Genomic DNA, 55,144 nt, shown 5'->3' with positions numbered 1-55,144 from the left:
ACGAGGGCGATCGCCGGAGCGATCCCGATGCGCACAGCGGGCAGCACGATCGCGATCAGCACCGCCACGAAGCTCGCGTAGAGGGCGTCCGCCACGAAAGCGCCGACAGCTCCGATCGCGAACACGTGCACGGCCAGGCCGCCGAGCAGGATGACCGCCGCGGCGACAGCGAGGCGGATGCGGCGCGCGGATCGTCGGGACATGCCATCGACGCTACGCAGGCGCGAGCGCGCACGCATCCGCCTGCCGATGGATTCACCGACGCCGGGCGGTGGGAGGATCGACGCATGACCGATTCGCTCCCCGCGCCCTCCGACGACGCCCTGTTCGCCCTCCCGAAGGCCGAGCTGCACCTGCACATCGAGGGCACCCTCGAGCCGGATCTCGCGTTCGAGCTGGCCGCCCGCAACGAGATCCCCCTCCCGTACGCCTCGGTCGACGAGCTCGAACGCCACTACGACTTCAGCGACCTCCAGTCGTTCCTCGACCTCTACTACGCCACGATGGATGTGCTGCGCACCGAGGCCGACTTCGCCGAGCTGACCCGGCGGTATCTCGCGAAGGCGTCGTCGCAGGGCCTCCGGCACGTCGAGCTGTTCTTCGATCCGCAGGCGCACACCGCCCGCGGCGTCCCGATCGAGACGGTGATCGACGGGATCGGCGCCGCCCTCGACGACGCGGAGCGCGACCTCGGCATCTCCAGCGGTCTCATCCTCAGCTTCCTCCGTGACCAGCCCGTCGACGACGCCGACCGCACGCTCAGCGCGGCGCTCGGGCGCACCGATCGCATCATCGGCGTCGGCCTCGACTCGGCCGAGGTCGGCTATCCGCCGTCGCTCTTCGAAGGTGTCTACGCCCGTGCCCGGGCCGAAGGTCTCCACGTCGTGGCGCACGCGGGTGAGGAGGGGCCGCCCGAATACATCCGGCAGGCTCTCGACCTGCTCGGCGCCGAGCGCATCGACCACGGCATCCGGGCCATCGAGGACCCGGAGCTGGTGGCCCGGCTGGCGTCGGAGGGCATCGCGCTGACCATGTGCCCGCTCTCGAACGTGCGGCTGCGCACGATCGACACCCTGGGCGAGCATCCGTTGCGCCGGCTCGATGCCGCCGGCGTGCGCGTCACGGTGAACTCCGACGACCCGGCGTACTTCGGCGGCTACGTCGGCGACAATTTCGTCGCGGTGCGCGATGCGCTGGGCGTGACCTCGGACGAGGCACGGCGCTTCGCCCGCACGTCGTTCGAGACGTCGTTCGCTCCGGACGAGCGCAAGCGCGAGCTGCTGGCCGAGGTCGACGCCTGGGAGGGCTGACCGCTCACTCCTCGCCGATGTCCTCGTTCCAGAGATCGGGGTGGTCGTGGATGAACGCTCCCATGGTCGCGATGAGCGCGGGGTCGTTCACCACGGTCACCTCCACGCCGTGCTCGGCCAGCCAGTGCTGACCGCCGAGGAAGCTCTGGTCATCGCCGACGATCACCCGGCCGATGCCGAACTGCTTCACGAGCCCGGAGCAGTACCAGCACGGTGAGAGCGTGGTGACCATCACGGTGTCCCTGTAGCTCCGCTGGCGACCGGCCGCGCGAAAGGCGTTCGTCTCCGCGTGCATGGATGCGTCGCCATCCTGAACGCGGCGGTTGTGGCCGCGCCCGAGCAGACGTCCGTCGCGGGTGAACAGCGCCGCGCCGATCGGGATGCCGCCCTCCTCTGCGCCGATCCTCGCCTCCTCGGCAGCAACGGCCAGCAGCTCCGCGTCGGTCGTCATGCGACGTCGTCCGCCGCGTCGACCCCGATCACGTCGGCCGGACGCTGCGAGAGCGGAGCGCCGAGGGCCGGCTTGAATAGCCGGAACAGCCCCCAGTAGAGCAGGGCCGCCAGCACGAACCCGACCAGCGGGGTGAGATCGCCGATCGGCGCCGCCTTCGCCAGCAGCCCGGTGTAGAACGTCTGGTTCGAGAACAGCCAGATCGACAGGAATCCCGCCACCACGAGCGCGATCACCCCGGCCGGGTTGCGGTACCTGGCGTGCGCGGGCACCAGGCTGGCGATCTCCGTGCCCCGTCGCAGCACGCGGTCGGTGAGCACGATCCCCAGCCACGGTGCGATCCAGTAGGCGATGACGAGCAGGAAGTTCTCGTATTTGGTCCCGGCGTCGGCGAGGGCGCTCCAGGCGATGAAGAACCCGATGACGCCGAATCCGAGGGCGACGATGGCGCGCCGCAGCGCGAACGGGATCTTGATCCCGGCGGCCAGGAACGACATCGCGCCCGAATAGATGTTGAGCGCATTCGCCGCGATCGCGCCGACGGCGATGGCGAGCAGGGTGAGATCGCGGACGACGACAGGCATGCTCGCCGTGAACGACGCGGTGGGATCGTCCGGGTTGAAGCCGGCGATCGTGGCAGCAGCGGCCCCGGCCGCCATGAGCACGATGCAGCCGACGAAATTGCCGAGCCCGGCGGCCCAGGCGATCGCTTTCGTGCTGGTGTTCGCCGGCAGGTAGCGGCTGTAGTCGGAGGCGTACGGGTTCCAGCCCGCCGCATAGCCGAACGCGGCCGCCGCCGTGAGGGTGAAGCCGGCGAAGCTGAAGCCGCCGCCCTTCACCGGCCCGGCGAGGTTCGCGTGCAGGAAGATCGTGACGGTGGCCACCAGGAAGATGGCGCCCAGGACGTACGTCGCGTAGCGCTCGAAGAGCTGAACGAGATCGTGGCCGATGAAGGCGACCACCACCTCGATCACCACGATGATGAGCAGCGCCAGCACCGTCGGCATCCCGGTGAGCGTCGCGAGCGCGAACGCCCCGCTGACGGAGTTGACCGCGAACCAGCCGAGCCCGGCCATCACCGTGTTGAGCGCGGCGGGGAGGATGTTGCCGCGGTTGCCGAAGGCCGTGCGGCCGATCACCATCTGGGCGAGACCCTCTCGCGGCCCCCACGTCGACAGGATGCCCTGCGATGCGGCCCCGAAAGCTGTACCGATCACGAGCGCGAGCATCGCCTGCCAGAAGCCGAGCCCGAAGAAGGCAACGGCGATGACGCCGACGAAGATGGTCGCGAACTCGAGGTTCGGCGCCGTCCAGGTCGCCATCAGCTGCCACGGAGAGCCGTGCCTGCGCTCGGCGGGGATCGCCTCGATGCCGCCCGACTCGATACTGGCGGCGCTGGTGCGCGGCGTGCGGGCCGGCTCGGTTTCCATCGTGGGAGCGTTCGTCATGCACGCAGCCTAGGAGCGCGACGCCGCGCTGTCGGGCGGAGGACACCGAACTTCACATGCTGTTTACAAAGGGCAACTACCCGCTCGCCCGGTGGCCCATCGGCGTATGGTCGGGCCATGGGCGACGACGACCCGACGGTGACGAATCCCGACCACTACTCCGTGCTGTGGGAGAACGACCTCGTGCGCGTGCTGGAATACCACGACGAGCCCGGCGAGGCCACGACGCCGCACCACCATCCGAACAGCGTCATGGTGACCCTGACGGGCTTCCGACGCCGACTGTTCTCCGGCGGCCGCGCGGTCGACGTCGAGCTGCCCGCCGGACGCGCCGTCTGGCTCGGAGCCCAGCGCCACGCGGGAGAGAACACGGGCGACTCCCCCACCCGCACGATCATCGTCGAGCTGAAGGGCGAGGCCGCAGGCGAGGACACGGGATCCGCTCTCGGTCCGGACTCTGTCGGCGCCCCAGCAGATCGTCCCAATTAGCTGCCCCTCAAGTGGTTTTCGCCTGCAGATTTATGCTGTCCGTACGCGGCTCGCGCGCCGACGTGCAAGCCGTCCCGATAGCGGATCCGCTTGCGGAGGCGTTCGCATGGGAGGTAGCGGGTTCAAGCCCCGTTACTCACCCGGTACGCTGAGGGATCTTTACCGGTATTCGAGCGATCGGGTCCATTGGCGTGGCCATGAGCTGTCGGGAAAACGTGAAATATAGGTGCCGACCGGAGGGTTGGGCCACGTGAACGCATCCGGACTGTACCGGAGACGATACTCGACGTCCTTGAAGGGCAGCGGCCAAGGCCCCGGTTCGTGCCACAACCTAACAGGGTCGAGTTCAACGTCGAGATCCTCGATAAGGTCGGCAAGCGACGCGATCGCGCTCGCGAGGTCATCGTTCTGCCGCCTCGCGTGTGCATCGTGGGTCTCGACCGCCCACACACCGCGCAGTGACCTCTCACCAGGAACGTCCAGTGTCACCCCTACTCGAGTTCCCGCGCCTCCGGGCTGTTCGCTCAGATAGAGGAGGGCGGGAGGCGCTTCAAGTTCGCCGATCTCGAAGGGGCGGTCAGCGATCACGCCTTCAATGGGTCGGAGTCCGTAACCATCGAGGAACGGAAGCTTGCAGCCGTTGTGCCACATATACAGCGTGACAACATCGTGCGGAACCTCCATCGGCGCGACCGCATCACGCAAATCAGCTAACTGCTGGGAGGTCGCGGGAGGAGAGAAAACGCCGGGTCCCCATTGCCGCAATGCAAGAAGTCCGTCAAGACGATCCAGCTGATCGCTCAGATTCACAGGATCAATCCTTACAAGCAGCCATGATAGAGTTCAGTCCCATTCTTGGGGTCAGGGGCCGACTCTCTGCCCGGCCCCGTAGAGCGATCGGTTTGCGGTCGGGCCATGGCGAGCAGCGCTGCATGGGCCCCATGAACAGTCCGACGTTTGCGCGTCATACCCGATGGTCTACCGAGACTCCTTCGTCCAGCGATAGCGTCTTGTTATGACCGAAGAGGACCTCCCGACATCGTCTCTTCGCATGTTGATCGCGGAGAGCCAAGGGCGCCAAGTCCGTATCTATCAATCGTGGACGGAAGCGCGATCTATCAATCGTGGACGGAAGCGCGCAGTGACCCGGATGCCGCAGTCGTGATTTCGGGAGACGACGGAGGCACGATCTACCTGAGCGTGCCGCTCCGTCTGGTTCGCTGCAACGGCGAGGCTCTTGCGCGGCTCGCGGCAGAGCTGGACGCCACAGTGTGGGACGACCCGACCTCGCTCGGAGTGAACATTGAGCATCTGCCGGTGGGGAGCGGCATTCCAGGCGGAATGGGCGGCGGTATCGTGGTCGACGACGTCTGGCTACACCCGCGCGAGTTTGACGGGCGAGATCTCCTTCGCGCGCGTCAAGTTCTGTTTTCTGCAGAAGGGCCGGCACCCCAACCGGCGCCATCCGAATAGACATCCGCGCGCAACCTGCGTCTAGTAGGAATTTTCGAGAGCGAGGAGCCATTCCGGCCACGCAGCAGGGTCGCCGTCGACGTAGCTGGTGAACAGCACCGTTTCGGTTACCGACAATCGGTTGTACGCATCGAGGAACGCGATGAAAACCTTTAGTCCCTCCGACACCGTCAACTCGCGCGGGTTCTCTGCAGGAGTCGCGCCGCTTTTAGAGGGGTCAACAAACGACGGGGGCCAATTCGTCACGTAGGCAAGTGCGGCTTGCCAGAGACGCAGAGAGCCATCGGATCGCGCCTCCGCCGCGAGCGAAGCAGTATCCTCAGCCGCTGAGAACCACGTAAACGCGTGCCCAGCCTCGAACGCCTCGACGGGCGTGAACAGTGCAAATGACACGAACGAAAGCTTCTCACGCCGCGCCCTTTTCGAGTACCCGTAAGCCGGTCGCTCGCCGAAACGCGCCCGAACCGCAAAGTGAGGGCCATGTTGTCAACAGCAAGTTGAGCACGGGATTCCCGTATACCTGTTCCGCAAATGGGCCGGGTGAAGGGGCCCCAAACGCTACACGCTCGCTACGACTCGGCCGCAGAACAGGCTCCCTCGCCGGGACGCGTGATCGCTCAGACGGCCGGCGGAATTGCCGCGAGCACTTCTCGTCTGTTGCTGCGCCGCGGTTCTCAGGAGATTGTTCGACAGAACCCGCCGGCTCGATCGTCCCGAACGTCGAAACAAGCACACTCCGTGGCGGAAAGACAACCTGTGGCGACGTCTACAGAATCCCCCGGAAGCTGACCCGCAACGACGATCCCCCGCGCCACACAACGTCACGAATTGGATTTGTGGGCCCTTCGGGGAGAGGATCGTTGCTTGTGCGCCACGCTCCCGCCGACCATCGGGAACATGCCGGCGTCCGCATGCGTTGGGTGATTCGAACCACGAAAGAGGCCTCACAGTTATGAAACATCTCAGAAGTGTCGGCGCGCTCGCCGTCGCGGCAGCCCTGGTACTCACCGGCTGCACCGCGGCGTCCTCGAGCTCCGGCGGATCCACCAGCGCCACCACCAAGGGCGGCACGCTCACGATCCTGACCCAGCAGACCCAGATCGACCTCGACCCGGCGAAGAGCCAGAACCTGGCGATCACCACCCTCGGCCTCATCGAGCGCCGCCTCACCACCTGGCAGATCAGCCCGGATGCTCCCGCCAAGGTCGTCCCCGACCTCGCCACGACCACCGGTACGCCGAGTGACGACGGCAAGACCTGGACCTACACCCTGAAGGACGGCCTCAAGCTCTCCGACGGCTCGCCGATCACCTCGGCCGACATCAAGTACGGTGTCGAGCGGTCCTTCGCCCCTGAGCTCTCCGGCGGCCTCAGCTACCACAAGTCGCTCCTGGTCGGGGGCGCCGCGTACAAGGGACCGTACAGCGGAGGCGACCTCGCCTCGATCGAGACCCCGAACGACAAGACCATCGTCTTCCACCTGACCAGCTCCTACGGAGACTGGCCGTGGATCGCCTCCATGCCGGCGTTCGCGCCCGTTCCCAAGGCGAAGGACAACCCCAGCACCTACGGCCAGAACCCGGTGGCGAGCGGACCGTACAAGGTCAAGACCAACCAGCAGGGCACCGCGCTCACTCTGGTGCGCAACCCGAACTGGTCGGCCTCGACCGACTCGGTGCGCACGGCAGGACCCGACAGTGTCGTGTTCAAGATGAGCCAGGACGCCGGCACCGCCGCGCAGACGCTGATCGCCGACATCGGTGACGCGAAGAACTCGTTCGGCGCCCAGTACCTCGGTGCCGCACAGCTCGCCCAGGTCGACAAGAACCCGTCGGTGAAGTCGCGTGTCGCGACCTCCAAGGCGGGCCCGCTCGGCTACCTCGCGATGAACACGCAGAAGGGTGCGCTCAAGGACCTCAAGGTTCGTCAGGCCATCCAGTACGCGGTCGACAAGAAGGCGTTCATCATCGCCACCGGCGGCGCGAAGACCGCGACGGCCGCGACGACGCTGATCACCCCCGGAATCCCCGGGCGCGTCGACTACGACCTGTACCCGGCCGGCGCCGACGGTGATGTCGCCAAGGCGAAGTCGCTGCTCAAGGAGGCCGGTCACTCCACCGACCTCAACCTGACGCTGCTCACGCAGAACGACTCCGCGTCGCTCGCGCAGGCTCAGGCCCTCCAGCAGGGCATCGAGCGTGCCGGCATCAAGGTGACCCTCAAGCCCGAGGACTCGAACACCTATTACGCCGACTCGACCGCCGACACGGCGAACTACGACCTGAACCTGAGCTACTGGCAGGCCGACTTCCCGAGCGCGAACAGCAACATCCAGCCGCTGTTCGACTCGAGCCAGATCGGTGGCGGCGGTTACAACGTCGCACGCTACTCCAGCCCCGAGGTCGACGCGCTGATCGCGAAGGCGACCGGCGAGGTGGACCAGGAGAAGGCGCAGACGCTCTGGGCCGAGGCCGACAAGCGGATCATGCAGGACTCGCCCGTCGTGCCGCTGACCTACACCAAGCAGTCGTTCCTCCGCGGCTCGAACGTGCAGAACTTCTTCATCGCTTCGTTCCCCGCGTACCCGAACTACCTCAAGGTGTCGCTGGGCAAGTGAGCTCCATGCACACGGACGCCGTGCTGGCGGTGAACGGGATCTCGGTCTCGTTCACCGCCGGCGACGGCTCTTCACCGCGCTCGACCCGCACCGTCGTCCACGACGTCGGGTTCGAGCTGCACCGCGGTCGCGTACTCGCCCTGGTCGGGGAATCCGGCTCCGGCAAGAGCGTGACCGCGATGTCGGTTCTCCGGCTCCTCCCCGGCAACGCCGTCGTCGACGGCTCGATCGAGCTCGAGGGCGAAGACCTCGTCCGTGCGAGCGACGAACAGCTCCGGCGCGTGCGCGGCGGCCGGATCGGCACCATCTTCCAGGAGCCGATGAACGCCTTCAACCCGGTGATCGCGATCGGGCACCAGATCGCCGAAGCGCTCCGCACCCACCGGATTACCTCCGACCGCTCCTCGACGAACGAGCGTGTCCTCGAACTCTTGCGCAGCGTCGGGCTGCGCGACCCGGAGCGGATCGTGCGCGCCTACCCGCACGAGCTCTCGGGCGGCCAGCTCCAGCGGGCCATGATCGCCATGGCGATCTCGTGCGACCCTGTCGCTCTCATCGCCGACGAGCCGACGACCGCGCTCGACGTCACCGTACAGGCGGGCATCCTGGACCTGCTGCGCGATCTGAAGGAGCGCAACGGCATGGCGATCCTGCTCATTACGCACGACATGGGCGTCGTCGCCGACCTCGCGGACGACGTCGTCGTCATGCGCGAAGGTGTCGTCGTCGAGCGCGCCGACGCCACCGAGCTCTTCGCCAACCCGCGCGAGGAGTACACCAGAACCCTGCTCGCCTCGGTCCCGCGTCTCGGCGACCAGCGACCGGATGCCCTGATCGCCGATGCCGAAGCCCCGTCGAGCGCCGCCGACGCGCCCGTGAGCGCCGCCGCCGAGCTGCGCGACGTCAGCATCGTCTACGGCAACCGCAGCTGGGGCCGGCGCAGTGCTCCCGCGGTCGCCGACGTGAGCCTGCGCGTCCGGCGCGGCACGTTCTTCGGACTGGTCGGCGAGTCCGGCTCCGGAAAATCGACGATCGGGCGAGCCCTCGCCGGGCTGGTGCCCGTGTCGCACGGAGCGGTCACGGTCGACGACGTGGACCTCGCCACCGCCTCCGGCGCCGAGCTGCGTCGTGCGCGCACGCGGATCGGCTACGTCTTCCAGGACCCGGCATCGTCGCTGAACCCGCGGTTCACGATCGCCCAGTGCATCGAAGAGCCTCTACGACTGCACACCCGCCTCACCCGCGCGGAGCGGACAGCGCGGGTCGCCGATCTGCTGGCGGCCGTTCAGCTCGACCCGGCGATGGCCGACCGCTTTCCCCACGAGCTCTCCGGCGGTCAGCGCCAGCGGGTCGCCATCGCGCGCGCCCTCGCGCTGCGGCCATCCCTGCTGATCGCCGACGAGCCGACGAGCGCCCTCGACGTCTCGGTTCAGGCCCGGGTGCTCGAACTCCTCCGCGAACTCCAGGAGGAGTTCGGTTTCGCGTGCTTGTTCATCAGCCACGACCTGGCCGTCGTCGAACAGCTCGCCGACGACGTCGCGGTGCTCCACAACGGCCGCATCGTCGAGGCAGGTCCCGCAGCACGCGTACTGCTCGCACCCCAGGAGGCGTACACGAAGCGCCTGCTGGCCGCGGCGCCTGTCGCCGACCCCGTCGCCCAGGCCGCACGGCGCGAGACCTGGCGCATGCTCGACGCGGAGGCCGCAGCGGCCACCACGTCCACCGGCGCTGCCGGTGCCACCGACGGGAGGGAGGTCGCGTGACCACAGCCGCATCGCTCGATCGCGAGGCCGTCCCGGCCCGCAAGACCGGCTTCCGCCACGTCGTGGCGCATCTCCGCTCCGACCCCTGGGCGAGCGCGGGCGCCATCACGATCGCCGTCTTCCTCCTCGCGGCGATCTTCGCGCCGCTGCTGACGGCCATCCCGGGCCAGAACCCGTACACGTACCACCTGGACACGCTCGACGACTCGGGCGCGCCGATCGGCTTCGGCGGCGGCATCAGCGCCACGCACTGGTTCGGGGTCGAGCCCCTCACAGGCCGCGACCTGTTCTCCATCGTCGTCTACGGCGCACGCACGTCGCTCCTCGTCGGCATCAGCGCGACGATCGTCTCTGTCACCATCGGCGTGCTCGTCGGCATCACGACCGGCTACGCCGGAGGCTGGTACGACCGTGGCATGAGCCGCGTCATCGACGTCATCTTCGGCTTCCCGAGCCTGATCTTCATGATCTCCCTGACCGCGATCGTGCCGACGTCGTTCCCGAGACCGGCCCTGATCATCCTGGTCATCGGATTCTTCGGCTGGCCGCCCGTGGCGCGCGTCGTGCGCGGCCAGACCCTGTCGCTGCGCGAGCGCAACTTCGTGGTCGCCTCGGCCGCGATGGGCGCCCGTCCGCTGCACATCATCCTCACGCAGGTGCTGCCGAACGTGGCGGCGACGATCATCGTCTACTCCACGATCCTCATCCCGGGCATGATCGGCACCGAGGCGGCTCTGTCGTTCCTCGGTGTCGGTGTCCCGCCACCGACGCCGTCGTGGGGCCGTACCATCGGCGACGCCATCAACTGGGTGCAGGTCGACCCGATGTACCTCGTCTTCCCCGGTGCGGCGCTCTTCCTGATCACGCTTGCGTTCAATGTGTTCGGCGACGGTCTGCGCGACGCCCTCGATCCACGCCAGGGAGGGAGGTCCCGATGAGACTCGCCGCCTTCATCGCCTACCGCCTGCTCGGTGTGATCGTCGTGCTCGCCGTGATCGCCACGATCACGTACGCGATCTTCTATCTGCTCCCGACCAACCCCGCCCAGCTCAGCTGCGGCCGGCCGTGCACTCCCGAGAACCTGGAGCGCGCCAAATCGTTCATGGGGGTCGACCTCCCCTGGTTCGAGCAGCTGTGGAACTTCCTCAAGGGCATCGTCGTCGGCCGCACCTTCGGCAGCGGCCAGGCCGAGGTGGTCTGCCCGGCGCCGTGCTTCGGCTACTCCTTCCAGCAGAACGCCACCGTCACCGACCTGATCCTCTCGCGCTTCCCGGTCACCGCCTCGATCGCGATCGGGGCCGCCATCGTCTGGCTGGTCTTCGGCGTCGCCGGAGGTGTCGTCTCGGCCCTGCGCCGCGGCACGGCCGTCGACCGCACCATCATGACGGTGGCCATCGCCGGCGTCTCGACGCCGAGCTATCTCGTGGGTCTCCTCGCCATCCTGTTGTTCGGATTCACCCTGCAGATCCTGCCCACCGGCGGATATGTGCCGTTCACCGACGATCCGGCGCAGTGGTTCCTGCACCTGCTGCTCCCCTGGTTCACTCTGGCGTTCATCAGCGGCGCGATCTACGCCCGCCTCACCCGCGGTCAGATGCTCGAGGTGATGGGCGAGGACTACATCCGCACCGCCAGGGCCAAGGGACTCACCGAATCGAAGGTCGTCGTGCGCCACGGACTGCGCAACGCGCTGATCCCCGTCGTCACGATCTTCGGGCTCGACCTCGGTGCGCTCCTGGGCGGCGCCGTGATCGCCGAGAAGGTGTTCTCGATGCAGGGGCTCGGAGCGATGCTCATCGACGCGGTGCACGGACTCGATCTGCAGCTCGTCGTCGGCTTCACGCTGTTCTCGGCGTTCCTGATCGTGATCGCGAACCTGATCGTCGACCTCGTGTACGGCATCATCGACCCGCGGGTGAAGGTCCGGACCTGAGTGCGACCAGGGCTAGGACCCCGCGCGCAACGATCCGCGCAGGAACGGCAGCAGCGGCGCGCGGTAGACCAGCCTCGCAGGGCCGTCGGGGCCGACGACCGCTGACGCCACACCGAACCGCCACACCCGGTTGTACAGGTAGACGCTGACGGTCGCCTCGCCGTCTGCAGACGCCTGCCACGTGCCTGTCCCCCACTGAGCCGGATGCCCGTGCCCGTCGAACACGACGGTCGGCTTCGGATACCAGCCGAGGCGCGGGCGCCGGAGCTCGAGTTCGAATCGTCTCGGTGCGGCGGGGGCAGGTGTCGGGTCTGGCACTCCCCCAGCATACGGAGCCTCAACGGCTTCGGCTTCTGGCGACGGCCCGCGTCACGTCTTTCCGGGCCGTCGCCCCCATCGGGCGACGGCGTCGTCGTCCGTCCCGATACGGTCCGAGCGCCTGTCTTTCCCGATTAGGACGAACGATACGCCGAACACCTGGAGGCGCAATGGGAACGCGACTATTCCGCTGAGCCCGCCGCGCCTGGGCGACGCGCCCGCTGGGAGGCGCGACCCCGTCGTCGCTGCGCGAACGTCCCCGCCGCACGGTCGGCGAGCATCGTCGCGAAGGCGACGGCCGGGAGCAACGGGGCCATCAGGAGCAGAGCATCCGGTGCCCGCACCGCGGCGACGCCCGCCACCGCCACACCCAGCGAGGAGAAGGCGACCTTGAGCCCTCCTACAGTGACGAAGACCTGAGCGCGTGTGCCTTCCGGCGCGAAGTCGGACCGCGCCGTGAGGCTCGATGCGAATTGGACCGCGCTGACCGCCCCCACCAGTCCGAAGGCGAGGGCGTTCACGACAGGGGGAAGCGGCAGAGCGATCAGCACGAGGCAGCAGGCGCTCACGAGTGCCGTCCAGCCGACGGTCGGCTCGGGCGCGGTCCGGAGTGGACGGATGGTCACGGCGACGGCGCCGATCAGGTTCCCGGCCCCGAACAGGGCGACAAGCAGAGCGACCTCGCTCGCTCCGGCGCCGGCCCGGATGCCCGACGCCAGCCCGAGCAGCGGCACGGCGCCCACCGCGGCGGCCGTGAGACACACGACGAGGGTGACCCGCCGCAGCGGACCGACGGTGAAGACCGTCGCGAGAGCACGCCAGAATGGGACGGCCTCCGGGGCGGGCTCGCCTCGGTCGTCGGGGGCGGCGCTCCGTCGGGCGATCAGGAGCACGACGATCGCCGCGACCGCAGCGGAGCCTGCCAGGGAGATGGTCGCCCAGACGGCGGAGGACGAACGCGCGACGAGCGCGACGACGACGGGCCCGATGGTCGCAGCCACGCCGTACGTCAGCGCATCCGCCCCCTGTGCGCGACGCTGGGCGCGGGCCGTCGGCGCAACGAGCTGCCCCAGTTGGCTGCTGAGCCCTCCGGTCAGGATCGGTCCGCACGCCCCGGCGATCACCAGGGCCACGACGCTCGGCACCACGAAACCACCCACGATCAGGACGGCCGCCGTCGCCAGGCTGACGCCGTAGAGCAGGAATGCGCCGGCGAGCAGGATCCGGGGGCGGCGCGTCCGGTCGAGCACCGGAGCCAGAAACGGACCGGCGAGATGCGGTGCCGTCAGCGCGGCGCCGAAGAGACCCACGAGCCCGGACGTCGCTGGACGTGCCGCTGCGAGCAGGACCACCGCCACGATCGCGCCCGCATCGGCGCTGCGGGCGAGCGTCGCGGCGGAGAAGTACGCGATCAGCCGTCTCACGCCGACACCTCCGTCACGGGTTGAACCAGTGACGCCAACATTGACCCGAGCCACGTCACCTGTCAAGGTAGTGACGTGGATTTCTCCTTCCTCGCCGGCAATCTCGCCCTCGACTTCGTCGCGACCGTCGCCTCGCGCGACAGTGTCGCCGAGGAGAAACTGCGCGCCCCCGCCGACCTGCACGACTGGATCGCGATGGCCGGCATCGTCGACGAGGCCCCCACCGTCACGGCCAGGGGTCTCACCGATGCGCTGGAACTGCGCGAAGCGGCGTACACCGCCGTGCGCGCACACGCCGAAGGCGGAACGCCGTCAGCTTCCGAGCGAGCGGTCCTCAACCGGTTCGCCGCGCATCCCGAGCCGGTGCCGTCCATCGACGCCGACGGCCTTCGGCGACGCGGCGATCTGGGCGCCGTGCTCTCGGCGCTCGCCCGGGCCGCCCTGGCCGCCCTCAGCGACCCCCGCGTGCGGTTCTGCGACGGCGAAGACTGCACCCGGCCCTACATCGACACGTCGCGCGCACACAACCGCCGCTGGTGCGGCATGGCCGGCTGCGGCGACCGCGCCAAGTCCGCCGCGTACCGCGCCCGCGTGCGCACCACGCACACACCCTAACGAGACTCTCCCATCAGCGCCCGCGGCGACCGGCCGACCTCAATCGCCCTCGGCGCCGCCGACGAGCCTGCCGTTCTTGGACAGCTCGGGATCGGTGCACGACGAGAGGTCGAAGCAGCAGGGGCGCCGTTTACCGTTCCGGAGTTTCGAGATGCTCACCTCGACCCGTCGGTCGCGGGTCTCGGGGTTCTTGGTCGCGTTGATCCAGCGCACCCACTCCCAGCGCGCCATCGGACTGATGTCGGTCCACGTGCCGGAGAGGTCGGGAGCGTCGTCCAAGGCGCCTTGGAGATCAGCCGGGATCTCGGGTTCCGGCCACTCCGTGACAGGTGCGAGCTCGACGTCGACCTCACCGTCGGCGACGGTCAGCGCTTCCCGCATTCGCTCATCGACGGCGAGCCAATGGCCACGCAGGCCGTCCGGCTCCAGCACCGTCTGAAACACCCGCCCGTTGATCACTGCGGTGACCGCGACCTGACCGCGGGACGGGAGCTCGGCGCTCGCCTCCGCCGGCAGCCGCACGATGGGTCGGTCACCGATCCACTGCACCTCGGCGTCGAACCGGATGACCGGCGGAGCCACAGCGTTCCGCGCCGGCGCTTTCTCGACCATGTCTCCCAGTGTACGAAGGCGTGCCTCCTCGCGACTCCCTTTTCGCAGATCGGCCGTGGGGGCTTGCCGCACGACCCGAGCCAGCAGCAGGATGGTGAGCCGTGACGGTTTCCGAGGGTCCCCTGTTCGACGTGATCATCAGCGGTGGCGGTCCGACCGGCATGATGCTGGCGAGCGAGCTCCGGCTCCATGGCGTCGAGGTGCTCGTTCTGGAGAAGGATGCGGAGCCGAGTCCGCTGGTCCGCTCGCTCGGGCTGCAGCCGCGCAGCATCGAGATCATGGATCAGCGTGGGCTGCTGGACCGGTTTCTCGAGCACGGCCAGCAGTATCCCGGTGGCGCGCGACGCTTCGCCGGGATCGAAGCGCCGTCGTCGTCACCCCTCGACACGGCGCACGGCTACATTCTCGGCATCCCGCAGCCGGTCACCGACCGCCTGCTGACGGAGCGTGCCGTCGAGCTCGGCGCCGGCCTCCGGCGTGGCCACGAACTGGTGGGTCTCGAGCAGGACGGCGACCATGTGACGGTCGAACTCGCGGACGGCACGCGGCTGCGCTCGCGCTGGCTGGTCGGCTGCGACGGTGGCCGCAGCACGGTGCGCAGGCTGCTGGGCATCGGGTTCCCGGGAGATGCGGCCCGGACGGAATGGCTTCTCGCGGAGCTCGAGGTGACGATGCCGCCCGAAGAACTGACCGCGGTGTCGGATGAGATCCGCAAGACGCACAAAGGCTTCGGGATCGGCCCCGCCGGGAACGGACTGCACCGCGCCGTCGTGCCGGCCGCGACCGTCGCGGAGGATCGCACGACCCCGCCCACCCTGGAGGAGTTCCGGACGCAGCTGCTCGCCTACGCGGGCACGGACTTCGGCGTCCACTCGCCGCGCTGGCTGTCCCGTTTCACCGACGCCACCCGGCTGGCCGAGCGATACCGCTCGGGCCGCGTGTTCCTCGCCGGAGACGCGGCGCATGTGCATCCGCCGCTCGGAGGTCAGGGGCTCAACCTCGGCATCCAGGACGCGTTCAACCTCGGCTGGAAGCTCGCCGCCGAGGTGAAGGGCTGGGCGCCGAGCGAGCTGCTGGACAGCTACCACATCGAACGCCACCCGGTCGGCGCCGATGTGCTGACCATCACACGCGCGCAGTCGGAACTGATCTCTCCCGAACCGGGACCGCAGGCGGTCCGTCGCCTGGTGACGGAGCTGATGGCCTTCGACGACGTGAGCCGCTACCTGATCGAGCGGGTCACCGGCATCGGGGTCCGCTACGACTTCGGCGACGACCGTGACCTGATCGGCAGGCGGCTGCGCGACAGCCGGCTGTCACGGGGTCGCCTCTACGACCGGATGCACGGAGGGCGGGGGCTCCTCCTCGACCGCACGGGTGGGCTCTCGGTGACCGGATGGTCCGACCGGGTCGATCACGTCATCGACACCGGCGAAGAGCTCGACGAACTCGACGAGCTCGACGTGCCCGCCCTGCTCCTGCGTCCGGACGGTCATGTGGCCTGGGTCGGCGACGACCAGCACGACCTCGCGATCCACCTGCAGCGATGGTTCGCCAGCGCCTCCACGGGGTGAGACGAGAGGCCGCTACTCGTCCTCGGCACGGGCCGGCTCGTCGCGCGCGCTACGTTCGGCGACGCGTGCGGCCTGGCCCGTGTGCACGTCACGCACCCAGTCCCAGCCCGCCTTGGCCGACGGGCCGATACGTGGGTCGCTGAGATCACCGCCGTCACGCAGAGCCTGCAGGTACGCCCGATCCTGGTCGATCCGCGCCGGCACCTCGTCCGCGCCCCCGACGGATCCGTGGCCGGGGATGACGACGGTGACCTCGCCTGCCACGCCCTCGAGCAGCCGCAGCGCGGCGAGGTAGTCGTCGATCGGATCATCCGGGGCGTTCAGATCGAGCATGGGGATCAGGACATCCGACAGCATGTCTCCCGCGACCAGGACCCCATGACCTTCAATCAGCAGGGCAGCATGGCCGGGGGCGTGCGCACGATGCTCGAGGATCCGCACCGCAGGACCGTCCCAGGGGAAGTGCGACGAACCGGCGGGCAGCCCCGCGATGTGGCCGAGCAGGTCGAGCGGCACGTCATCCGGGATGCCGAACCGACGAGGATCGATGCCGTTGGACAGCCGCTCGCGGGCGGTGTCCGCGCACAGTGCGGTGGCCCACCGCGGTACGTCGCCCAGAACGGGATGCCACAGCAGGTGATCCCAGTGCGGATGCGTCGAGAACCCTGCCACCACGGTCTGGCCCGAATCGGCCAGGTCATTCGCAAGACAGGCGATCTCGGCTTCGTGCACACCGGCATCGATGAGCAGCACCCCGGCTGCCCCCTGAACGACGACGGCGTTGCTCTGACAGAACGCGCTCTCGTGGACGAACACACCATCGGCGACCCGGTTCAGCATGGCTGAAGAGTACGCCGCCGGCGCCGGCGCCGGCGCCGGAAGACCGGCGTGCTCGCAAACGGATCTCAAGCAACGCGTGACAGCGACCTGATGGTGGAGATGGGGGGAATTGAACCCCCGTCCACAGCTGTGGTCATATGCCTTCTACGGGTGTAGCCAGTACAAGCGTTCTACTCGGCTCCGGAATTCGCCACTGGCACCTAAACCGACGAGCCCAGTCTCAGTTGAAGTCCCTCTGCGCCCTCAGACGAAACGCAGAAGCAATCTCTCTAAATTACGCCAGGATCCGGGTAGAGAGCATTCCCGGTCTGACGGTCTCTATAAGTTGCGAAGGAACTTACGCCGCGAGGGCGAAGTCAGCCTTGGCAGAGACAGTGCTGTTTGAATTGGCACTTATAGTTTGCAGACATCGTTTACGAGATAAGCCTGCATCCTCGACCCGCTTCTCACACTCTCGCAGACAATGTCGAAACCGATCATCCCCATGCGTGGCCGGTGAGGCCTGGTCGCTGTCACGCGCTGTTGAGTTGTTTCAGATACATACTCGCCTCGATGGGCGAGCTACTCAGTCTATAACAACCGGCACCGCTGTTCTATGCCACGATCGAACAATGGCCGAGACGATCATCACCGTGCAGGGCGAATACGAGCTCCACCATCCCGCGGAGCGTGGAACCGTGGGGCTCTCGATCTCCTACCAGGGCGACGCGCGGGATGAGGTCCTCGCGCTCACGACGCAGCGTCACGTCTCGCTCACCGGCGAGCTGCGGGACCTTCATCATTCTCAGTCCGGACCGGTCACGTGGTGGGCGTCGGACCAGCTGCGGGTCTGGGGAGACCGCCCCTGGAACCAGGACGGCCTGCAGCTGCCGATCGTCTACCACGCCGAGGTCGGCATCGAGGTGAAGTTCAGCGATCTGGCCGCGTTGTCGGACTGGGTCGGGGTCGTCTCCCTTCTCGACGGGGTCAGCGTCTCCGGCGTGAACTGGGACCTCACGGAGGCGCGACGGCAGACCCTCGTGCAGGAAGCCAGGCGCCGAGCCGTCGAGAATGCCGTCGCCAAGGCGACCGTCTACGCCACCAGCCTCGGACTCGGCACCCTCAAACCGCTCGCACTGAGTGATCCCGGGATGCTCGGCGACACGTCATCGCCCGCGCACCCCATCGAGCCGATGTTCGCGCGCGTCGGCTCGGCGGACTTCCACGGCGGCACGCTCGCGCTGAAGCCGGAAGACATCACCATCGCCGTGCAGGTGCACGCGCGCTTCGCGGCATCCTGAACGTCGTCAGGGCTTGGTGCCCGGCCGAAGCGGTGGTCGCATGGCCGATTCGTCTCCCGCCAGCACCCGCGTCGCGGTGATGGTGTCCCCGCTCGGGTGACCCACGATCGTGACCGCGTCGCCCACGGCGAAGTCCGACCGCGTCGACGAGCCGGAGACGCCGAACTGCGTCGACGAGGTGATGCCGACCATGACCGTGCCCTCGCGCTGGGTCTCCACGGTCCAGGTGGAGCCCGAGATCTTCTGGATCGAGCCCTGGACGACCACCCGGCGCCCGGTCTGCGGAACGGGGTTGTCCGGGTCGGACTTCCCGGGCGCACCACCCTGCGAGCCATCGCCCTGCGAGCCGTTGCCCTGTGATCCCTCGCCCCATGGTCCCTCGCCCTGAGGGAGCAGTCGCGAGATCGAGTGGGAGTGAGCGACGCGGGCGACGACGGAGGTCACAGCGAATACACCGACCGCCATTGTTCCCACGAGCACGATGAACGCGAGCACAGCGGTCGCGATGGCGAAGGCGAGTCCGTAGCGTCGATAGAAGGGCTCGGGCGCGGCGGGCGTCGCAGGCCCCGCTGGTCGTGCTGCCGGCGGTGGCGGAGGTGGAGGCTGTGGCGGACGGTGCTCATCCATGCCTCAATGGAACCACCGCCCACCACGCAACGGGCTGGGAATGTCTTATGTGTGTCTGGGAGCGAGCCGCTACGCGGGGTCGACGAGAACCGCACGCAGCTTCGCCAGCTCCAGTTCGTCGAGGCCGGCAGCGAGCAGGTACTCGCGCACTCCCCCGTGCCGGCGCACGATGCGGTCGATCACGGCTTCCATCGCCTCGGGAGGACTGCCGCCCATGATGACCCGGAGGTCGGGCGTGACCTCGACGCCGTGGCTGGCGACCAGTGTCAGCATCCGTTCGAGCCAGTCGCCGGCCAGGTAGCCCTGGGTCTGCGCGTAGTCGTCCACCACGGTCTCGCGGTCGACGCCGACGGCGAGCAGAGCGAGGGCGACCACGATGCCGGTGCGGTCCTTGCCCGCCGTGCAGTGCACGACGACGCCCTCGTCCGCGGTGTCCGCGATCTCCCGCAGCGCCGAGACCACCACGTCCGTGTGCTGGAAGACGATCTTGTCGTAGAGGTCGTCGAGGGTCGCTCCGATCGTCGACTGCGACGCGCCGGATCCTTCGAACACGGGCAGACGCAGCACCTCGACGTCGAGTCCATCGAGGTCGTCGGGCATCGCCTCGGTCTCGAAGTCGTCGCGCAGGTCGATGACGACCTTGACGCCCAGCTCGCGCAGTTCGGCCTTTCCGGCGTCGCCGAGGCTGTGCAGTCCGTCCGAGCGGAACAGCTTGCCCGAGCGCGTAATACCGCCGTCGACGGGATAACCACCGACATCGCGGAAGTTGAACGTACCGGGGACGGGGATGCGGGCGGCGGCTGGGCTCATGCTCTCAGTCTGGTTCACTCGCCGAGGTGGCTGCGACTCGACATCGCGCGATCCGCCTCGCGCTTGTCCTGACGCTCGCGCAGTGCCTGGCGCTTGTCGTACTCGCGCTTACCCTTCGCGACGGCGATCTCGACCTTGGCCCGGCCGTCGCTGAAGTAGATCTGCAGCGGGACGATCGTGTACCCGCCCTCTTTCACCTTGTTGTGGATCTTGAGGATCTGAGCCTTGTGCAGCAGGAGCTTGCGCTTGCGCCGCGGAGCGTGGTTGTTCCAGGTCCCGTCGGCGTATTCGGGGATGTGCACCGCGTCGAGCCAGGCCTCCCCGCCATCGACGAACGCGTAGCCGTCGACGAGGGACGCGCGACCGGCCCGCAGCGACTTCACCTCGGTCCCCGTCAAGACCAGACCGGCCTCGTAGGTGTCTTCGATGGTGTAGTCGTGGCGGGCTCTACGATTGGTGGCCACCACCTTCTGGCCACGTTCCCTGGGCACAGCTCACTCCTGACGCGTTCGATCGGATGCCGCCCGGCACGCGCCGGGCAGCCGTCCAGTCTAACCCGAACTAGACCTTCAAATACCGGGAGATGGCGAAGTTGGCCGAAATCGCGGCGAGCACGATGCCGACGAGCAGCAGGATCGGGGCCACGACGAACAACGCATCGGAGTCGCCGACGAAGTTGATCGACTTGATCTGATCGGCGAGGTAGCCGCGGACGAAGACGTGCACGATCGTCCACACCGCCACGGCCGCGAGTATCGACCCGATCAGTGCCGCGAACACGCCCTCCAGGATGAACGGCGTCTGGATGAACCTGTTCGACGCGCCGACCAGCCGCATGATGCCCAGCTCCCGTCTTCGCGAGAACGCCGACAATCGGATGGTCGTGGCGATCAACAGCGCCGCGGCCACCAGCATCAACGCGGCGATGCCGATAGCAGTGAAACTCGCGGCATTCAGTATCGAGAAGATCTGATCGAGGTAACTGCGCTGGTCGACGACGCTCTGAACGCCGGCGGCTCCGGAGAGCGTCTCGGTCAGCACCGCCGATTGGCTCGGATCCTTGAGGTTGATCCAGAACGCCTGCGGGATCATCTGCGGCGTCACGAACTCCGCGATCTGGTTTCCCTTGAACTGCTGCTTGAACTGTTCGTAGCCCTGCTTCTGGTCCTGGAAGTAGAACTTCTGGATGTACGGGGCGAGCTCCGGCGACTTCAGCTGCTTCTTCACCGCGGCGATCGACTGATCGGTCGCGGCTCCCCCAGGGCAGCCGTCGGTGTCGAGGCACATGTAGACCGCGACCTGGGCGCGGTCGTACCAGTACGTCTTCATCTGGCCGATCTGCATCTGCAGCAGCACCGCCGTGCCGACGAAGGTCAGCGAGATGAAGGTGACGAGGATGACTGAGATCACCATCGAGACGTTGCGCCGCAGGCCGTTCGCGGCCTCCGACCAGATCAGGCCGAATCTCATTTGGTCGGCCCCACATTCTGCTCGCCGCGTTCGCTGTCATCGCGGAGGCCGCGGAGGTCGAGATTGGCGGTGAAGTTCAGGTGATCGGGCAGCTGCTCGCCGTTCGCGGGTGCGGGCGGCACGGTCGCCGGCTGCTCAGGCACGGGTTGGGGCGCTGCTGTCTGCGGCGCCGCGGGCTGCTGGTAGATCGGCTGCTGCGCTGCGGCGGGAACGTCCTGATCGTTCCACCCCGGCGCGGTTACGGGAGCCGTGTACACCGGAGCCGGCGCAGTCACCGGCGCCTGCGGATTGGAGGTCGGAACCTGAGGACGCCCCATCGGTGCGGCCTGCTGCGGCGCGTACGCGAGCTGACCGACCGGCGCGCCCACGGCATCCGGCTCATCGGGCACGATCGCGGACGCGGTCGGGATGGCGGCCGTGAAGCCGTATCCGCCGTGGCGCTCGTCGCGCACGATCTGGCCGTTGACGAGCTCGATCACGCGGCGCTTCATCTGGTCGACGATCGCGGCCTCGTGGGTGGCCATCAGCACCGTGGTGCCGCCGGCGTTGATGCGCTCGAGCACGGCCATGATGCCGGCACTCGTCGCGGGGTCGAGGTTTCCTGTCGGCTCGTCGGCGAGGAGAACCTGGGGCTTGTTGACGACGGCGCGGGCGATGGCGACACGCTGCTGCTCTCCACCGGAGAGCTCGTGCGGGAGCCGCTGCGCCTTCCCGTCGAGGCCGACCATCTTCAGCACATCCGGAACGGCCTCCTGGATGAAGCCACGGGACTTGCCGATCACCTGCAGCGTGAAAGCGACGTTCTGGAACACCGTCTTGTTCGGGAGCAGGCGGAAGTCCTGGAAGACCACGCCGATGTTGCGGCGGAAGTAGGGGACCTTGCGGCTCGAGATCGTGCCCAGGTCTTGGCCGAGCACGTGGATCTTGCCCTTGGTCGGTTTCTCCTCTTTGAGGATCAGCCGCAGGCAGCTCGATTTGCCCGAGCCGGAGGCGCCGACGAGGAAGACGAACTCTCCGCGCAGCACTTCGAGATTGATGGCGTTGAGTGCGGGGCGCTGTGTGCCCGCGTACTGCTTGGATACGTGTTCGAACCGGATCATGACTTCTAGAGACTAAGCAACACCGGCGCGATCCGCAGCAGCGACATGCCAGGGCGGCCCAAGCCTGATAGGCCTCCGAGTGAACGCCGGATGGTCGCTATCCATGCCGGACGAACTCTGCGCGACCCGCCCGTCCGACTACGCGTCGGCCTTCGCGCCCGCGCGCCACCGGATGCCGGCGGCGATGAAGCCGTCGAGGTCTCCATCGAACACGTTGCTGGGGTTGTTGACCTCGTAATCGGTGCGGAGGTCCTTGACCATCTGGTACGGAGCGAGAACATAGCTGCGCATCTGGTCGCCCCAGCTGGCGGTGATGTTGCCGGCCAGCTCCTTCTTGGCCGCTGCCTCCTGCTCGCGCTGCAGCAGGAGCAGACGGCTCTGCAGCACGCGCATCGCGGCGGCACGGTTCTGGATCTGGCTCTTCTCGTTCTGCATCGAGACCACCGTGCCGGTCGGCAGGTGGGTGATGCGAACAGCGGAGTCGGTGGTATTGACCGACTGCCCACCGGGGCCGGACGAGCGGAACACATCCACGCGGATGTCGTTCTCGGGGATCTCGATCGACTCGGTCTCCTCGATGAGCGGGATGACCTCGACGGCGGCGAACGATGTCTGACGCTTACCGGCCGAGTTGAACGGGCTCATGCGGACGAGCCGGTGCGTGCCGGCCTCGACGCTCAGCGTGCCGTACGCGTACGGCGTGTCGACCTCGAAGGTCGCTGACTTGATGCCGGCCTCTTCCGCGTAGCTCGTGTCCATGACCTGCACGGGGTACTTGTGGTGCTCGGCCCAGCGCAGATACATGCGCAGGAGCATGTCGGCGAAGTCGGACGCATCGACGCCGCCCGCACCGGCGCGGATGGTCACCACGGCGGGCCGCGGGTCGTACTCCCCGCTGAGGAGGGTCTGGACCTCGAGCTCGCCGAGGGTCTTCTGCAGAGCCTCCAGCTCGGTGCGCGCCTCGGCGGCGGTCTCCTCGTCGCCCTCGCCGTCGTTCGCCATCTCGATGAGCACCTCGAGGTCGTCGAGGCGCTGCTGGATCGAGTTGATGCGGGCGAGCTCGGACTGCCGGTGGCTGAGCGCGCTCGTCACCTTCTGGGCACGCTCGGTGTCGTCCCAGAGGTCGGGCACGCCCGCCTGCTCACTGAGGTCGGCGATCTCGGCGGTCAGCGCGTCGACGTCGACCACCGATCGGATGTCCGAGAAGGTTGAGCGCAAGTCGGCGATCTGCTGCGAAAGGTCCAGTTCCATCATGTCGCCGTCCAGCCTACCGGTGCGGGCTGCGCGTGCACCCAGCGGGAACCGACCGGGAGACGGGCAGTTGTAGTGTGTTAACGAGATGACTTTCGACCAGCGCCCCTTCAGTTTCCGGTCGGTCGCACTCGCGGCGTTCCTCCCCACCCTGCTCTTCTCGATCGGCGAGGGCGCCATCATCCCGATCATCCCGATCGCGGCCGGCAACCTGGGAGCGAGTCTCGCCATCGCCGGACTGATCTCGTCGATGGTGATGCTGGGCGAACTGGTCGGCGACATCCCGAGCGGGTGGGTCGTCTCGCGCATCGGCGAGCGCACGTCGATGATCTACGCGGCTGCGCTCGCGATCCTCGGCGTCGTCGTCTGCCTCATCGCACCGAACTACTGGGTGTTGATGGGCGGCATCTTCGTCGTGGGTCTCGCTACCGCCGTCTTCGCCCTGGCCCGGCACGCCTTCATGACGTCGTACGTTCCCGCGCGCTACCGGGCGCGGGCGCTCTCGACCCTCGGCGGTATCTTCCGCGCCGGATGGTTCATCGGGCCGCTGATCTCCTCCCTCGTCATCGCGCTCACGGGGTCGACGCAGTCGGTGTTCTGGATCTTCATCATCAGCTGCCTCGGGTCTGTCATCGTTCTGATCGCCCTGCCCGACCCCGAGAAGATGTTCGGGCCGTCGCCCACGGTCGTCGAGCACGGCGAGCAGTTCACGGAGGGCGAAGAGGAGGCGGACGAGCGCACGCGCGGACTGTTCCGCACCATCTGGTCGTTCCGGGCCGTGCTCGCCAGGATGGGTACCGGGGTCGCGCTGATCGGAGCCATCCGCTCCGCACGCACCGTTCTGATGCCGCTGTGGGCCGTGAGCATCGGGCTGAGCGAATCGAACACCGCCCTCATCATCGGCATCGCCGGCGCCGTCGACTTCGCCCTGTTCTACGCCAGCGGCCAGATCATGGACCGCTGGGGCCGCATGTGGAGCGCCATCCCGTCGATGCTCGGGCTCTCGGCCGGCTTCCTCACCCTCGCCTTCACCCACGACCTGGATGCACGGGTCGCCTGGTACATCGGCGTCTCGCTCTTCCTGTCGATCGCGAACGGCATCGGCTCGGGCATCATCATGACGCTGGGAGCCGACCTCGCGCCGAAGGACGCACCGGCGCCGTTCCTCGGCGCCTGGCGGTTCGCCGGCGACGCGGGGCAGGCTGCCGCCCCTCTGCTCGTCTCGCTGCTCACCGCCGTGGCCTCGATCGCGGTCGCCAGCGGGGTCATCGGCGTCCTCGGGCTGGTCGGCGCAGGACTGCTCGCCCGTTACATCCCCCGCTTCGTCCCCCGCCGGCCGCGTCCCGCCTGACCCTGGCGCGTGCGTCCGGCCCCTCGTTACCCTGGGGCTGGAATATGCGGCGGCGCGGCCCGGTCGAGGTGCATGCAAACGCATACAACTAGACGGGATTGCGATCATGGCGAAACTCGAACTCGGCATCGACACCTTCGGTGACGTCACCAACGGACCGGACGGGCAGCCGCTGACGTACGGCCAGGTGCTGCGCAACGTCGTCGAGGAGGGTGTGCTCGCCGATCAGGTCGGGCTCGACTTCATCGGCATCGGCGAGCACCACCGCGCCGACTTCGCCGTGTCGGCCCCCGAGGTCGTCCTGGGCGCCATCGCCGGCCGCACCGAGAACATCCACCTCGGCACCGCCGTGACCGTGCTGAGTTCGGACGACCCCGTGCGCGTGTTCGAGCGGTTCGCGACCCTCGACGGCGTCTCCGGCGGTCGCGCCGAGGTGATCCTCGGGCGCGGCTCGTTCATCGAGTCCTTCCCACTGTTCGGTCTCGACCTGGCCCAATACGAGGAGCTCTTCGAGGAGAAGCTCAACCTCTTCGCCGAGCTCCGCAAGGAGGAGCCGGTCACCTGGAGCGGCGCGCTCCGTGCCTCGCTGGAGAACCAGTCCGTGTACCCCAAGCTCGACAACGGTCCGCTGAAGACCTGGATCGGCGTGGGAGGCAGCCCCGAATCGGTCGTCCGTGCCGCGCACTACGGCCTTCCGCTCATGCTCGCGATCATCGGTGGCGGACCGATGCGGTTCCAGCCCCTCGCGGAGCTCTACCGTCGCGCGCTCGAGCAGTTCGAGCAGCCGACCGACCTCCCCATCGGGGTCCACTCCCCCGGATTCATCGCGGCGACCGACGAGGAGGCTAAGGAGATCCTGTGGCCGCACTACGAGGCGATGACGAACCGGATCGGCCGCGAGCGCGGCTGGCCGCCGGCGACCCGCGCGCGGTTCGAGCACGAGGCCGGCGAGGACGGCGCACTGGTCGTCGGATCCCCGGAGACGGTCGCTCAGAAGATCGCGTACGCCGCGAAGGGGCTGGGTCTCGAACGGTTCGACCTCAAGATCAGCAACGGGACGCTCGGCCACGACCACCTCATGCGGGCGATCGAGCTCTACGGCACCGAGGTGGCGCCGCGGGTGCATGAGCTATTGTCGTAGCCGCGCATAGCGCGACCGCGGGAGTGGTGAAATTGGCAGACACGCAGGATTTAGGTTCCTGTGCTTTCGAGCGTGAGGGTTCAAGTCCCTTCTCCCGCACTTCACTTCGCGGCCCTTCGGCGACGTTCGGAGGCCCGTCAGACCACGGGATGATCTTTCGGGCGGCGCACAGGATTCGCACCGATTCCGCAGGTCGGCGCGGCTAAACTCTGAGCATCCGTCGACCCATCCGCTCTGGAGAATCTTGATCCATCACGCTGCACTCATCCCGTGGCTCGATCCGCACACCATCATCACCGGTGCCGGACCCTGGGCCCTCGTCGTAGTCTGCGCGATCGTCTTCGCCGAGACCGGCCTGCTCGTCGGCTTCCTGCTCCCCGGCGACACGCTGCTCGTGATCTCCGGTCTGCTGACCAACACGGTGCTCGTGTTCGGACTCGACATCTGGTGGGTCGCCCTCGCGATCGCGTTCGCGGCGTTCCTCGGCGGCGAGGCCGGCTATCTCATCGGCCACAAGCTCGGCCCGCGCGTATTCGAACGCAAAGAGACCGGTCTGTTCAGCATGGAGAACGTGCGGCGCACCAACAAGTTCTTCGATCGCTTCGGCGCCCTCGCCGTCATCCTCGCCCGCTTCGTGCCGATCGTGCGCACCTTCGCGCCGGTCGCCGCCGGGGTCGGGCACATGAACTACAAGAAGTACTCGCTGTACAACGCGGCCGGTGCGCTCCTGTGGGGCGCTGGCCTGACCTACTTCGGGTTCCTCATCGGGTACATCCCGCCGGTGGCCGACTTCGTGCAGAAGTACATCGACGTCATCCTGCTCGGTGCCGTCGTGATAACGCTCGTGCCGACGCTGTACCACTACATCCAGACCAGCCGGAAGGCGAAGAAGAACGCCGCCGCCCGCGCCGAGGCCGACCACATCCCCACCGACGACGAGGTCTCGCTCGACCCGGGCATCTTCCAGAAGAAGCAGTCCGAGAGCTGAGACGGGTCGGCGCCGCGCGGTCAGCGGTGCAGTTCGTCCTCGTGCGCGGCGTGCTCCGCCGGCTCGAGCTGGAAGGTCGAGTGCTCGACGTCGAAGTGGGCCGACAGGCATCCCGACAGCTCGTCGAGCAGCTCGCCGGTCTTCCCGGAGCGGAACACCTGCGGCTCCACGACCACGTGCGCCGTGAACACCGGAGCGCCGGACGTGATGGCCCAGACATGCACGTCGTGCACCGCGACGACGCCCTTCGTGCCGCAGATGTGGTCACGGATCTCGGCGACGTCGGTGTCGGCGGGAGCGGACTCGCTGAGCACCCGCACCACATCGCGCAGGAGCGAGAAGGCGCGCGGCACGATGAGCGCCGCGATCAGCAGCGATGCGATCGCATCCGCCGCCATGAAACCGGTGAGCATGATCACGACCGCCGCCACGATGACCGCGACCGACCCCACCAAGTCGCCGAGGACCTCCAGGTAGGCGCCCCGCATGTTGATCGATCCGGATGCCGCAGGACGCAGCACGAGCAGTGCCACCGCGTTCGCGACGAGCCCGATGATCGCGACGATCAGCATCGGCGTGCTCTGGACGTGCACATCGCCTCCGCCGACGAGCCTGCCGATCGCGCCGACGGTGACGCTGACGGCCACCACGACGAGGATAACGCCGTTGATCAGCGCGCCGAAAACCTCGGCGCGCTGATAGCCGAAGGTCTGACGATCGCTGGGCGGCCGGGCGGCGACGATCGTCGCCATCAGGGCCACGATGAGGCCCGTGACATCGCTCAGCATGTGACCGGCGTCTGCGAGCAGGGCCAGCGAACCGCTGAGCAGCGACCCGGCCACCTGCACGACGAAGACCGCCCCGACGATCCCGATCGCGATCAGGAGTCGGCGGCGGTTCGCGTGGTGCGCGTGGCTGTGGTCGTGACTCATCACTTCAACGGTAAGCAGTGCCGGTGCGGCGCGCCAGAGCGCGCGCCTAGATAGGAATGAGTGCCGTTCTCATCAGCCTTCCGTGACCAGCGCGCGCAGGGCGGGGACGACGGCTGCGAATGCCCGGGCGCGGTGGCTCTCGGCGTTCTTCACGGCGGGGCCGAGCTCGGCTGCGGTCGCGTCGTAGCCGTCGGGGATGAAGATCGGATCGTAGCCGTGACCGTGCTCGCCACGGGCCTCGGGCGCGATCCGCCCGGGCCAGAGACCCTCGACGATCGTCTCATCTCCCGCGGGGGTGACCAGCGCCAGCGTCGCCGTGAAGTGCGCGGCCCGCGACTCCTCCGGCAGATCGGCGAGCTGGTCGAGCAGCAGACGAAGATTGGCCTCGGCGTCGCCGTGCCTGCCCGCCCAGCGCGCCGAGAAGATCCCCGGTGCGCCGCCCATCGCATCCACGCAGATGCCCGAGTCGTCGGCAAGTGCCGGCAGCGACGTGTGGGCGGCCGCGGTTCGAGCCTTGATGAGCGCGTTCGCGGCGAACGTCACTCCGTCTTCGACCGGCTCCGGGCCGTCGTACGCGACGATCTCCAGTCCCGGCACGGCATCTCCGAGGATCTGCTGGAACTCGGCCGCCTTGTGCTGGTTGTGCGTGGCCAGGACGACCTGCACGGTCAGCACCCCTCCGCGAGCACCGAGGTCTGGATGCCCGCGAGCGTCTCGGCGCCGCCGAGCGCGAGGTCGAGCAGCGAGTCGAGCTCGCGACGGTCGAACGGTGCGCCCTCGGCGGTCCCCTGCACCTCGACGAACAGGCCACGGCCGGTGACGACCACGTTCATGTCGGTCTCCGCCCGCACGTCCTCCACGTACGCGAGGTCGAGCATGGGCGTGCCGTCGATGATGCCGACCGAGACGGCCGACACGGAGTCGATCAGCGGCGTCGCGCGCTGACCGATGAAGCGGTGCTCGCGACCCCACTCGAGCGCGTCGGCCAGGGCGACGTACGCGCCCGTGATCGCCGCGGTGCGCGTGCCGCCGTCCGCCTGCAGAACGTCGCAGTCGAGCACGAGGGTGTTCTCGCCGAGCGCCTTCATGTCGACGACGGCCCGGAGGCTCCTGCCGATGAGCCGGCTGATCTCGTGCGTGCGGCCGCCGATCTTCCCCTTGACCGATTCGCGGTCCATGCGGTCGTTGGTGGAACGCGGGAGCATGGCGTACTCGGCGGTGACCCAGCCCTTGCCCTTGCCCGCCATCCAGCGCGGAACGCCGTTGGTGAAGGAGGCGGTGCAGAGCACCCGGGTGTTGCCGAAGGAGACGAGGGCCGATCCTTCTGCCTGCTTGCTCCAGCCGCGCTCGATGGTGACCGGGCGGAGCTGGTCGGGGGTGCGCCCATCGGCGCGGGTGATGTCGGTCACGGGATCTCCTTGGTGGGGGTCTGCGGTGGGCTGTCGTGGTGTCTGCTGGCTGTGGTCGGGTCTGCTCGGCTATCCGGATGGTGCGGCGAGCGAGGGGTCAGAGTCGCGGAAGCTCGATGACACCGGTCTGGACGAGGTCGACACGCGACACCTCCGGACCGATGAAGCGGTGAGCGAGCCGGAGGAAATCGTCGGCGTCGATGCCGGTCGCCTCGTACCGGATGCTCGGGGGCGCTGCGACCGTGCGCTCAAGCCCCTGCCCGACAAGTGTGCGGTACACATCCTTAGCTGTCTCGGTGTCGCTGGAGACGAGCGTGACGCCCTCCCCCATCACGTACGAGATGGCGCCCTTCAGGAACGGATAGTGCGTGCATCCGAGCACGAGGGTGTCGACGTCGGCGTCGCGAAGCGGCCTCAGGTACTCGGCGGTCACCCGCAGCACCTCGTCTCCGCTGGTCACCCCGGCCTCGACGAACTCGACGAAGCGCGGGCAGGGCTGCGTGAACAGTTCGAGCGACGGCGCGGCGGCGAACGCGTCTTCGTACGCGCGGGAGTTGATGGTTCCGAGCGTGCCGATGACGCCCACCCGGTTGGTGCGCGTTGCGGCCACCGCGCGACGCACCGCGGGCTGGATGACCTCGATCACCGGCACCGAGTAGCGCTCGCGCGCGTCGCGGAGCATCGCCGACGACGCGGTGTTGCAGGCGATGACGAGCATCTTGACGCCCTGATCGACCAGGAAGTCGAGCGCCTCGAGGGAGTAGCGGCGCACGTCCGCGATCGGCTTAGGACCGTAGGGAGAGTGCGCCGTGTCGCCGACATAGAGGATGGACTCGTTGGGGAGCTGGTCGCGGATGGCGCGTGCGACGGTGAGTCCGCCGACACCCGAGTCGAAGATTCCAATCGGTGCATCGGTCACAAGAAGACACCATACAACGCCGCGCTGAGCCCCGTCCGCCGGGCTAGGCTGAGCGGGTGACCGGCTCATCAGCGCTCTTGACCGACCGTTACGAACTCACGATGCTCGATGCCGCGCTCCTGGCCGGCACGCACGATAGAGAGTGCGTCTTCGAGGCATTCACGCGACGCCTGCCCACCGGCCGCCGCTACGGCATCCTGGCCGGGACGGGGCGCCTGCTCGATCTCGTGCAGCGGTTCCGCTTCGAAGAACCGGAACTCGAGTGGCTGCGCAGCAACCACGTCGTGCGGGATGCGACGCTCGACTGGCTCGCGGACTACCGCTTCAGCGGCACCATCAGCGGCTATCGCGAGGGCGAGGTCTTCTTCCCCGGCTCGCCCTTCCTCGTCGTCGACGCCCCCTTCGCCGAAGGGGTCATCCTGGAGACGCTGATCCTCAGCGTCTTCAACTACGACTCCGCGGTCGCCAGCGCGGCCGCCCGCATGGTCACCGCCGCCGTCGGCCGTCCCCTGGCCGAGATGGGCTCGCGCCGCGCCAACGAGGGCGCCGCCGTCGCCGCAGCCCGCGCCGCCTTCATCGCCGGCTTCAGCGCGACCTCCAACCTCGAGGCCGGACGCACCTGGGGCGTGCCGACGATGGGAACCGCGGCGCACGCGTTCACGCTGCTGCACGACTCGGAGGAGGACGCGTTCCGAGCCCAGGTCGACGCACTCGGCCCGGGGACGACGCTGCTCGTCGACACCTTCGACGTGGAGCACGCCATCGACCTCGCCGTGAAGGTGGCGGGCCCGCAGCTCGGCGCAGTGCGGCTGGACTCCGGCGACCTGCCGAACCTGGTTCGCACCGTGCGCGCGCAGCTCGACGGGCTCGGCGCGACGAACACGAGGATCACCGTCACCAACGATCTCGACGAGTTCACCATCGCGGCACTGCAGGCGTCGCCGGTCGACTCCTACGGGGTCGGCACGTCCGTCGTGACCGGGTCCGGGTTCCCGGCGTCCGGCATGGTCTACAAGCTGGTCGCCCACCGCAGCCACAACGGCGACGGCGAGTGGATCCCCGTGGCGAAGAAGTCCGAGGGCAAGGCGAGCATCGCTGGTCGCAAGCATCCGGTACGGCGGCTGAACCCGTCGGGGACGGCGATCGCCGAGGCGATCCACATCGTCGAAAACGGAGCGGCTCCCGACGACAACGGACGCTCGCTCCTGGTGCCGTTGATGACGGACGGCGAGGCGCATCCGGAGTTCTTGGGCGCGGCCGGAACCATCGCTGCCCGTTCGCACCGCGAAGCTGCGATGCGGGAGCTGCCCGATCAGGCCTTCCGGCTGGGACGCGGGGATCCCGTGCTTCCGACGATCTACGTCTAGCGGTCGACGATCTACTGCGCGTGCGCGTTACTCGTCGCGCAGCTTCGCGTAGATCTCCTTGCACGTCGGGCAGACCGGGAACTTCTCCGGGTCGCGGCCCGGCGTCCACATCTTTCCGCAGAGCGCCTTGACCGGCTTGCCGGTCATCGCCGACTCGAGGATCTGCTCCTTCTTCACGTAGTGCGAGAAGCGCTCGTGGTCGCCCGGGTCGACGTTCTGGTTCTGGAGCAGCTCCTCGAGCTCGCGGTCGAGCGTTGCCGTTCCGCCGCCGTCGGGGATGCCACCGGGTTCGGAGATGCTTGCGTCGTACATGCCGTCCAGTCTAAATCGCTCGGCGCGGTCTGACAGTCGGCGCCTTCGACCGCTCGGCCGGTCGGACCGCTCGCTGCGTCAGTCGTTGCGGTTGGCGAACGCCATCAGTTCCGGTCCGCGGCGGTCGAACGCCCTGGCCCCCAGATAGAGACCGCCGAAGAGACAGCCGAATCCCAGCACGATGGCGGCGACGGGAGCGATGCCGAGCCAGATCGGCGAGACGGTGAGCCCGAGCACCAGGAAGACGATGATCGGCGACGCCAGGATGATGATGGCGAAGAAGCTGATCGACTGCACCAGTGCGGCGGACGCGCCCGAGGTCTGCGGCTGGGTGAACGGGCTGTCCCCCGGCTTGGTCGCCGGATACGGGAACACCACGGATCCGACGCTGGAGAGTCCGAGCCCGATGAGCAGGATGGCCCCGCTCAGCGCGCCGACCGCCGGTAGCACCGCCCAGTCGCCGAAGACGGCAGTGGTGATGAGCGAGCCGATCACGACCACCGGGATGCCGACCAGGATCGGCGGGAAGATGCGGCCGACCCTGTCGGCGATCCCGCGCGTGCCCGACACGATGTGCAGCCAGATCGCCGTGTTGTCATAGGCGATGTCGTTGTGGATCGTCCAGCCCAGGAACAGGCAGATCATCGGCAGCGGCACGAGCGACGCGTAATGGGCCGGGATGCCGCCGAGCGTGAGTGCCACGATGATGAGGATCGGCACGGCGGGGATCATGACGATCGCGATCCAGTACCGGGGATCGCGCCCCCAGTAGGTCATCGACCGCGCGGCGATCGCCGCGGTCGGGCCGCCGCGGAGCCGCCCGAACCAGCCGAGCCCCAGATAGGCCTTCACGTGCGCTTCGCGGGCGGGCGTCACCAGCATCTTCGCCACCAGCGCGGTCCAGGCGAGCCAGAGGAGCCCGACGGTGGCGGCGGCGATCACGAGCTTGAGCAGTGCTGCTCCCCACGCCCCTGCTGCTGCATCGCCGGGGATCGACCAGGCGGCGCCGAGCGGCGTCCAGCCGAGCCACGCCGACAAACCGGAGACGACACCGAGACCGTCACGGCCCCAGTCGACCGTGAGCAGGAGGAACACCACGGGCGACACCAGCACGATGATCAGGATGCCGATCACGCCGCCGAACTCCCGCGAGCGACGCGTCGCCAGCGCGAAGGAGGCGAGAGATGTGGAGACGCGTGACGCGAGCACGCAGGTCAGGATGATGAGCACCGCCGAGATCAGCGCCATGATCGTGGTCGCCGGGTCCCGTGACCAGGTGATGACGGTGCCGAGCGCGCAGATCGTGAGCACCAGCGACGGCACGCCGATGAGCGCGGAGAGCAGCAGGCCGGTCGACAGCTGCCTGTTCGGCATGCCGAACAGGGAGAACCGGCGTGGATCGAGGGTGTCGTCGACTCCGAAGATCAAGGGGAGCACGGCGAAGCCGAGCACGACGATCGAGCCGATGACGACGAGCACCGCCTGCACGGAGGCGACGTCGGGAACGAGACGCGCCCCGATCAGCACACCGACCACGATCACCGTGATCAGGAGGCCGTAGAGCAGCCCGAACACCAGACCGAACACCTGCCACGGGCTCCGCCGGAAGGCGTTGCCCATCAGCCTCAGCTTCAGTCCGAGAAACTGTGCAACCACTCCATGCCTTCCGCAGCCTTGCGCCCACCCGCGAGCTCGACGAAGCGTTCTTCCAGCGTCTGCTCGCCGCGCACCTCGTCGATCGTGCCCGACGCGAGCACCTGACCGCGCACGATGATCGCGACGCTGTCGCAGACGCGCTGGATGAGGTCCATTCCGTGACTGGAGAGCAGCACCGTGCCTCCGGCCGCGACATAGCGCTGGAGGATGTCGATGACATTCGCTGCCGAGACCGGGTCGACCGATTCGAACGGCTCGTCGAGGACCAGCAGACGGGGCGAATGGATCATGGCGGCCGCGAGGGCGATCTTCTTGGTCATGCCGGCCGAGTAGTCGGCGACCAGGCGGTTGAGGGCGTCTTCGATGCCGAAGGCCTTGGCCAGATCGGCGGAGCGGGACCGGACGGTGTTCGCGTTCAGGCCGCGCAGCGTGCCCGCGTAGTGGAGCAGCTGTGCGCCGGTGAGCCGGTCGAACAGCCGCAGTTTGTCAGGGAGCACGCCGATGGTGCGTTTCGCCTTCACCGGATCCGCCCACGCGTCGACCCCGTGGACGACGACGCGGCCGGCGTCAGGGCGCAGGAGGCCTGTGACCATCGACAACGTCGTGGTCTTGCCGGCGCCGTTCGGGCCGACGATGCCGTAGAACGAGCCCTCGCGAACCTCGAGCGAGACGCCGTCGACGGCGATGGTGTCACCGAAGCGCTTGTGCAGGCCGGTGATCGACAGCACGCTCGGCGCGATCGGTTCCGCTGCCCGCGCCGGGGCGGGCTCGGGGACGTCCGGCTGCTCGGTCACCTCGACGGCGACCTCGGGAACGACTGTCGGCGGCATGACCACCGTGTCTACCTTTTCGATCGTCTCGACGGTCTCGACCGCGATCGCCGTGTCAGCGGCGGGCGCGATCGTGTCGACCTCCGGCGCCACGACCTCGGCCGCCGTCTTCGCCTTCGGGCTCGATGTGCGCGCGCCGGCCCCACGGGCACCGGATGATCCAGCAGACTTCGTGCGCGGGCTGCGTGCCGGCGTCGTGCGCGTCGTCGATCCGGCAGCCGCGGCCGCCGTCTTCGCCGGGCCCGAGGCCGGTCGTCGTGTCGACGTGCGTGCCGGCGCGGCCGGGCGCACCCCTTCGTCGTCGCCCGTCTCTGGCGCCATTCCGTCCCCCGATCGATCCCCCACCGGTGCGTTCTTCGAGCGCGTCGCGCGGGCCTTCGACGCCGGCTTGACGGCCGCCGTCTGCGCCGCCGCGGCGCCTTCGCTCGCCTCCGCGCCCGCCACCTGGTCGGGCTCGGGGCTGTCGGAAGGCACGCGCTCGGAACTCACCCCGCTAACGTACCAAGCCCTCCTCGGCTTGGCACACCCGGCAGGCAATCTGTGGAAACCGGAGCCTAGGAAAGTCCTGTGAGGAAAATAACGACCCCGCAACGACCTGCGTCAACCCCTGCCCCTCGAAAGGGTGCGCCGGTACTCTGGTGGAGGCATGAAGGGGTGTCGATACGCGTAAGTGCGGGTGAACCCTGGGTGAACCACTTCCAGATCCGGTGAATCGATGGTGATGACTCCATCGAGTCACGTCCGCACGGAACTCAAGGAGACAATTGTGACGACCCAGGTAGTGATTCTGGCCGCCGGCATGGGCAGCCGCCTCGGACGCAGCCTTCCCAAGCCGCTGACCGAGCTCAGCGACGGCCGCACGATCATGCAGCAGCAGTTCGACAACATCCACGCCGCCTTCGGCAAAGACGCCAAGGTGACCATCGTCGTCGGCTACAAGCTGGAGCACATCATCGAAGCCTTCCCCGACGCCTCCTTCGTCTACAACGAGCAGTACGACCAGACCAACACCTCGAAGAGCCTGATGCGCGCCCTGCAGGCGTCCGGCAACGGCGGCGTCCTCTGGATGAACGGCGACGTCGTCTTCGACCCTGCCGTTCTCGTGCGCGCGGCCGCCGCGGTCAACCGCGACCAGACCTTCGTCACCGTCAACACGTCGTCGGTGGCCGACGAAGAGGTCAAGTACACGACCGGTCCCGAGGGCTTCATCCACGAGCTGTCGAAGACCGTCAAGGGCGGCCTCGGCGAGGCGGTCGGCATCAACTACGTCTCCAGCACGCACAAGGCGGCACTCCTGCGGCAGCTCCAGCGTGTGGCCGATCAGGACTACTTCGAGCGCGGCATCGAGCTTGCCATCGAGCAGGACAAGATGCTCGTCGAGCCGATCGATATCTCCGACCTGTACGCGGTCGAGGTCGACTTCGCGGAGGACCTCGAGCGGGCCAATCTTTTCGTATAGTCGTACAGGCTGCGTGACGAGCATGCAGCCACGATCAATACGATGGGTTCTGTGACCAGTACATTCAGCGCGGTGCGCCCTGCGCAGCGGACCCGTTTCGCGCGCTATCGCCACTCCCTCTGGTTGCTGACGGCGCGCGATCTGCGCGTGCGGTACTCCACGAGTGCGCTGGGTTACCTCTGGTCGATCCTCGATCCCCTGGTGATGAGCGGGATCTACTGGTTCGTGTTCACGCAGGTCTTCAAGCGGGACGTGGGCGAGAACCCGTACATCGTCTTCCTGCTCGCCGCCCTGCTGCCCTGGATGTGGTTCAACGGCGCCGTCTCCGACAGCACCCGCGCGTTCCTGCGCGAGTCGAAGCTGATCCGGTCGACGATGATCCCCCGTTCGATCTGGGTCAACCGGATCGTCGCGTCCAAGGGCATCGAGTTCCTGCTCGCGCTTCCCGTGCTCGCCGTCTTCGCGATCTTCAGCGGCGCTCGTGTCAACATCGACATCCTGCTCTTTCCGCTGGCGATCGTCATCCAGACGGTGCTGACCGTCGGCGTCGGCCTCATCGTCGCGCCGCTCGTGGTCTTCTTCCGCGACCTCGAGCGCGCCATCAAGCTCTTCCTGCGCTTCCTCTTCTACGCGTCGCCGATCATCTACAGCGCGCGCGACCTCCCGGCCGCGATGCACGGATGGGCGGCGTTCAACCCCCTGACCGGCATCTTCAGCCTCTATCGGTCGGCCTTCTTCCCGCAGGAGCTCAACTGGTACCTGGTGGCCGTGAGCGCGACCATGTCGGTCGTCCTCCTTCTGATCGGCTGTCTGGTGTTCAAGCGCTTCGAGCGCGACATCCTGAAGGAGATCTAGGTGGCGCCCGTCATCGCCGTGACCGGACTCGGAGTGCGCTTCCGGCGCAATCGTGGGGGCCGTCGCTCGTTCAAAGACCTCTTCTCGAATCGCCAGCGGCGCATGCGACCCGATGACTTCTGGGCCCTGCGCCAGGTCACCTTCGACGTGCAGCCCGGCGAGTCCATCGGCGTCGTCGGCCGCAACGGTCAGGGCAAGTCGACCCTGCTCAAACTCGTCGCCGGTGTGATGCTCCCCGACGAGGGAAGCGTACGCGTCGCCGACGGCGTCGCTCCGCTGATCGAGATCACCGGCGGCTTCGTCGACGACCTGACCGTGCGCGACAACGTCTATCTCACGGCGGGCCTGCACGGGATGTCGCGGTCGCAGATCGACGAACGGTTCGGCAGCATCATCGACTTCGCCGAGATCGGCGACTTCGTCGACACCCCGTACAAGCACCTCTCCTCCGGCATGAAGGTGCGCATCGCGTTCTCCGTCATCTCCCAGCTCGAAGAGCCCATCATCCTCGTCGACGAGGTACTCGCTGTCGGTGACCGCGGGTTCCGGGAGAAGTGCTACCGCCGCATCGAGGAACTCCTGGAGGGCGGCCGCACGCTGTTCTTCGTTTCGCACAACGAGCGTGACCTGCGCCGGTTCTGCACCAGGGGGCTGTACCTGGACAAGGGCGGCCTCGTGCTCGACGGCCCCATCGACGACGTTCTCGAGCTGTACAACCGCGACTACGGATCCTGAGCCCGGATCGGCTTCGCGTCCTCCACAGACGACGGATCTTCGAGGTTCTCCACCGAGATCGGCCCTCCTCCGGCGGATGCCGGTGGAGCGTCGGACGCGGTGGTTACTTTTGCCGCATGGTTCGTTGTCGAGGTCCCCGTCGTCCGTTGTCCGTCCGCCGCTCACGCGGCCCCGCCTATCAGGTCCCGTGGCAAGTCGACCGCGGTGCACCGCCCGTCTACCGGCTGGTGAACACCGGGCCGCACGTGCTCCGCGGGGTCACCGTGAGCGTCTCCGGCCGCTCGCAGCTCCGGGTGAGCGCGCCGGCCTCGATCGCCCCGGGTGCCGCCGTCTCGGCCATCGTCACCGGCGACGACCTCGCACGGGACACCGTGCTGGTCATCCGCTGGTTCCCGCCCGACGGCAAGGAGTACCTCTGGCACGTCAGCTTCTGAGGCTCACGGGCCGGGTCCGACGATCGGTCCCGGCCCGCGGCTGGAGCCCGGTGCACGAGCTCAGCGACGCATGCTCCGTGCTCGCAGGAACTCGGCAGCCGAGAACACCTGCAGTTCCTCCGGCAGGTGCGCGGCCGTGATTCCATCGGTCAGGTGTCCGACGTCGACACCCAGAACGCCCGCGATGCGCACGATGGTGTGCAGGCTCGGGTTGGCGCAGCCGCGCTCGATCTTGCCCAGGTTGGTCACGTGCATCTGGGCGAGATCGGCCACACTCTCCTGACTCAGCCCGAGCTCGATGCGCGCGCTGCGCACCCGCTCCCCGAAGATCCGTGCAGCGTGCGAGTGTGGGACAGCCATACAACATAACTACGGGCGCACGTGCGGTGAATGCCAGAGTCGGTGAGCCTCCCGTTCCTCGACCTCGGACACCGGAGACAGACATGGCTTGTATTTTCTGGGTGTCCTCCGCATACGACCGTCGTTCGCCGACGCACGACCTAGACTCGGATGGATGGCGAAACAGCAGAAGCCGATCGTGTCGGTCACCGGCGGCCCGGCCAAGGGCGGAGACACCCCGCGCGCGCTGAACAACACGCTCGACCGCTTCCTCGCCATCCAGCGCCCTGTTGTGCTCGCACATCTGCGGAGCATCCGGCGCCGTCATCCGGAGGCAGATCCCGCCGCCTTGGCCGGCATCCTCGAGCGTCGCTACCTGGCGGCGGTGACGACGGGCGGCGCTGCTGTCGGCGTGACGGCCGTCATCCCTGCGATCGGCACCGGGGTGACTCTCGCGCTGTCCGGGCTCGAGACCGCCGGGTTCCTCGAGGCAACCTCCCTCTACGCGCAGTCGCTCAGCGAGCTGCACGGCATCGCCGTCGACGACCCCGAGCGTGCCAGGGCACTCGTGCTCACCATGATGCTCGGCCGGGAGGGCTCCGATCTGGTCCGTCAGCTCGCCTCGCAGGCCACGGGCGCCGGGGGTACGCGGTCCACGTACTGGGGCGAACTCGTCACCACGAGCCTGCCCAGCATGCTCGTCGGACCTCTCGTCGACCGGCTGAAGAACGCCTTCGTGCGTCAGTTCGCCGTCCGCGGTGGCGCCAACCTGATCGGCCGGGCGATCCCCTTCGGCATCGGCGCCGTCATCGGCGGCACCGGAAACAACATCGTCGGGCGACGCGTCGTGCAGAATTCGCGTCTGGCCTTCGGCGCGGCGCCGACGAGTTTCCCCCCGGCTCTCGCACCGGCCATCGTCACGGTGCGGGTGCGCCCCGATGGAAGCATCGCGGCACGCTCTCTCAATGCGGCCGTCGGCGGAGCGCGCCGTCTCGGCAGTGTCGCAGCCGAGTCGACCGGCCGCGCCGGACGCGCCGTCCGCGGCGTGATGCCCCGCCGTCGCGCCATCGAACGCTCGGCGAGCGCCGACTCCGCTGGCACGCCGGCCCCCACCACGCCGGATGACGACGACGAGCGAGCGGACGACTAGACGATCGGCGGCCGACCCGCCAGGGTCATCCGCCACACCGTGCGCCACGAGATCGGGCGCCGCTCCCCCGGATCGCTCCGCCACCCTTCGGCCCAGCCGCCGAACCAGGCGCGCAGCACGGCCGGCTTGCGGAACCAGCGCAGCAGCTGGATGCCCGTCCACGAGCCCACGTAGATCGGGACCAGGACGGCCGGCAGGTTGCGCCGCGCCAGCCATACCCGGTTGCGGGCGTTGAGGCGGTAGTAGTCCGCATGCCTGGTGGGCGAGACCGCCGGGTGGTTGACCTCCAGGTCGCCCGCGTACCACGCGCGCAGGCCTTCGTCCCAGACCTTCCACGCCAGGTCGATGCCCTCGTGCGCGTAGAAGAACGGCGCTGCCCAGCCGCCGGCCGCGTCGAAGACGCGCCGGGGCATCACGATCACCGCTTCCAGCACCGAGAACACGGCGCTCGGATGCGCGGGGTCGCCCTTGCGGATGCGCGGGATCCAGCGCCGCGGCGACATCGTGCCCGACGGGTCGACGATCCGCGGCTGGATCATGCCGAGGCTGGGATCGCGGTCGAGCAGGCCGATGGCGTCGGTCAGGAAGGACGCGGACGGGATGCTCGCATCGTCGTCGAGGAAGAGCAGGATCTCGCCGTCGACCACCGGGACTCCCCGATTGCGGCCGGCGGGGATCCCGAGATTCTCGGGGAGGTGCAGCGAACGCACGCCAGCGGGCAGCGGCGGCTCGGAGGTCGATGGGTCCCAGCCGTTGCCGACGACGACGATGTCGGTGACGACCCCGGTCTGAGCGAGCACCGAATCGATCCCGCGCCGGAGGTCGTCGGGGCGCGTCCCCTGCGTGAGGACGATGACGCCGACGTGGGGCTCAGACACGGACGCGCTTCGACGCCATGATCGTCACGAAGTGACCGACGAGCGCGAGAAGCGCCAGCGGCACCAGAGCGACGAGCAGGATGCGGTTCGCCAGCTGGTCGCCGATGAACAGCCCCACCACCGAGAACGCGAAGATCAGCATGGTGAGCTCCACCGAGTGGTAGAGCCGATGGAACGGCACGTAGCGCGCAACCCGTCGAAGCCGTGCGACCGCACCGTGGGTCGGGGCGTACTCGCTCTGGGTGTCGGCCAGTTTCGGCAGTCCGGCATTCGCGCGCGCGACGCGCACCATGTCGTTGAGCGCCTTGTTCAGCACGATGATGAGGGCGAGCAGGGTTCCGAGGTTCGTCCACAGGTAGTCGTCCGGCGTCTGGAACGGGTATCCGGCTGCCCGGATGCCGAGGGCGATGGCGATCAGCGTCTCGGTCGAGTAGTGGCCGACGTTGTCGAGGAAGATGCCGGCCGGCGACGAGGTGCCGCGCCAGCGGGCGACCTCGCCGTCGCAGCAATCGACGAGCATCTGCAGCTGACCGAGCACGAGCGCCAGAGCGGCTCCTCCGATGCCGGGGATCAGCAGGCTCGCGGCGGCCGCCCATCCGGTCAGGATCATCAGTCCGGTCACGCCGTTGGCGCTGATCGATGTCTTGAGCAGCCACCAGGTCAGGTAGGGCGACAGATTGCGCAGGTAGAGCGACGCCGTCCAGTGCTCAGCGTTGCGGCGGCCGCGCACCTCCGGCGGCTGGGCGACGGCACGCAGCTCGGCGATCGACGTCGGGCGCACGTTGTGTGCTCCGGGGACTGGGGCTGACATTGCTACCTTCCCGTGTGGGCGGTGATGTTGCGGCTGAGCGACAGGAACCCGAGCAGGAATCCGATCCCCCAGCAGAAATGAATGCACGGCAAGACTACGAGAAACCACAGGAACGAGCGAAAACCGTCGCGTCGGCCCCACACCACGGCGGAGGCCACCACGACGAGCGCGTAGAAGACGGGGACGGCGAATCCGAGGAGCAGCCACGGCTGAGCTCCGACCACCGCCTGCACGATGCCGGCGATGCCGACGAGGAAGCCGAGCACGACCGCGACCACCATCGCCGGAGGCACGAAATACCGGACGCCGTTCGCGGACGGGAAGCGACGTGCGAGTTCGCCTCGCCAGACCCCGGTCGAGACGAACTGCCGGGCGAGTCGGTACAGGTTGGGGCGCGGCCGGTAGGTCACCTTCAGCTCGGGCGTGAACCACACGGTCCCGCCGGACGCCCGAAGCCTCCGGTTCAGCTCCCAGTCCTGCCCCCGCTTGATGTCCTCCGCGAAGAGCCCGACGTCGAGCAGCCGCTGCCGCACGAAGACGCCGAGGTACACCGTCTCTGCCGGGCCCGCCTCGCCTCCGACGTGCAGCTTCGTTCCGCCGAGACCGATCCTGCTGCCGTAGGCCCGCGCGACGGCCTTCTCGAAGGGGGTGGTGCCCTGCGCGTCCATCAGCCCGCCGACGTTGTCGGCGCCGGTGGAGATGATCGTCTCGACGGCGATGCGCGCGTAGTCCGCCGGCAGCACAGAATGGGCGTCGACACGGATGACGATGGGGTAGCGCGATTCCCGGATCGCGAGGTTCAGTCCGGCCGGAGTGGAGCCGACCACGTTTTCCACGACGCGGATGCGCGGGTCGACCGCCGCCAGTTCCTCGACCAGCTCGGTCGTCCCGTCCATGCTCGGGCCGAGCGCGAGGGTGACTTCGAACGGGCCTTCGTAGTCCTGCTGCAGCAGGCTGTCGACGGCGGCGCGCACGTGCGTGACCTCGTTCAGGACGGGCATCACGTACGAGACACCGGGAAGGGTGTTCTGTGCTGCGTCGTGCGCCATCTGATCCATTCGTCGTTCGGGACGATCGAGCTTATCAGCCGCCACTCCACGCGCCTGGGAGGGTGCGCAGAACGGCCGAGAGGCCGCCCCGCTGTGCGCGGGACGGCCTCTGTTTCGGTTCGGATGGATCAGCTCGCGGGGAGCGATCCCAGCGTGACCGTGGCGGTCTTCGTCTGACCGTTGCGGATGTAGGTCACGTCGGCCTTCGATCCTGCGGCCAGCGCTCGCACCTGAGCAGTCAGGTCGGTGGCGCTGGTGATGGGCAGGTCGTTGAAGCCGACCACGACGTCGCCGGCCTTGAGACCGGCGCCTGCGGCCGCTCCCCCGCTGGTGACGTCCTTGATCAGCGCGCCGACCGTGGTGGCCTTGCTGTCGGAGCTGGCGTCGGCGACCGAAGCACCGAGCAGACCGTGGGTCGCCTTGCCGTCCTTGATCAGCTCGTCGGAGACGCGCTTGGCGAGGTTCGACGGGATCGAGAATCCGACGCCGATGCTGCCGGACTGCGACGAGCTGGAGGTGCCGGATGCGCTCGCGATCGCGACGTTCACGCCGATCAGCTCGCCCTTGGAGTTGAGCAGCGCGCCGCCCGAGTTGCCCGGGTTGATCGCGGCGTCGGTCTGCACGACCGGGAGCGAGATCGTGGCCGTCGACTGGGTCTGGGTGTCGCCGCCGGAGCCGGAGCCGCCCTGGCCGGGGAAGTCGAAGTTCCACGGGTTGCCGTTGCTGTCGCCGCCGCTTCCGCTGCCACCGTCGGTCGAGCCGTCGGACGACTTCGGGGCGGCCGATGATGCGATGCTGATGCTGCGGTTGAGCGCGCTGACGATGCCGTCGGTGACGGTTCCGGAGAGACCGAGCGGGGCGCCGATGGCGACCGCGGTGTCACCCACGTTGAGCTTGCTCGAGTCGGCGAACTTCATCGGGGTGAGACCCTTGGCGTTGTCGAGCTTGATCACCGCGAGATCGGTGGTCGGGTCGGTGCCGACGATCTTGGCCGTGTAGATCTTGCCGTCGTTGTCCTGCACGGTGATGCTCACGTTCGAGGCCTGGCCGTCGAGGGTGACCACGTGCGTGTTGGTCAGCACGTACCCGTCCGAGGACAGGACGATGCCGGAGCCGGTGCCACCCGAGCTGCTGCCCGAGACCGAGATGGTGACGACGCTCGGGGAAGCCGCCGCCGCGACGGCGGTGACCGTGGTCGCGTCGTTCGCGTTGTTGACGGTGATGTTCTGCGGGCCGGTCGCCGTCTTCACGATGGAGCTTCCTGCACCGGACGCCGCGTAGATGCCGACACCGGCTCCTGCACCGGCGACGCCGCCGATGAGGGCGCCGATGGCGAGGGTCGCGATGATGGCGCCGGTGTTGCGCTTCTTGGCCGGCTTGTCGGCGGTGACCACACCGGGAGCCGCGGCGTACTGCTGGTGGTGGGCGTTCGGCGCGTACGGCTGCTGCGGGGTGCCGGGGTAGGCGTGACCGGCAGGCTGGCCGAACGATCCCTGGCCGTAGTTCGGCTGGGGCGCGGTGGGCTGAGCCCCGGTCGGCGCACCGTAGGGCTGCGGCGGAACGGGCTGGGTCGGCTGGGTGCCCTGTGCGGCGGGCGCAACGGGCGCTGCCGGCGCGGCCGGCGCAGCAGGAGCGACGGGAGCCTCGGGGGCTGCGGCTGCGGGGGCCGGCGCTGCCGGAGCCTCCGGCTGCGGCACGGTGGCCTGCGTGTCGGCCGGGGTCTCGGCGTTCGTCGCGGGGGTGTCGGGAGTGCTCACGTTCTCAGCATCCACGACCGACTCGGTGTCGGCGTCGTGCTGGGGCTTCGCGGGCTCCGGAGTGATCGGGGTGTCGGTCATGATGTGGTGCTCCTTCCAAGCACTGACAGCTTGGAACCCGAACCTGAACGTTCTATTTGCGGGTGCTGTGGGCCACCTACCGCCTGCCAATGACTCTGCATAACGTATCGAATGCAGCGCGGTCCGTCACGCCGTAGGTTGGGAGGAGGCGACGAGAGGATTCCCATGACGGTCGACGGTTCGTGGCAGCGAGCGGCGCGCGGCGCCGGTCTCCTCGGCGATGACGGCTCGATCGCCCCCACGATCTTCGCCGAGATGAGCGCGCTCGCGGTGCAAACGGGAGCCATCAACCTCGGTCAGGGCTTCCCCGACGAAGACGGGCCAGCCGCCGTTCTCGACGCCGCCGTGGCCGCCATCCGCGGAGGCGGGAATCAGTACCCGCCCGGCATCGGCATCCCGGACCTGCGGCTCGCCGTCGCCGAGCACCAGCAACGGTTCTACGGTCTGGCGGTCGATCCGGACAGGGAGGTGCTGATCACGGCCGGCGCGACGGAGGCTCTCGCCGCCACGCTGCTCGCGCTGCTGGAACCGGGTGACGAGGTCGTGACGTTCGAGCCCTTCTACGACGCGTACGGAGCGCTCATCGCGCTCGCGGGCGGGGTGCACCGCACCGTCCCGCTCCGGCTCCCCGGCTTCCAGCCGGATCTCGACGAACTGCGCTCGGCGGTCACCGACCGCACCCGCGTGATCCTCGTGAACACCCCGCACAACCCGACCGGCACCGTGCTCTCCACAGACGTGCTGCAGGCCGTGGTCGAGCTCGCCGAGCGGCACGATGCGTACATCGTGACCGATGAGGTGTACGAGCACCTGACCTTCGGTCCGCGCCACGTTCCGATCGCGACGCTCGAGGACGCCAGGGAACGCACGATCACGATCTCCTCCGGAGGCAAGACGTTCAACACGACCGGATGGAAGATCGGCTGGGTCACGGCGCCCACCGACCTGATCACCGCGATCCTCACGGTGAAGCAGTTCCTCACCTACGTCAACGGAGCACCCTTCCAGCCGGCGATCGCGACCGGTCTCCGCCTCGGCGACGAGTACTTCGCCGGCATCGCCGCCGAGCTGGGCCGCAAGAAGGACCTGCTCTCCTCCGGGCTCGCCTCAGCCGGCTTCGACGTCTTCGCGTCCGACGGCACGTACTTCGTGGTCGCCGACGCCGCACCGCTCGGGTACGACGACGCCGTCACGTTCTGCCGCGAACTCCCGCTGCTCGCCGGCGTCGTCGCCGTGCCGCTGTCGGCGTTCTGCACCGGCGCCTACGCGGCGAGCACGGCATCCCTCGTGCGCTTCGCCTACTGCAAGCGCGTCGAGGTGCTCGAGCGGGCTGCCGCTCAGCTGGCCGTCCTCGGCCGCACCTCGTAGCGGCGCAGCGCCAGGCTCGGATTCGCTTCGCGCACGTCGCGGAGACGCGCGGCGGACACCTCGGCGACGGCAACGCCCGTCGTCTCGCCGAGTCCGGCAAGGGCCACGCCCATCGGATCGACGATCAGGCTCCCGCCGACACCGATCGGCGGCGTGTGATCCGCCGCCGCGATGTACACCGTGTTCTCGATCGCCCGCGCGGTGAGCAGCGTGCGCCAGTGCTCCTCCTTGAGCGGACCGCGCACCCATTCGGCGGGCACGAGAACCAGCTCAGCCCCGGCGTCGACGACGCGGCGGGTGACCTCAGGGAACCGGATGTCGTAGCAGGTCTGCATCCCGACGCGGATCCCGTCGACCTCGAACGTCTGCGGGGCGTCCAGGGCGCCCGCGACGACCCATTCCGACTCCGAGGCGCCGAAGGCGTCGTAGAGGTGCTGCTTGCGATAGGTGGCGACGACGTCTCCCACCGGTGAGACGGCGACGAGCGTGTTCGAGAAACGCTTGGGATCGTCGGTCGTCTCGACCAGCCCCGCGACGATGTGGATGCCGTGCTCGCCCGCCGCCGAGACGAGCGAGCCGACGAACTCGCCGTCCAGGGGCTCCGCGTTGCGCACGAACGCCTCGCCGAGCGGATCCACGAAGAACGAGGAGTACTCGGGGAAGACGACGAGACGCGCTCCACGCGCTGCAGCGATCGCCGTGAACGCGGCGATCAGGTCGCGGTTGTGCACGCGGTCGTCGGTCGGCGCGAACTGGGCGACGGCGACCAGGATGCCGGGGGCGGCTTCCGACATCGCGCTAGTCCCGCATCTCGATCGACGCGGACTCCATCTCGAGCGCCGCCGCTTGCAGGGGCAGGTGCAGGCTGATGGAGGTCCCGACGCCCTCTTCGCTCGCGATGTCGAGCCGGCCGCCGTGCGCGGTCACGATCGCCTTGGTGATCGTTAGTCCGAGCCCGACACCGGGCACCGCGTTGCGGGTCGCGGTGGACGCGCGGAAGAACCGGGTGGAGAGCTGACCGAGCTCGACCGCGGGGATCCCGATGCCGGTGTCGGTGACCGTGATCACCGCTTCCTCGGGTTCGGTGCGCAGCGAGACGGTCACCGTTCCGCCCGCTGGGGTGAACTTCACCGCGTTGGAGACGAGGTTGTCGATCGATTGCCCGATGCGCACCGGATCACCGGGGATCACCGTCGGTCTCTCCGGCACCTCCGCCACCAGGCTCACGCCGGCATTGGCCGCGATCGGCCGTGACGTGTCGACCGAAGCGGCGATGACCGTGTCGAGCTCGACCTGCTTGATGGCAAGCGGGAAGCGGCCGGACTCGACCTGCGCGGTGAAGAGCAGGTCGCCGACGAGCTTCAGGAGACGGTGCGCGTTGCGTTCGGCGACCCCCAGATACTGCAGCTGCTCGGCCGACAGCGGGTCGTCCTCGTCGTCGCGCATCAGTTCCAGGTAGCCCAGGATCGAACTCAGCGGTGTGCGGAGCTCGTGCGAGATGAGGCCCACGAACTCGTCCTTCAGGCGCGCGAACTCGCGGGCCTTGGTCATGTCCGTCGCGACGAAGATGAAGCCGACGCGGTGCCCGTTCTCGTCGAGGCGGGGCGTGGCGGCGACCTGCACGGGCACGTGCTTGCCGTCGGGACGCACGTAGGTCCAGTCGCGCACGTCGGCGTACCCGGAGCGGACCGCATCGACCAGAGCGGAGAAGTCCTCCGCGCTCGAGACGGTGGTCAGCCGCGCATCCATGTCGCGGAGCCGCTCCTCGAGCTCCGAGATGAGGTGGAAGTCGACCATGTGATGGGTGCCGTCGAGCACCTGCTCCGAGGTGAGCCCGAGCATCTTCTCTGCGCCCGGGTTCCACACGTCGATGAGACCGTCGAGGTCGGTGCCGATCACCGACTGCTCGGTGACCGCGTTCCAGATGCTCTGGATCAGGCGGTTCGCCGTCTTCAGCCGGGCCTCGTTGAGCGCCAGCTCGTCGGAGGCGCGCACCGCGTCGTCGAGCAGGGCTTTGCGCTGTTCCGCCGCCCCTTGCGCCGCGGCGAGCTGCTGCCTCACCCGGTGCGCGATCTCGTTGATCACGCCGGCGACGATGAGGTAGATGAGCGGCGAGAAGAACGCGCGCACCCACTCGGCAACGCTGGTCGGCTGGTCGCTGAGCAGGAGCGGCGCGAGAAGCACGAGGAAGACGCCGAGCGCGGCGATCAGCACGTTGAGGCGGCCCTCCTCCGAGGCGATCCACACGAAGGGCAGCAGGATCAGCACTCCGAACGGCGAGGCCGATCCACCCGTGCCGAGGCGGAAGAAGCCGACCGCCACCAGGGAGAGCACAGGGACGATCAGGGTCCACTCGGTGCCGATTCGCTGCCACGGGAGCGCCGCCGCGAGCACCGAGGCGACCGCGATGAGCACGATGCCTGTGACGAACGAGGGGATGTCGGCGACCGTCGGCTGGAACGGCAGCAGCATGATGATCAGCGCGAGCGCGAATCCCGCGATCGTCGGGACCTGCTTGAGCATCGGCGAGGGCGACTCGATCGAGATCCGCTTCAGCCAGCGATCGATGGTCATGCGATCGCTCCGATGCCGAGCATCTCCCGGATGCGCCCGGAGAGTGCCTTCGGACTGAACGGTTTGATCATGAAGCCGTCGGAGCGGTCCGCCACCACGCCGTGATCCGTGAGCAACTGCACCGACGCCGAGACCATCAGGATCAACGTCTTCTTCATCTCCGAGTCGGCGCGGATGCTCTCGGCGACCTGCACGCCGTTGAGGCCCGGCATCGAGATGTCGAGCACCGCCAGGTCGATACCGCCGGCGCGCACGGCGTCGAGCGCCAGCCTGCCGTTGTCGACCGCCGCGACGACCTCGACTCCGGCGCGCTCCGCCGCGATCACCATCAGAGTGCGGATGTCGGCGTCATCGTCCGCGACGACGACGCGCTTGACGGAGTCCGTCACGAGAAGAACACCACCCTGACCACGATGATCGCTGCGAGCACGACGACGGCGATACTCGCATACGGAAGCAGGCGGTACTCCGAGCGCCGGTTGTCGTCGATCTCCTGCTGCAGCTCGGCGCGCAGTTCGCTGTTGACCTCTGCGGGGCTCATGGGTTCGTCCTTCTGGCTGTTCCGCTCGCGCACGTACACGCCGTCATGCCGGTACCCCGGCGCTCTCGAGGATGCGTGCGACGCGGTCGTAGCGACCGACATCCGCGGCATCGTGACTGTCTGTGGAGGCGACGATACGCGCATCCGCGGCGATCAGGGCGGACACCGCGTCCGGCCCCGGGCACGCCCACTTCTCGTTCACCTCGACGATGGTGCCCGTGGCCGCCGCCGCCTTCGCCCAGGCGGTCAGGCGCTCGGCACCGAGCTGCTCTTCGGCGAGGCCCACCTTGGGCAGGATCGAGAACCAGTGGGCGAGCTGCGCGTTCGGCGTGCGCTCCATCGCCCGGATGCTGGCCGTGACCAGCAGATCCAGCGCATCGTCGGCCGCGAGACCGTTCGCAAGCCGCTCGCGGGTCGCCGACGGCGACCACGGGCCGTCTGTGCCGGGGAACTGGTGGTCGCCGATCACGACCGCGTCCACGCCACCTGCCGCGCCGACCAGCAGGTCGGCCGGGGTGTCGACGGCGCCGGAGGAATCGAGCAGTTTCGCCTCGACCCCGGTGAACACGGTCAGGCCCGCCGGAACCGCCTCCGCGGCGACGGCGGCGACGAACTCGGGAACCCAGGTGGTCGACATCCGCACATGGTCGATGAGCCGGATGCGCTCGAGGCCGACGGCAGCTGCGGCGGCCAGATTCTCGGCCAGGGTACTGACGGCGTCGTCGGAGAACGTGGAGTGCACGTGGAAGTCTCCGCGCAGCAGTCCGCTCCGCGTCACCGTCATTCTTCGCCGGGCCCCTCGCTGTGCGCGGCGTTCTCGGACACGAGCACGTCGGCGGGGTCGAGGAACACGTCTTCGAGGTAGCGCACGTTGGCGATCTCGGCGAACTCCACCTCATCGGGCACCGGACGCCCGAGCACGAGGTCGAGGAGCAGCGACGGCATGTCGACGCCTGCGGCGATCGTCAGCGGCATGGCGCCGGGGAAACGCGGATTGACCTCGAGCAGCGCCGGCTCCCCCGTGCTGCTGTATCGCAGCTGCACGTTGGCGACGCCGGTGAGTCCGATCGCCCGTGCGACGGCGGCGGCCGTCTCGGAGAGCTCGGCCCGGCGGACCGTGCGCCCGGCGATCGAGACGCCGGAGTCGACGCGCTCGCGCGAGCGCGGGACAGCGGCGATCACGTGCCCGTCGAGCCCCGCGATCACGTCGACCGAGAATTCCTCGCCCGGCAGGTTCTCCTGGATCAGGATGCGGTGGTCGGTGCCGAGCGCCTCGAGCTCCACGCGGTCGGCGATGAGCTTGACGCCGCGCGACCCTGCGCCGCTGCGCGGCTTGATGATGACCGGGAAGGTCCAGTCGGCGCCGACGCCCTCACCATCGAGCAAATGCGTCTCCGGCACGCGGACGGACGGTGTGCAGCGCTCCGCGAGCTGGAACTTGTCGAGGCACACGGTGAGGGTCTCGAGGCTCGGCGCCGCGAGCGCGGTGCCGACGGCCTGCAGTTCGTCCCGGCGAGCCGCCAGTCCTGGCAGCTCGACGTCGACGGTCGAGAACAGCACGTCGATGCTGTCGGAGGAGCACATCGCGATCAGCTCGTCGACGAACGTCTCCGACCGGCCGGCCGGCACGATCCGCCGGTTCTCCGCCTCGACGAGGTAGAGCCCGCTGGCCCAGCCGTCCATGTCGGCGGCGAGCACCTCGACATCGTCGCGGGCGAGCAAGGATCGGATGACCGCGACGCCGGCGGGTCCGCCAGCTCCGGTCACGAGCACTCGTGTCACTGATTGTTCCCTTTGAATCGGGTGCCCGCCGTCATCGACGAGGCCGGCACGGAGATGTCTGCTGTGTCCTTGATGACTTCGAGCGGCTCGCAGTTCGTCCCGCCGCCGAACCGCGACCAGTAGCGCGCGGTCGCCAGCACGAAATCGGGCTCGAGGTAGGCGCGCAGCTCGGTCTGCGAGCGGAAGCAGTCGATGAGCGCGAGCTTCGATTCGGTGAAGCCGTCGATCGGCACGAACCGGGTGGGCCGGTAGTCGATCGTGGCCGACGGGCTCTGGTAGCAGCAGACGGTCCGCACCGACCGCGTCGCCACCAGCGTCGCCGAGTGCACGGCCCGGTGGTCCTGATGACGGTCGTGCGCCGAATGCGTGTAGACGATGTCGGGCCGGACCTCGGCGACGACGCGCTCGATGATGCTCACCGTGGGGTCGGCGGCGGAGATCCGCGTGTCCTCGAGGTCTTCGAGGAAGAGCCGCGCGCCGAGGAGTTCCGCGGCAGCGAGCGACTCGTGCTGGCGGTCGTTCGCGTCGCCGCCGCGCGCCCCGCGCGAAAGAGTCAGGATGACGACGTCGTTGCCGGCGTCGCGGTGCGCCGACAGGATGCCTCCGACGCCGATCTCCACGTCATCCGGATGCGCGCCGATCGCGAGCACGACCTGCGGCGCCTGCGCGGCCTTCCTGGTGCGGCCCTGCTCCGCGAGGCGGTTGACGATGGAGACGAGATCGGCCGAGGCGATCGGCTTGGTGAGGAACTCGTCAGCCTGGGCGCGCAGAGCCGAGACGGCGTAGTCGACCGAGACGTGCGCGGTCATGACGACGACGGGCATCCCCGGATGGCTGGCGCGCAGCGACTTGAGGAGGTCGAGCCCGGAGATGCCGGGCATCTCGATGTCGGTGATCACGACATCCGGCTCGAATTCGGCGATGCTCTGCAGGGCGATGGCCGGGGCGGTGATCGCGAGCACGACGGCGTCGGCCCGCTTCTCGAGCACCGTCTTCATGTAGAGGGCGACATCGGGATCGTCCTCGATCACGCAGACCCGGTACTTCTGCATCCCACTGACCATCGGCATTCCCCCTCTCGGTCCGACTCTATCGGCGGAACGCGATCATGTCTTTGTATTGAAACCCCGTGTGCGAGGGGTTCGCGCGCGCACCGGGCGTGTCCTGGCCCTGGGATGCGGCGCCGATTTTTCTGTTGGCCGACCTTCGTGCTAGAGTCAATTCTTGTGCCGCGGGGTGGAGCAGCTCGGTAGCTCGCTGGGCTCATAACCCAGAGGTCGTAGGTTCAAATCCTGCCCCCGCAACAAGAAAGGCCCGGATTCCCTTGGGAATCCGGGCCTTATCCTTTGGATCGGCGCCCCTCAGCGGGCGAAGACGACGTGCTCCAGGTCGAGGATGCGAACGCCGTCGGCCTCGAGTTCACGCGTCACCCGCTCCGCGATCGCCGCGGCCGGTTCGCCGTCGTCGTAGGTGGTGTGGCCGTCGCTTGGCACCGTCACGTCGAACCCGTGTGCGAGAGCCCCCCTGCTCGTCGCCTGGATGCACAGTTCGCTCTGCAGCCCGGCGACCACGACCGCGTCGACGCCCATCGCCCGCAGCACATCTGCCAGCGCCGGGTTCGCCTCGAACGTGTTGCTGACCGCCTTGCGGACCACCGGCTCGCCGGGGAGCGCCCGGAAGCTGAGCTCCCAGCCGGGAGTCCAGGGCTGGTCGGGCTCGCCGACCGCTCCATCGTTCTGCACGTGCACGATGGGCACGCCGGCCGCGCGGGCACGCTCCAGCAGCTCGAACAGCGCCGCGCGGAACGTCTCCGCCTGCTCGACGGCGGTCTCGCCCTCCAGCATGTCGCGCTGCGCGTCCACCAGGATCAGTGCGTTCCCCATCCCGCCATCTTGCGCCCGTCCAGCCGGAATCGCCACCCGTCGCTTCCGTCGTGCGCAGCGGCCGTTCGCTAGGGTCGACTGCGGGGAGCACGCGCGTCGAGGAGCGGCAAGTGGCAGACGATCACAGCAAGGCAACACAGGCCGCCGTTCGTGAGCGCAATCTCACGAGCGCACTGCAGCTCGTGCTGTCCGGCAGCGGAACCGCCACGCGCGCGAGCATCGCCCGCCGCACCGGCCTCACGTCCGCGACCGTGTCGTCCCTGCTCAGCGGCCTGTTGGCCGACGGCCTGGTGCTCGAGGGTCAGCGTGCGGAGAGCACGGGAGGCAAGCGCGCGACCACGCTCCAGATCGACCCCTCTCGACACGTGCTGCTCTCGGTCATCGTGCAGCCCGGCCTGGTGCGCGGCGCCGTGGTGAATCTGCTCGGATCCGAGGTCACTTCCCTGTCGCAGAAGCCGGTCACGCCGGGAGCGATCGAGGACGTGCAGCTGGTCGTACGCCGCCTGGTGGCCGCGACCACCGCTCGCGTCGTCGCCGTCGGCGTCCAGGTCCCCGGCATCGCCGACGGTCCGCTGATCCGCGAGAGCGTGCAGCTCGGCTGGAGCGACGTCAACCTGTCCGACGCCCTGCGCGACATCGTCGACGCCCCCGTGCACCTCGTGAACGACGCGGACGCAGAAGCGTTGGCCGACTACGCGACCTCCGATCAGTTCGGCGCGAATCAGATGTTCGTCTCGCTCAGCACCGGCGTCGGCGCCGCGTTCATCGTCGACGGCTCGCTGCTCGCCGGCGCCGCCCACCGGGCCGGTGAGATCGGCCACGTCCCCGTGCTCTTCGGGCCGGATGCGCCGCTCTGCGCCTGCGGCAACCGCGGCTGCCTCGAAGAGGTGGTCTCGGTGACCTCGCTCGTCGGACTCCCCCACGGCACCGACCTGGAGTCAGTGGATGTCGTCGCGCTCGCCTCGACCCAGGAGTCGCGTGAGCGGATCGCCTTCGGCGCCCGCGTGCTGGCGCGCGCGCTGCTGCTCGTCGGTGCCGCCCTCGACGTGCCGAACGTCGTGCTCGGCGGCACCGCCCCCGAGCTCGGTGACGAGTTCATCGGGCACCTGCGGGCGGAGGCCGCGCGTCACACCGTGCGCGCGGCGATGCCGCTCAGCTTCCGCTATGCCAAGGTCGCCCTGGAGCAGCCGTTCCGCGGCGCTGCCCAGCACGCGCTGCAGTCGACCCTCGGGGTCTCCTGGGCCCTCTGAGGCGTTCCGGAGGCTCCGGGCGTGCTCGGGTGACCGACCGGTGACCGACCGGCCTCAGCGGGCCGTGAGCAGCCGGATGAGAGCGGCGCCGCGATCGCGGTCGAAGCCGAACGTCGCGACGTCCGCGTAGCTGTGCCCCGTGAGACGGTGGCCCATGTCCACGACGAGCACCGAGTTGCAGGATGCGCGGATCGCGTCGATCACGACTCTCGCATACGCAGTGCGCTCGTTGTCGATCCCGACCACCACGACGGGCGTGCGGGTTGCGAGTACCAGATCGGGGTCGTCGTGCGGCCCGACGGTCACCACCGGATTGTCCACCCAGCGCAGCGTCCTGGCGGAGCCGGGCTCGCCCCAGATCTCGGCGAACGTTGACCAGCGCGGGACGCCGAGCACGTCGTTGTCGATGCTCGCCAGCCGGACGACGGTGCACCGCCCGCGGAACAGGGGAAGGGACTCCTTGGCGCGCGGTGCGATCGCGAAGGACTCCACGACAGCGGTGTCGGTGTCCTCGCGCTCCAGCACCAGAGTCATCAGGAGACCCCGAGCTGCGCGGAGAGCACCATGACGACACAGCCGCGGAGCACGATGTCGCGCCCCTGACTGGTCATCCGGATCGTCGCATCCGAATGGAAACCTGCCATGGTGCGGTTGCGGAGCGTCTCCCCGACCGCCTCGAGGAGCGGTCCGTCGACGAGTTCCTCCGGCCCGCTGACGACGACTTCGGAGAGGTTGAGGGCGCCGACGATCGGTGCGAGGGCGACACCCAGCCGTTGCCCGGCCTCCCTCAGCACCGGCGCGACGGGTTCACCGGCGATGGCCGCCGCGGCGACGCGGGACTCGAGCCGGGGCACGGCGAGCCAGGCCTCCAGGCACTTCTCACGGTCGTACGGGGCTTCCGGTCCGTCGTCGGTGCCGACGATCACCTGACCGATCTCGCCCGCGGCGAAACGGCTGCCGAACACGAGGGCTCCCGCGACCAGCAGGCCGGAGCCGACGCCGTGCCCGACCTTGACGAGCATCATGTCCCCGTGCGCTCCCCCGAACCCGTGTTCGGCGAGAACGGCGACGTTCGCGTCATTGGCGACGAAGACCGGGAGGGCCGTGTGCTCGGCCACGATGCGCTGCAGGGGGACGTCTGTCCAGCCCAGGTTGGGCGCCGCCACGACGGTGCCGCTCGGCTCGACGATGCCCGGCGACCCGATGCCGATGCCGAGGATGTGCGCGCTGGTCGCATCCACCAGTCGGTCGACCAGGTCGAGCACCTTGGCCGTCGCGTCGCTCCCGCGGCTGCCGGCGAGCGCGACCTCGGCGCTCGCGAGGATCTCGCCGTCGATGTCGAGCACGGCGCCGCGGAAGACCGAGTGCTCGCTGAGGTCGATGCCGATGATCTGCGTGGTGGCGCGGTTCATGTCGAGCAGCACGGCGGGCTTGCCCGGCCGTGAGTCGTCGCGCTGGCCGAGTTCGACCACGAGGCCCTCGGCGATGAGACCCGCGACGAGGTCGGAGATCGTGACGCGGGTGAGGCCCGTCTCGCGCGCCAGATCGGCTCGGCTCACCTGCCCGGCGCGGTACAGCGTCTGGAGCACGAGTGAGCGGTTGTGGTTGCGAGCGTGCTCGGGGAGCACCTTCGCGCTGGGGCGCAGAGCCCGCCCGGGAACCATGCCCCGATCGCCCGGATGGGGTGCGATCTCACCGAGCGCCGAGCGCCGTCCTTCGTCCACCAGCATGTTTGTTAGTAAAGTCGACAATCAAAGTTTACGCAAGCATTTCCGCGCTCGAATTCCGCGGTGGCGGGAACCAGCGGCCACCGCGCGTCGGCGAGGGGCTGAACTTTGTATAGGGAGCGAACATACGCCGACGCACCGACGGCCCGCACGGTTGTCCG

Annotated in this window: 59 protein-coding genes, 2 tRNA genes and 1 other RNA gene (1 of these 62 cut by a window edge); 24 read left to right on the top strand and 38 right to left on the bottom strand. The window is 68.4% G+C overall.

Translation table 11 applies throughout. The features are described 5' to 3' along the window. Positions 1–203, bottom strand: partial view of a ribosomal maturation YjgA family protein gene (locus PKE84_RS15930; RefSeq protein ID WP_271178242.1) — the start only. The gene continues 268 nt to the left of window position 1, outside the view; the window shows 203 of its 471 coding nt (coding positions 1–203); the start codon lies at positions 201–203; its stop codon lies off the left edge, out of view. A gap of 84 nt (positions 204–287) precedes the next feature. Between PKE84_RS15930 and PKE84_RS15925 the strand changes: the two genes are divergently transcribed. Next, the gene (locus tag PKE84_RS15925; RefSeq protein ID WP_271178241.1) at positions 288–1,310 is read left to right on the top strand and encodes an adenosine deaminase; all 1,023 of its coding nucleotides are present in this window, start codon (positions 288–290) and stop codon (positions 1,308–1,310) included. A gap of 4 nt (positions 1,311–1,314) precedes the next feature. Here PKE84_RS15925 and PKE84_RS15920 read toward each other — a convergent pair whose 3' ends face one another. Together PKE84_RS15920 and PKE84_RS15915 are read right to left on the bottom strand one after the other, a co-directional pair. Further along, positions 1,315–1,761 (bottom strand): nucleoside deaminase, encoded by a 447-nt coding sequence (locus tag PKE84_RS15920; RefSeq protein WP_271178240.1) that lies wholly within the window; start codon positions 1,759–1,761, stop codon positions 1,315–1,317. Continuing rightward, positions 1,758–3,209, bottom strand: coding sequence for a purine-cytosine permease family protein (locus PKE84_RS15915; RefSeq protein ID WP_271178239.1), 1,452 nt, complete (start codon positions 3,207–3,209; stop codon positions 1,758–1,760). The genes PKE84_RS15920 and PKE84_RS15915 overlap by 4 nt, the downstream gene beginning before the upstream one ends. Before the next feature lie 117 nt (positions 3,210–3,326). Between PKE84_RS15915 and PKE84_RS15910 the strand changes: the two genes are divergently transcribed. Beyond that, positions 3,327–3,698, top strand: a complete 372-nt coding sequence (locus PKE84_RS15910; protein WP_271178238.1) for a cupin domain-containing protein — start codon at positions 3,327–3,329, stop codon at positions 3,696–3,698. A 159-nt stretch (positions 3,699–3,857) separates the two neighbouring features. Here the strand turns inward: PKE84_RS15910 and PKE84_RS15905 are convergent, their stop codons facing one another. After that, entirely contained in the window at positions 3,858–4,508 is a 651-nt protein-coding gene (locus PKE84_RS15905) for an SMI1/KNR4 family protein (protein ID WP_271178237.1), read from the bottom strand. A gap of 288 nt (positions 4,509–4,796) precedes the next feature. Here PKE84_RS15905 and PKE84_RS15900 point away from each other — a divergent pair, with 288 nt between their 5' ends. Continuing rightward, a complete protein-coding gene (locus tag PKE84_RS15900; RefSeq protein ID WP_271178236.1) occupies positions 4,797–5,171 on the top strand; it encodes a hypothetical protein in 375 nt (124 codons plus the stop codon). A 21-nt stretch (positions 5,172–5,192) separates the two neighbouring features. Here PKE84_RS15900 and PKE84_RS15895 read toward each other — a convergent pair whose 3' ends face one another. After that, complete coding sequence (locus tag PKE84_RS15895) at positions 5,193–5,564, bottom strand: hypothetical protein (protein WP_271178235.1); 372 nt, start codon at positions 5,562–5,564, stop codon at positions 5,193–5,195. Positions 5,565–6,123: 559 nt separating this feature from the next. Here PKE84_RS15895 and PKE84_RS15890 point away from each other — a divergent pair. Genes PKE84_RS15890 through PKE84_RS15875 form a run of 4 tightly spaced genes read left to right on the top strand, consistent with a single transcriptional unit; the run spans position 6,124 to position 11,484 of the window. Next, positions 6,124–7,788: an ABC transporter substrate-binding protein gene (locus PKE84_RS15890; RefSeq protein ID WP_271178234.1), complete on the top strand. Its 1,665-nt coding sequence runs from the start codon at positions 6,124–6,126 to the stop codon at positions 7,786–7,788. A 5-nt stretch (positions 7,789–7,793) separates the two neighbouring features. Continuing rightward, positions 7,794–9,551 (top strand): dipeptide ABC transporter ATP-binding protein, encoded by a 1,758-nt coding sequence (locus PKE84_RS15885; RefSeq protein ID WP_271178920.1) that lies wholly within the window; start codon positions 7,794–7,796, stop codon positions 9,549–9,551. Beyond that, complete coding sequence (locus tag PKE84_RS15880; RefSeq protein ID WP_271178233.1) at positions 9,548–10,489, top strand: ABC transporter permease; 942 nt, start codon at positions 9,548–9,550, stop codon at positions 10,487–10,489. Before PKE84_RS15885 ends, PKE84_RS15880 begins: the two co-directional genes overlap by 4 nt. After that, positions 10,486–11,484 carry an ABC transporter permease gene (locus PKE84_RS15875; protein ID WP_271178232.1) on the top strand — a complete coding sequence of 333 codons (999 nt, stop codon included), beginning with the start codon at positions 10,486–10,488 and terminating at the stop codon, positions 11,482–11,484. The genes PKE84_RS15880 and PKE84_RS15875 overlap by 4 nt, the downstream gene beginning before the upstream one ends. 12 nt (positions 11,485–11,496) lie before the next feature. Here the strand turns inward: PKE84_RS15875 and PKE84_RS15870 are convergent, their stop codons facing one another. Together PKE84_RS15870 and PKE84_RS15865 are read right to left on the bottom strand one after the other, a co-directional pair. Continuing rightward, on the bottom strand, positions 11,497–11,802 hold the full coding sequence (locus PKE84_RS15870) for a hypothetical protein (protein ID WP_271178231.1): 306 nt from the start codon (positions 11,800–11,802) through the stop codon (positions 11,497–11,499). A gap of 182 nt (positions 11,803–11,984) precedes the next feature. Continuing rightward, positions 11,985–13,226: an MFS transporter gene (locus tag PKE84_RS15865; protein WP_271178230.1), complete on the bottom strand. Its 1,242-nt coding sequence runs from the start codon at positions 13,224–13,226 to the stop codon at positions 11,985–11,987. A 75-nt stretch (positions 13,227–13,301) separates the two neighbouring features. On the opposite strand from PKE84_RS15865, the gene PKE84_RS15860 reads away from it, so the two are divergent. Continuing rightward, positions 13,302–13,841 (top strand): CGNR zinc finger domain-containing protein, encoded by a 540-nt coding sequence (locus tag PKE84_RS15860; RefSeq protein ID WP_271178229.1) that lies wholly within the window; start codon positions 13,302–13,304, stop codon positions 13,839–13,841. A gap of 39 nt (positions 13,842–13,880) precedes the next feature. Here PKE84_RS15860 and PKE84_RS15855 read toward each other — a convergent pair whose 3' ends face one another. Further along, positions 13,881–14,453 (bottom strand): YdeI/OmpD-associated family protein, encoded by a 573-nt coding sequence (locus PKE84_RS15855; protein ID WP_271178228.1) that lies wholly within the window; start codon positions 14,451–14,453, stop codon positions 13,881–13,883. Between the two features lie 122 nt (positions 14,454–14,575). Here PKE84_RS15855 and rox point away from each other — a divergent pair, with 122 nt between their 5' ends. Next, a complete protein-coding gene (gene rox, locus PKE84_RS15850) occupies positions 14,576–16,027 on the top strand; it encodes a rifampin monooxygenase (RefSeq protein ID WP_271178919.1) in 1,452 nt (483 codons plus the stop codon). A 12-nt stretch (positions 16,028–16,039) separates the two neighbouring features. Here the strand turns inward: rox and PKE84_RS15845 are convergent, their stop codons facing one another. Together PKE84_RS15845 and ssrA are read right to left on the bottom strand one after the other, a co-directional pair. Beyond that, a complete protein-coding gene (locus PKE84_RS15845) occupies positions 16,040–16,867 on the bottom strand; it encodes an MBL fold metallo-hydrolase (protein ID WP_271178227.1) in 828 nt (275 codons plus the stop codon). A gap of 91 nt (positions 16,868–16,958) precedes the next feature. After that, positions 16,959–17,351: a transfer-messenger RNA gene (gene ssrA, locus PKE84_RS15840) on the bottom strand. Between the two features lie 127 nt (positions 17,352–17,478). Here ssrA and PKE84_RS15835 point away from each other — a divergent pair. Beyond that, entirely contained in the window at positions 17,479–18,147 is a 669-nt protein-coding gene (locus PKE84_RS15835) for an SIMPL domain-containing protein (RefSeq protein WP_271178226.1), read from the top strand. Between the two features lie 6 nt (positions 18,148–18,153). On the opposite strand, the gene PKE84_RS15830 is transcribed toward PKE84_RS15835, so the two are convergent. The 6 genes from PKE84_RS15830 to prfB form a co-directional block, all read right to left on the bottom strand. Further along, positions 18,154–18,774, bottom strand: coding sequence for a DUF5666 domain-containing protein (locus PKE84_RS15830; RefSeq protein WP_271178225.1), 621 nt, complete (start codon positions 18,772–18,774; stop codon positions 18,154–18,156). 69 nt (positions 18,775–18,843) lie between these two features. Beyond that, positions 18,844–19,584 carry a tyrosine-protein phosphatase gene (locus PKE84_RS15825; protein ID WP_271178224.1) on the bottom strand — a complete coding sequence of 247 codons (741 nt, stop codon included), beginning with the start codon at positions 19,582–19,584 and terminating at the stop codon, positions 18,844–18,846. A gap of 14 nt (positions 19,585–19,598) precedes the next feature. Continuing rightward, a complete protein-coding gene (smpB, locus tag PKE84_RS15820) occupies positions 19,599–20,075 on the bottom strand; it encodes an SsrA-binding protein SmpB (RefSeq protein ID WP_271178223.1) in 477 nt (158 codons plus the stop codon). A gap of 70 nt (positions 20,076–20,145) precedes the next feature. After that, entirely contained in the window at positions 20,146–21,054 is a 909-nt protein-coding gene (ftsX, locus tag PKE84_RS15815) for a permease-like cell division protein FtsX (protein WP_271178222.1), read from the bottom strand. Further along, positions 21,051–22,154, bottom strand: a complete 1,104-nt coding sequence (gene ftsE / locus PKE84_RS15810; RefSeq protein ID WP_271178221.1) for a cell division ATP-binding protein FtsE — start codon at positions 22,152–22,154, stop codon at positions 21,051–21,053. The genes ftsX and ftsE overlap by 4 nt, the downstream gene beginning before the upstream one ends. Positions 22,155–22,292: 138 nt before the next feature. Beyond that, a complete protein-coding gene (prfB, locus tag PKE84_RS15805; RefSeq protein WP_271178220.1) occupies positions 22,293–23,408 on the bottom strand; it encodes a peptide chain release factor 2 in 1,116 nt (371 codons plus the stop codon). Positions 23,409–23,493: 85 nt separating this feature from the next. Between prfB and PKE84_RS15800 the strand changes: the two genes are divergently transcribed. The 4 genes from PKE84_RS15800 (at position 23,494) to PKE84_RS15785 (ending at position 26,885) form a co-directional block, all read left to right on the top strand. Beyond that, positions 23,494–24,756 carry an MFS transporter gene (locus tag PKE84_RS15800; protein ID WP_271178219.1) on the top strand — a complete coding sequence of 421 codons (1,263 nt, stop codon included), beginning with the start codon at positions 23,494–23,496 and terminating at the stop codon, positions 24,754–24,756. A 103-nt stretch (positions 24,757–24,859) separates the two neighbouring features. Then, on the top strand, positions 24,860–25,897 hold the full coding sequence (locus PKE84_RS15795; protein ID WP_271178918.1) for an LLM class flavin-dependent oxidoreductase: 1,038 nt from the start codon (positions 24,860–24,862) through the stop codon (positions 25,895–25,897). Between the two features lie 17 nt (positions 25,898–25,914). Continuing rightward, a tRNA-Leu gene (locus PKE84_RS15790) sits at positions 25,915–25,996 on the top strand. Between the two features lie 145 nt (positions 25,997–26,141). Continuing rightward, positions 26,142–26,885 carry a DedA family protein gene (locus tag PKE84_RS15785; protein WP_373877156.1) on the top strand — a complete coding sequence of 248 codons (744 nt, stop codon included), beginning with the start codon at positions 26,142–26,144 and terminating at the stop codon, positions 26,883–26,885. A 20-nt stretch (positions 26,886–26,905) separates the two neighbouring features. On the opposite strand, the gene PKE84_RS15780 is transcribed toward PKE84_RS15785, so the two are convergent. The 4 genes from PKE84_RS15780 to murI form a co-directional block, all read right to left on the bottom strand. Beyond that, a complete protein-coding gene (locus tag PKE84_RS15780) occupies positions 26,906–27,817 on the bottom strand; it encodes a cation diffusion facilitator family transporter (protein WP_271178218.1) in 912 nt (303 codons plus the stop codon). Positions 27,818–27,889: 72 nt separating this feature from the next. Beyond that, positions 27,890–28,489 (bottom strand): RdgB/HAM1 family non-canonical purine NTP pyrophosphatase, encoded by a 600-nt coding sequence (rdgB, locus tag PKE84_RS15775; RefSeq protein ID WP_271178916.1) that lies wholly within the window; start codon positions 28,487–28,489, stop codon positions 27,890–27,892. Beyond that, complete coding sequence (rph, locus tag PKE84_RS15770) at positions 28,486–29,226, bottom strand: ribonuclease PH (protein WP_271178217.1); 741 nt, start codon at positions 29,224–29,226, stop codon at positions 28,486–28,488. Before rph ends, rdgB begins: the two co-directional genes overlap by 4 nt. 97 nt (positions 29,227–29,323) lie before the next feature. Beyond that, positions 29,324–30,145: a glutamate racemase gene (murI, locus tag PKE84_RS15765; RefSeq protein ID WP_271178216.1), complete on the bottom strand. Its 822-nt coding sequence runs from the start codon at positions 30,143–30,145 to the stop codon at positions 29,324–29,326. Between the two features lie 56 nt (positions 30,146–30,201). Between murI and PKE84_RS15760 the strand changes: the two genes are divergently transcribed. Beyond that, positions 30,202–31,512 carry a nicotinate phosphoribosyltransferase gene (locus PKE84_RS15760; protein ID WP_271178215.1) on the top strand — a complete coding sequence of 437 codons (1,311 nt, stop codon included), beginning with the start codon at positions 30,202–30,204 and terminating at the stop codon, positions 31,510–31,512. Between the two features lie 27 nt (positions 31,513–31,539). Here PKE84_RS15760 and PKE84_RS15755 read toward each other — a convergent pair whose 3' ends face one another. The 3 genes from PKE84_RS15755 to PKE84_RS15745 form a co-directional block, all read right to left on the bottom strand. Continuing rightward, positions 31,540–31,824, bottom strand: a complete 285-nt coding sequence (locus PKE84_RS15755) for a DUF3039 domain-containing protein (RefSeq protein WP_271178214.1) — start codon at positions 31,822–31,824, stop codon at positions 31,540–31,542. A 78-nt stretch (positions 31,825–31,902) separates the two neighbouring features. Then, positions 31,903–33,480, bottom strand: coding sequence for a hypothetical protein (locus PKE84_RS15750; protein WP_271178213.1), 1,578 nt, complete (start codon positions 33,478–33,480; stop codon positions 31,903–31,905). Further along, entirely contained in the window at positions 33,456–34,310 is an 855-nt protein-coding gene (locus tag PKE84_RS15745) for an ABC transporter ATP-binding protein (RefSeq protein ID WP_271178212.1), read from the bottom strand. The genes PKE84_RS15750 and PKE84_RS15745 overlap by 25 nt, the downstream gene beginning before the upstream one ends. On the opposite strand from PKE84_RS15745, the gene PKE84_RS15740 reads away from it, so the two are divergent. The 5 genes from PKE84_RS15740 to PKE84_RS15720 all read left to right on the top strand — a co-directional run bounded on the left by PKE84_RS15740 (position 34,309) and on the right by PKE84_RS15720 (position 37,793). Further along, positions 34,309–34,881 (top strand): hypothetical protein, encoded by a 573-nt coding sequence (locus tag PKE84_RS15740; protein ID WP_271178211.1) that lies wholly within the window; start codon positions 34,309–34,311, stop codon positions 34,879–34,881. The two genes, PKE84_RS15745 and PKE84_RS15740, sit on opposite strands and share 2 nt — an antisense overlap. Positions 34,882–35,076: 195 nt before the next feature. Then, the gene (locus tag PKE84_RS15735) at positions 35,077–35,769 is read left to right on the top strand and encodes a phosphocholine cytidylyltransferase family protein (protein ID WP_271178210.1); all 693 of its coding nucleotides are present in this window, start codon (positions 35,077–35,079) and stop codon (positions 35,767–35,769) included. 42 nt (positions 35,770–35,811) lie between these two features. Then, positions 35,812–36,624: an ABC transporter permease gene (locus tag PKE84_RS15730; RefSeq protein ID WP_373877155.1), complete on the top strand. Its 813-nt coding sequence runs from the start codon at positions 35,812–35,814 to the stop codon at positions 36,622–36,624. Next, positions 36,625–37,359, top strand: a complete 735-nt coding sequence (locus PKE84_RS15725; protein WP_271178209.1) for an ABC transporter ATP-binding protein — start codon at positions 36,625–36,627, stop codon at positions 37,357–37,359. It abuts the gene before it with no gap. 116 nt (positions 37,360–37,475) lie between these two features. Next, positions 37,476–37,793 (top strand): hypothetical protein, encoded by a 318-nt coding sequence (locus PKE84_RS15720; RefSeq protein ID WP_271178208.1) that lies wholly within the window; start codon positions 37,476–37,478, stop codon positions 37,791–37,793. Positions 37,794–37,853: 60 nt separating this feature from the next. Here the strand turns inward: PKE84_RS15720 and PKE84_RS15715 are convergent, their stop codons facing one another. Then, the gene (locus PKE84_RS15715; protein ID WP_271178207.1) at positions 37,854–38,153 is read right to left on the bottom strand and encodes a helix-turn-helix domain-containing protein; all 300 of its coding nucleotides are present in this window, start codon (positions 38,151–38,153) and stop codon (positions 37,854–37,856) included. Positions 38,154–38,307: 154 nt separating this feature from the next. Here PKE84_RS15715 and PKE84_RS15710 point away from each other — a divergent pair, with 154 nt between their 5' ends. Next, the gene (locus tag PKE84_RS15710; RefSeq protein WP_271178206.1) at positions 38,308–39,282 is read left to right on the top strand and encodes a hypothetical protein; all 975 of its coding nucleotides are present in this window, start codon (positions 38,308–38,310) and stop codon (positions 39,280–39,282) included. On the opposite strand, the gene PKE84_RS15705 is transcribed toward PKE84_RS15710, so the two are convergent. From PKE84_RS15705 to PKE84_RS15690, 4 genes are all read right to left on the bottom strand, one after another. Continuing rightward, a complete protein-coding gene (locus tag PKE84_RS15705) occupies positions 39,279–40,160 on the bottom strand; it encodes a glycosyltransferase family 2 protein (protein ID WP_271178205.1) in 882 nt (293 codons plus the stop codon). The two genes, PKE84_RS15710 and PKE84_RS15705, sit on opposite strands and share 4 nt — an antisense overlap. Beyond that, a complete protein-coding gene (locus PKE84_RS15700) occupies positions 40,153–40,971 on the bottom strand; it encodes a CDP-alcohol phosphatidyltransferase family protein (protein WP_271178204.1) in 819 nt (272 codons plus the stop codon). Before PKE84_RS15700 ends, PKE84_RS15705 begins: the two co-directional genes overlap by 8 nt. Before the next feature lie 2 nt (positions 40,972–40,973). Next, a complete protein-coding gene (locus tag PKE84_RS15695; RefSeq protein WP_271178203.1) occupies positions 40,974–42,029 on the bottom strand; it encodes a glycosyltransferase family 2 protein in 1,056 nt (351 codons plus the stop codon). 119 nt (positions 42,030–42,148) lie between these two features. Further along, the gene (locus tag PKE84_RS15690) at positions 42,149–43,858 is read right to left on the bottom strand and encodes a S1C family serine protease (protein ID WP_271178202.1); all 1,710 of its coding nucleotides are present in this window, start codon (positions 43,856–43,858) and stop codon (positions 42,149–42,151) included. A 165-nt stretch (positions 43,859–44,023) separates the two neighbouring features. On the opposite strand from PKE84_RS15690, the gene PKE84_RS15685 reads away from it, so the two are divergent. Next, positions 44,024–45,226: an aminotransferase class I/II-fold pyridoxal phosphate-dependent enzyme gene (locus PKE84_RS15685; RefSeq protein ID WP_271178201.1), complete on the top strand. Its 1,203-nt coding sequence runs from the start codon at positions 44,024–44,026 to the stop codon at positions 45,224–45,226. Here PKE84_RS15685 and PKE84_RS15680 read toward each other — a convergent pair. The 7 genes from PKE84_RS15680 to PKE84_RS15650 are packed head-to-tail and all read right to left on the bottom strand — an operon-like array spanning position 45,196 to position 51,187. Next, positions 45,196–46,020, bottom strand: a complete 825-nt coding sequence (locus PKE84_RS15680; RefSeq protein ID WP_271178200.1) for a carbon-nitrogen hydrolase family protein — start codon at positions 46,018–46,020, stop codon at positions 45,196–45,198. The two genes, PKE84_RS15685 and PKE84_RS15680, sit on opposite strands and share 31 nt — an antisense overlap. A gap of 4 nt (positions 46,021–46,024) precedes the next feature. Continuing rightward, positions 46,025–47,800, bottom strand: a complete 1,776-nt coding sequence (locus PKE84_RS15675; RefSeq protein ID WP_271178199.1) for a sensor histidine kinase — start codon at positions 47,798–47,800, stop codon at positions 46,025–46,027. Further along, positions 47,797–48,189 (bottom strand): response regulator, encoded by a 393-nt coding sequence (locus PKE84_RS15670; RefSeq protein ID WP_271178198.1) that lies wholly within the window; start codon positions 48,187–48,189, stop codon positions 47,797–47,799. Before PKE84_RS15670 ends, PKE84_RS15675 begins: the two co-directional genes overlap by 4 nt. Next, a complete protein-coding gene (locus PKE84_RS15665) occupies positions 48,186–48,341 on the bottom strand; it encodes a hypothetical protein (protein WP_271178197.1) in 156 nt (51 codons plus the stop codon). The genes PKE84_RS15670 and PKE84_RS15665 overlap by 4 nt, the downstream gene beginning before the upstream one ends. A gap of 43 nt (positions 48,342–48,384) precedes the next feature. Next, positions 48,385–49,125: a PHP domain-containing protein gene (locus tag PKE84_RS15660; RefSeq protein WP_271178196.1), complete on the bottom strand. Its 741-nt coding sequence runs from the start codon at positions 49,123–49,125 to the stop codon at positions 48,385–48,387. Next, entirely contained in the window at positions 49,122–50,123 is a 1,002-nt protein-coding gene (locus tag PKE84_RS15655) for an ATP-grasp domain-containing protein (protein ID WP_271178195.1), read from the bottom strand. The genes PKE84_RS15660 and PKE84_RS15655 overlap by 4 nt, the downstream gene beginning before the upstream one ends. Then, on the bottom strand, positions 50,120–51,187 hold the full coding sequence (locus tag PKE84_RS15650; RefSeq protein ID WP_271178914.1) for a response regulator: 1,068 nt from the start codon (positions 51,185–51,187) through the stop codon (positions 50,120–50,122). Before PKE84_RS15650 ends, PKE84_RS15655 begins: the two co-directional genes overlap by 4 nt. A 166-nt stretch (positions 51,188–51,353) precedes the next feature. Here PKE84_RS15650 and PKE84_RS15645 point away from each other — a divergent pair. Next, a tRNA-Met gene (locus PKE84_RS15645) sits at positions 51,354–51,427 on the top strand. A gap of 57 nt (positions 51,428–51,484) precedes the next feature. Here the strand turns inward: PKE84_RS15645 and PKE84_RS15640 are convergent. Beyond that, a complete protein-coding gene (locus PKE84_RS15640) occupies positions 51,485–52,006 on the bottom strand; it encodes an isochorismatase family protein (RefSeq protein WP_271178194.1) in 522 nt (173 codons plus the stop codon). Positions 52,007–52,116: 110 nt separating this feature from the next. On the opposite strand from PKE84_RS15640, the gene PKE84_RS15635 reads away from it, so the two are divergent. Continuing rightward, on the top strand, positions 52,117–53,256 hold the full coding sequence (locus PKE84_RS15635) for an ROK family transcriptional regulator (RefSeq protein ID WP_271178193.1): 1,140 nt from the start codon (positions 52,117–52,119) through the stop codon (positions 53,254–53,256). A 54-nt stretch (positions 53,257–53,310) separates the two neighbouring features. Here PKE84_RS15635 and PKE84_RS15630 read toward each other — a convergent pair whose 3' ends face one another. Further along, on the bottom strand, positions 53,311–53,790 hold the full coding sequence (locus PKE84_RS15630) for a hypothetical protein (protein ID WP_271178192.1): 480 nt from the start codon (positions 53,788–53,790) through the stop codon (positions 53,311–53,313). After that, positions 53,790–54,986 carry an ROK family transcriptional regulator gene (locus PKE84_RS15625; protein ID WP_373877154.1) on the bottom strand — a complete coding sequence of 399 codons (1,197 nt, stop codon included), beginning with the start codon at positions 54,984–54,986 and terminating at the stop codon, positions 53,790–53,792. The genes PKE84_RS15630 and PKE84_RS15625 overlap by 1 nt, the downstream gene beginning before the upstream one ends. Between the last annotated feature and the right edge of the window lie 158 nt (positions 54,987–55,144).

It is taken from the genome of Leifsonia poae, assembly GCF_027921845.1.
In the GTDB taxonomy this organism is placed as follows: Bacteria; Actinomycetota; Actinomycetes; order Actinomycetales; family Microbacteriaceae; genus Leifsonia; species Leifsonia poae.
Note: the sequence above shows the minus strand (reverse complement) of the source record. Positions and strands in the feature narration are given on the sequence as shown.

What these genes read in the sequence shown, in the direction of transcription:
- PKE84_RS15925 (WP_271178241.1), top strand. Translation starts at nt 288, where the DNA reads ATGACCGATTCGCTCCCCGCGCCCTCCGACGACGCCCTGTTCGCCCTC.
- PKE84_RS15920 (WP_271178240.1), bottom strand. Translation starts at nt 1,761, where the DNA reads ATGACGACCGACGCGGAGCTGCTGGCCGTTGCTGCCGAGGAGGCGAGG.
- PKE84_RS15915 (WP_271178239.1), bottom strand. Translation starts at nt 3,209, where the DNA reads ATGACGAACGCTCCCACGATGGAAACCGAGCCGGCCCGCACGCCGCGC.
- PKE84_RS15910 (WP_271178238.1), top strand. Translation starts at nt 3,327, where the DNA reads ATGGGCGACGACGACCCGACGGTGACGAATCCCGACCACTACTCCGTG.
- PKE84_RS15890 (WP_271178234.1), top strand. Translation starts at nt 6,124, where the DNA reads ATGAAACATCTCAGAAGTGTCGGCGCGCTCGCCGTCGCGGCAGCCCTG.
- PKE84_RS15885 (WP_271178920.1), top strand. Translation starts at nt 7,794, where the DNA reads ATGCACACGGACGCCGTGCTGGCGGTGAACGGGATCTCGGTCTCGTTC.
- PKE84_RS15875 (WP_271178232.1), top strand. Translation starts at nt 10,486, where the DNA reads ATGAGACTCGCCGCCTTCATCGCCTACCGCCTGCTCGGTGTGATCGTC.
- PKE84_RS15855 (WP_271178228.1), bottom strand. Translation starts at nt 14,453, where the DNA reads ATGGTCGAGAAAGCGCCGGCGCGGAACGCTGTGGCTCCGCCGGTCATC.
- PKE84_RS15845 (WP_271178227.1), bottom strand. Translation starts at nt 16,867, where the DNA reads ATGCTGAACCGGGTCGCCGATGGTGTGTTCGTCCACGAGAGCGCGTTC.
- PKE84_RS15835 (WP_271178226.1), top strand. Translation starts at nt 17,479, where the DNA reads ATGGCCGAGACGATCATCACCGTGCAGGGCGAATACGAGCTCCACCAT.
- PKE84_RS15830 (WP_271178225.1), bottom strand. Translation starts at nt 18,774, where the DNA reads ATGGATGAGCACCGTCCGCCACAGCCTCCACCTCCGCCACCGCCGGCA.
- PKE84_RS15825 (WP_271178224.1), bottom strand. Translation starts at nt 19,584, where the DNA reads ATGAGCCCAGCCGCCGCCCGCATCCCCGTCCCCGGTACGTTCAACTTC.
- ftsX (WP_271178222.1), bottom strand. Translation starts at nt 21,054, where the DNA reads ATGAGATTCGGCCTGATCTGGTCGGAGGCCGCGAACGGCCTGCGGCGC.
- ftsE (WP_271178221.1), bottom strand. Translation starts at nt 22,154, where the DNA reads ATGATCCGGTTCGAACACGTATCCAAGCAGTACGCGGGCACACAGCGC.
- prfB (WP_271178220.1), bottom strand. Translation starts at nt 23,408, where the DNA reads ATGATGGAACTGGACCTTTCGCAGCAGATCGCCGACTTGCGCTCAACC.
- PKE84_RS15800 (WP_271178219.1), top strand. Translation starts at nt 23,494, where the DNA reads ATGACTTTCGACCAGCGCCCCTTCAGTTTCCGGTCGGTCGCACTCGCG.
- PKE84_RS15780 (WP_271178218.1), bottom strand. Translation starts at nt 27,817, where the DNA reads ATGAGTCACGACCACAGCCACGCGCACCACGCGAACCGCCGCCGACTC.
- PKE84_RS15755 (WP_271178214.1), bottom strand. Translation starts at nt 31,824, where the DNA reads ATGTACGACGCAAGCATCTCCGAACCCGGTGGCATCCCCGACGGCGGC.
- PKE84_RS15740 (WP_271178211.1), top strand. Translation starts at nt 34,309, where the DNA reads ATGACCACCGTGTCTACCTTTTCGATCGTCTCGACGGTCTCGACCGCG.
- PKE84_RS15745 (WP_271178212.1), bottom strand. Translation starts at nt 34,310, where the DNA reads ATGCCGCCGACAGTCGTTCCCGAGGTCGCCGTCGAGGTGACCGAGCAG.
- PKE84_RS15730 (WP_373877155.1), top strand. Translation starts at nt 35,812, where the DNA reads ATGGGTTCTGTGACCAGTACATTCAGCGCGGTGCGCCCTGCGCAGCGG.
- PKE84_RS15720 (WP_271178208.1), top strand. Translation starts at nt 37,476, where the DNA reads ATGGTTCGTTGTCGAGGTCCCCGTCGTCCGTTGTCCGTCCGCCGCTCA.
- PKE84_RS15715 (WP_271178207.1), bottom strand. Translation starts at nt 38,153, where the DNA reads ATGGCTGTCCCACACTCGCACGCTGCACGGATCTTCGGGGAGCGGGTG.
- PKE84_RS15710 (WP_271178206.1), top strand. Translation starts at nt 38,308, where the DNA reads ATGGCGAAACAGCAGAAGCCGATCGTGTCGGTCACCGGCGGCCCGGCC.
- PKE84_RS15700 (WP_271178204.1), bottom strand. Translation starts at nt 40,971, where the DNA reads ATGTCAGCCCCAGTCCCCGGAGCACACAACGTGCGCCCGACGTCGATC.
- PKE84_RS15695 (WP_271178203.1), bottom strand. Translation starts at nt 42,029, where the DNA reads ATGGATCAGATGGCGCACGACGCAGCACAGAACACCCTTCCCGGTGTC.
- PKE84_RS15690 (WP_271178202.1), bottom strand. Translation starts at nt 43,858, where the DNA reads ATGACCGACACCCCGATCACTCCGGAGCCCGCGAAGCCCCAGCACGAC.
- PKE84_RS15685 (WP_271178201.1), top strand. Translation starts at nt 44,024, where the DNA reads ATGACGGTCGACGGTTCGTGGCAGCGAGCGGCGCGCGGCGCCGGTCTC.
- PKE84_RS15680 (WP_271178200.1), bottom strand. Translation starts at nt 46,020, where the DNA reads ATGTCGGAAGCCGCCCCCGGCATCCTGGTCGCCGTCGCCCAGTTCGCG.
- PKE84_RS15675 (WP_271178199.1), bottom strand. Translation starts at nt 47,800, where the DNA reads ATGACCATCGATCGCTGGCTGAAGCGGATCTCGATCGAGTCGCCCTCG.
- PKE84_RS15665 (WP_271178197.1), bottom strand. Translation starts at nt 48,341, where the DNA reads ATGAGCCCCGCAGAGGTCAACAGCGAACTGCGCGCCGAGCTGCAGCAG.
- PKE84_RS15660 (WP_271178196.1), bottom strand. Translation starts at nt 49,125, where the DNA reads ATGACGGTGACGCGGAGCGGACTGCTGCGCGGAGACTTCCACGTGCAC.
- PKE84_RS15650 (WP_271178914.1), bottom strand. Translation starts at nt 51,187, where the DNA reads ATGGTCAGTGGGATGCAGAAGTACCGGGTCTGCGTGATCGAGGACGAT.
- PKE84_RS15640 (WP_271178194.1), bottom strand. Translation starts at nt 52,006, where the DNA reads ATGGGGAACGCACTGATCCTGGTGGACGCGCAGCGCGACATGCTGGAG.
- PKE84_RS15630 (WP_271178192.1), bottom strand. Translation starts at nt 53,790, where the DNA reads ATGACTCTGGTGCTGGAGCGCGAGGACACCGACACCGCTGTCGTGGAG.
- PKE84_RS15625 (WP_373877154.1), bottom strand. Translation starts at nt 54,986, where the DNA reads ATGCTGGTGGACGAAGGACGGCGCTCGGCGCTCGGTGAGATCGCACCC.